This window comes from Proteus sp. G3927, assembly GCF_963894685.1.
GTDB classification, from domain to species: Bacteria; Pseudomonadota; Gammaproteobacteria; order Enterobacterales; family Enterobacteriaceae; genus Proteus; species Proteus mirabilis.
The window spans coordinates 1-57,671 of the sequence record NZ_CAWQGX010000032.1 but is presented as its reverse complement, the minus strand read 5'-3'; the positions used below and the strand labels follow the sequence as shown (position 1 = coordinate 57,671).

The window sequence follows — 57,671 nt, the reverse complement described above, 5'->3', positions numbered from 1 at the left end:
ACAATAAACAAAATAATCAGTAGCTTACGTCGCTCTACTTTGCTGGTCATTATCATTAATGGCAAAGACATTAGGGCAACAACCCAAGCATAAATAGTGATCATCAACCCTGTTTGAGCCGGCACCATGGCAAAACTTTCAGAAATATTACTTAACAATGCAACAGGTACAAACTCTGTCGTATTAAATACGAAAGCAGCAAATGATAGAATAATTACCCTGATCCACGCTGTTTTACGGCTTACTTCATTAACGCTATTGGGTGTAGTGATATTCATAATTGTTTAAATACTTTTCAGTGAATTTTATAAATAGATAAAAGATACTTATGTACTACTGCCAGTGAATTTCATAAAAAGAAGCGCAAATACCCATCGTTATATTTTATAACATCTAAATAGAATAGATAATAAAGTGTGTTTTATAAAGCGATAAGTAAAGATAAAAACAAACTAATGAATAGAAAAACATCTGACTAAAACGAATCAGCCTATTATGTTAGCATAGGCATAACGCTAAATTAAATCCCTACATTGGCTTCTTTTTAACGTTAACATTTTATTTAGATCGCAAAAGGGAGATTGGCAAGGAAAAATAGCGTTACTGAATCACATTTTTATTAATAAAAAATGATAACCATTTCATGCTATTATAAATAGATCTTCACGGGCTTATTGTTGCAGTTAGTCTAATAATAGAGAGTCTATATTATAAAAATAAAGAGAATAACTATACAGTAGCTTAATACTTATGGATTAATTCTGTCTATAAATTGAATAGCTTGCTCACAGGCAAAGCTTTGGGCTGGAGATGAGCTATCATTAAGGCTATTTTTAATAGCAAAAATTTGCTCAATTGATGACCGAGGAAGTAACAAACTACCTTCCGCTAGTGCTTTTTCAACACTGTCTAATTTAGACACGAGTTGATTACAACTTTCACTGTTTTCTAATGATTGATAACGTGCCATGACATCATCACGCTTACCTTTGACAAAAGAAAACATATCGTTGATTTGTGTTGAGGAGTTTTCAATAACATTACGGCTATTATTCCAAGCAGCAACGGTATCTTCTTTAAATACAGAAACAACTAGGATTGCAACAAAAATAGCAATCATAATAGTCAATGATATAATTCCTCCTGCAATAATAATTATTTGTTTCATGAAAGCCCCCGCATCACTAATCACCTTTATATCTATATATAATTAAAGTCATTCATATTCAATATTGATTACAATTCTTTTTAATTTTTACATTTTATTACGCAGACATGTAGCCCTATTGGCATAAGAAATAATTTATTATTATAATTTAAATATTGTTAAGTTATTATACTTAAATTCTGATTTTAATTATTATTTGGACATGCGTTAAAAATAAGATTTATCGCAAGTATATCTGGTTTTCATTATAGCTATTATAACAATTATTTATTCAAGTCTATTGATAATACTTTATAAGATAAAATGTCATTAAAAGTAAAGTATTCTAAACTTTTAGTTGTAACCTTGACCTTCCCCTAAGGGGGATCTTTAGAATAAGAATAATTCATACAATATAAAGGGAACACTGATGAAAAAAGTTTTACCTATCGCCATCGTTTTAATGGGTTCACTCTCTTTTGGTGCAATAGCCAATAATTCACATATGAATATGAGTACTAATGTGGTACAGAGTAACTCTCCTATGAACCAAGAGCTCATGGATTCAATGAATAAAATGCATGAAAATATGGCAAAAGGAATGAATAGTGATAATGCAGATGTTGCATTTGCGCAGGGAATGATCGCTCACCATTTGGGAGCAATTGATATGGCAAAAATCGAGCTAAAGTATGGTACTGATCCTGAAATGCGCAAATTAGCACAAGCTATTATTGATGCACAAGGCCCTGAAATTGAACAAATGAAAAAATGGTTAGAAAAAAATAATACCAATATGCAAAATAACTAATATTTGAAACGCAGGCGTTCTATTAAGGAAAGTCTGCGTTTTCTTACATTGCCATGTCATTAACCTGTAACTATTAACGAAATAACGGCATTATATTTTCTCTATTTAACGTTATTGCACTATTAAACATAACTATACCTAAAAATATAAACAATATTCCTGCTAATAGACGTAGTAACTCCGCCATATACCTAAAAGATAAGTTAGTATTTTTTACCGAAAACCGATAAGCAACATTTCGCATATAATAAACTGTTAATGCAATTGCAGTAATGGTTAAAGCCGTTCCTATTGCCATTGCAATGACAGCCGCTATTCCCCAAAGATAGATATTTAATGCATAAGAAAATAACAATACTAACAATGCGCCAGAGCAAGGGCGGCTGCCAATAGCGAATAGTACCAACAATTGTGCTGACCAATTCCCTTGTAATTCATTGGAAGTCACCACATGTTTATGACCACAACATGATGTTTGTGAGATGGTTTGGTTGCTTTTATGTTTATAGAGATATCTAGATCGCTTGATGATAGGTGTTGCCTGTTTAATATAAAAAGCACGCTTTTTATAGTCTGACAATAAACGACGAATAGACTGGATAAAAATAATAATGCCAGATAATGAAATTAATAAATAGCTACTATTTTTAATGTAATGGCTTGCTATTTTTAAATGAGAGCTTGATAGGTTTAATATTATTAATATAACAGTAATGATAACTATGGCAACTGTACCTTGTAGCAATGAAGCAAGGACACTTAACCACGCACTTTGTTTTAATTTGGTCGGGTGAGTAGCAATATAAGTACTAATAATGACTTTTCCATGCCCAGGGCCAACAGCATGCAGTAACCCATACAAAAAACTAACACCTATTAATATAAAGCCTACTTGCCAATTATTTTCGCTAATATCTTGCATTAATTCTGCAAGATAGCTATTGATAACTTTTTGCCATTGAACATTAAAATAAGTTAGTTCAGACCAATAATAAGCAATCAATAACAAACAACTGGCTATCACTGTGAGTAAGCTAATTAGTAATCCCCTTTCCTTCGTTATATTTATTGGCATAATACTTGTACTCGTTGTGTAAAAGAGAGCCCTAAATTTAAATCACTATCAGCAGAGCCATTGATATCTAATGATTGTGCATATTCTTTTAAACTTTCATCAGCAAAAGGTTCAATCAGTTTGTGTTTACAATCAGCGATCATTTCTAAAGGCAATATGATCTGTGTATTGTCACGATAGGTCATGCTGACATAAAAAGTGGGATCATAAGTTAAAAGTTCAAAATGATGTTTAGCGAATGGCAATGGGGTGATAAATAGCACATCAAAGCTAAACTTCACCTGTAACTTCTCTTTTATAAGAGTGTAATGGCTTGGTATACGACGAAACTTTTGTTTTTTCCCATCCATATAAAACTCGGAAAAATAGTTCTGAGACAATATATTGCTCATTAATCTCGCCGCCTGTTTTTTCCAAATATCACTTTCTGGTTGCGCATTATATATATCGTACAGAATATCCATTGAGGTTATCGGATCCATAACCCAAGAAAAAGTTAATCCAATTAACTTATCATCTTGTGTATTAAAAGTTGTTTGCATATCAATAAAGCTATGAGGATGTGCTAAAACTTTTGGTGTAGTCATCAATAAAAAGAAAGACATCAATATCGAAACTGCTCGCCAAGAGAAATTTTTAAAATTAACTATCCACATAAACAAAACCACCCATGATATTTTGTTATAATATAACATCACGGATTTGTAAAATGATAGTCATTTTATGAAATTATTCTAGGTGTGTTATAACTTGGTTTAGTGAAAGCGAGGTGTTTAGAAAGCAAAAAGCCACCCTATTGGGTGGCTTAGTATTTTTAACTTACTAAAGTAACTAAAGTAGTAGTAAAGTTTTATATGGTGCCCAGGGCGGGACTTGAACCCGCACAGCCTAGAGGCCGAGGGATTTTAAATCCCTTGTGTCTACCGATTTCACCACCTGGGCTAAATTGTATTTATTTATTTTTGGTACTTATTTATTAGTTAAGTACATAATAAATAAACTTAAATCATTTTTTTGTTTTAACTTTATGTAGCTAATAACAATATTTATTACGCTAAAACTACTTTTCCTATACCAACCATCAGCGTTGTGGTTAGAAGAAAAAACGGACCTAAATTAAGGTCCGTATTTTATATGGTGCCCAGGGCGGGACTTGAACCCGCACAGCCTAAAGGCCGAGGGATTTTAAATCCCTTGTGTCTACCGATTTCACCACCTGGGCTAAATTCTGTGGTGCGTCCGTAAAATTATAACTAATTTTTACTGGTAAGGACGACTAACTATTTCCCAATGCCATTATTTATGGTCTTTTTACACCACTCTCTCAATTAGGAGTGGTGCCCAGGGCGGGACTTGAACCCGCACAGCCTAAAGGCCGAGGGATTTTAAATCCCTTGTGTCTACCGATTTCACCACCTGGGCATTTATGGAGGCGCGTCCCGGAATCGAACCGAGGTACACGGATTTGCAATCCGCTGCATGACCACTCTGCCAACGCGCCTCAACTGCTCAATCTCTTAAGAGATTGGAGCGGGAAACGAGACTCGAACTCGCGACCCCAACCTTGGCAAGGTTGTGCTCTACCAACTGAGCTATTCCCGCTTTACCGAACTTGCTGATTTACTTATTTATTTCTGTAAACCGTTGTGCCTTTCGATGCGTTGCATTCTACTGATTTCCTGAATCTAGTCAACACTATATTTGCATCTTTTTGACTGTTCGGTGAATTTTCAGTCATTTCGATCAAGCTTCACGCAAATCTGACCATGCAGCACTCAAATATTGGAACATGGACCAGAATGTTAATACCGTCGCAATGTATAACAATACAAATCCGAACCACTCAGCTTCAATAGTCGGACGCCATAATAGCACAACAAGTGCACCCATTTGTGCGGTAGTCTTCACTTTTCCAATCCAAGAAACTGCCACACTATTACGTTTACCTAATTCAGCCATCCATTCTCTTAGTGATGAGATGATAATTTCACGTGCGATCATGGTCGCTGCCGGTAAAGTGATCCACCATACATGATAGTGTTCAGTAATTAATACTAATGCTGTAGCAACCATTACCTTATCCGCAACCGGATCAAGGAAAGCCCCAAAGCGAGTGGTTTGTTTCCAACGGCGGGCTAAAAAACCGTCAAACCAGTCTGTGGCGGCTGCTACCATAAAAATAATGGCACAAATAAGGGGAGCATCTTTAAATGGTAAATAAAACACCAGAACAAAGAATGGAATTAAAGCGACACGAAATAAAGTTAGCCAAGTTGGAATATTTAGTTGCATAGCGTTCTACACGACCTAGAAAAGTGAGAGTTATTAATATGGTGCATCAATACACTTAGTGTTTCAACGCATTAAAAATTTTTTCTGCTAACGCGGTCGAAATTGTGGGAACTTTCGCAATTTCTTCAACGCTTGCATCACGTAAAGCTTGTAAACCACCCATATACTTCAATAGCATTTGACGTCGTTTTGGTCCCACCCCCTCAATCGATTCTAGAGAACTGGTGTTTTTAACCTTAGCACGACGCTGACGATGCCCCGTTATTGCGTGACGATGCGACTCATCACGAATATGTTGGATCAAATGTAACGCGGGTGAATCAGAAGGAAGTGCCACACCTTCGCCTTCTGGTTTAAAAAATAGTGTCTCTAACCCCGCTTTACGATCACTCCCCTTCGCGACACCAATTAATTTAGGGTGTGATTTATCCCAATCAACATCAAGTGATTGAAATACGTCAATGGCTTGTGCTAATTGCCCTTTACCACCATCGATAAAAATAATATCAGGTATTTTACTCTCTTCTAATGACTTGCCATAACGACGAGTCAATACTTGATTCATCGCGGCATAATCATCCCCCGGAGTGATCCCACTAATATTATAGCGCCTGTATTCCGATTTTAATGGGCCATTCATGTCAAATACGACACATGAAGCCACAGTTTGCTCTCCCATAGTGTGACTAATATCAAAACATTCCATTCGTTTTATCTCTTTCATCTCTAAAAGTGACATTAACGAGTTATAACGTTGAGAAATGGTTGATTGTTCAACTTGCTTAGTGGCTAATGCCGTAGCTGCATTAGTTCGTGCTAGTTTTAAATAGCGTGCTCTATCACCACGGGGTTTGGTTTGGATATGGATCTTACGTCCTGCTATCGAAGAAATTGACTCCGCTAAAATCGTTTTATCTTCAAGATTAAAATCGAGCAAAATTTCTGTGGGTAAAGTGCGGATCGCACTGCCTTGTAAATAAAATTGTCCAATAAAGGTTTGTACCACTTCGTCTAATGATGTATTTGCCGGTACTTTAGGAAAATAACTACGACTACCAAGCACTTTACCTTGACGGAAAAAGAGCACATACACACAAGCAATAGCACCATTAAATGCCACGCTAATCACATCGAGATCATCGCCAATATTAGCCACAAACTGTTTTTCAGTAACTTGTCTTACCGCGTGAATTTGGTCACGAATACGCGCAGCCTCTTCAAAGCGTAACGCTTGGCTTGCCTCTTCCATTCGTTTAATTAAGCCTTCAATCACTTGGCTGTCATCGCCGGATAAAAAAAGACGCACATAATTGACTTGCTGTGCATACTCTTCATCAGAGACATAACCTTTTACACAAGGGGCGAGACAACGGCCTATTTGATATTGCAAACAAGGGCGTGAGCGATTGCGGTAAACACTATCTTCACATTGACGAATAGGAAATAATTTTTGCATCAAAGCTAATGTTTCTCTCACCGCCAAAGAGTTAGGGAAAGGGCCAAAGTATTCCCCTTTAGCATGTTTAGCACCACGATAACTCGCCAATCTTGGGTGTTTGTCTGCACTTAAATAAATATACGGATAGGACTTATCATCTCGTAGTAACACATTATAGCGAGGCTGATAACGCTGAATATAGCTATGCTCTAAAAGTAGCGCTTCTGTCTCCGTATGTGTCACGGTAACATCAATATTGGCAATACATTTTACTAATGCTTCTGTTTTACGACTATTCACCTGAGCACGAAAGTAGCTTGATAATCGTTTTTTCAGATCTTTTGCTTTTCCAACATAAATAACGGTGCCTGAGGCGTCATACATTCGATACACACCCGGTTGACTCGTTACTCGACTTAGAAATGCTTTAGCATCAAATATGTTTTCCACTTTGTAAGTAACTCTCTATCTCGATTAACCCATAACGAACTGCTATATGAGTTAATTCTACATCACCTGAGATTTTAAGTTTACTAAACATTCGATAACGATAGCTATTTACTGTTTTAGTGCTGATATTCAGCTCTTGTGCAATTTGTGCTATTTTTTTCCCTCTTATAATCATCGACATTATCTGTAACTCTCTTTCAGAAAGATGATGTAGCGGATTTAAGTCTGCTTGTACTTTAGTTAGTGCAATATCCATAGCAATTTCTGGACTAATATAACGTTGACCAATACAGACTTGTCGAATGGCCTGAAGCACATTCGCAGCAGAGGAATCTATAACGATAAACCCTTCAATACCTAACTGTAGCAATGTGACGGAAAGTATTGAGTCTATTTTAGGCGAAATAACCACTATTTTTATAATGGGAGAAAAACGTTTAATTCTTTTTATTACATCTATTAAAGAGACAGTAGGTAAAGAATAAAAAATAATAAGATTGACAGAATATTGTCTGCAATAACGAAAAGCTTCACTTTCATCATTCATAATCTTACGAATGTTAATTTTTTTAATCTGGCAAAGTAATTTTTCTATACCTAAACTAAATATTTCAACTTGACTGATTACTAGAGTATTTATCAACGATATCAATCCTTAAAAATATTTAATAAAATTAAAGATAATTCAAGGCAATAAAATTTATAATGACAAATGCTATTATAATATCGTTAGAATTTCCATATTTTTATTTTTTATTCACGCAACAATGATATTATAAATAAATTATTATTTTTATCGCATTAATTAATAATGTATTAAAATTATACACACATTTATAAAAAATATAAAAAAGCTAATAAAATATAATAATCATTAATTATAGGAATAAAGTACTTCCTATATAAAATATAAGAAGCACTTTAGTACTTTAAAAATGATCAAATGTCACCGCTTTATCAAAAGATAATTTACCTAATCGTGGAAAAGGTTTTCCTTTACCTTTACCAATGGCAATCATTAAACAGATAGCATAGTGCTCAGGCAAGTTAATTGTTTTTGCTACCTCGGCAAAATCAAACCCATCCATAGGACAAGAATCAAAACCGCGCTCTTGTGCTAATAGCATCAGTGTTTGAGCAAACAAACCCGCACTACGCATAATCTCATCCCGTTGCACTTGTGGTTTATTGCGATAATAACTATCAACAGCACTGCACATAATATCTCTGACTTCCGGGGTAGCATCTTGCCAAATTGTTTTAACTTCACTCTCCCAAACATTGAGATCTGCACATAAAACAATCAGCATAGCAGAGTCTGTTATTTGAGGCTGATCCCAACCCACTTTTCTTAATGCTTGACGTTGCTTAACATCATCAACAACCAAAAGACGCCAATGCTGCAGATTAAATGCACTTGGCGTATATTGTAACGCATCTTCAAGTAAGGCTTTTTTCTCTTCTTGTGGTATTTTGAAATCAGCATCAAACTGTTTTGTTGCACGACGGTTTTTTACTGCATCAATTACATTCATTATTTTCCATCCATTTGCTAATCATTGACATTTATTTATCTATTATAGAAGAAATGCGTTTAGTGTGCAGACTGTGCTATTATTTCTAATTATCTTTGTTAATTAATTAGTTATAACAAAAAACCACTAGTTAATAACAAAATATCGTTATAATAGTATTATCAAATATACGATAACCCTTTATTTTTTCTATTTGTTTTTAAGCGTAAAAGAAGGCGAAAACAATTGATTTAAGCCTAACACTTAAATTTGAAAAAAGGGTATCATCAAAGGCTACTATTCAATATAACAGACCTTGCAAAGTATATTAACCCTATGAAATTAAATGATGAATTAACTAATTCTATCGCATCAGTCACAGAAGCCGCTGCTATTGCGGCTATGCCATGGGTAGGTAAACAAGATAAAAATGCGGCAGATGCTGCCGCAGTTGCCGCCATGCGAGAGCGCCTTAATAGCCTTAATATCAATGGCCAAATTGTTATTGGTGAAGGTGAAATTGATGAAGCACCTATGCTCTATATTGGCGAACCAGTAGGCAACGGCCAAGGTGAAAAAATAGAAATTGCCGTTGATCCTATCGATGGAACTCGCATGGTCGCTACCGGTGAAAATAATTCTTTGGCTATTTTAGCTGCAGGTTTTGAAGGTAGTTTTTTACAAGCACCCGATATGTACATGGAAAAACTGGTTGTCGGTAAAAAAGCAGCAGGTGTGATCGACCTTAACCATTGCCTTGAATATAACCTTGATGCTATTGCACAAACATTAAATAAATCATTAAGCCAGTTAACACTAGCTATTTTAGATAAACCGCGCCATCACGATATTATCATTGATTTGCGTAATAGAGGTATTAATGTCATCACTTTGCCGGATGGCGATGTACTTGCTTCTTTATATGCCACAATGCCTAATAATCCTATTGATGTTATGTACGGGATTGGTGGCGCGCCAGAAGGTGTAATTAGTGCCGCTATTGCTAAAGCTTTAGGTGGTGATATGCAAGCGCGCCTTATTACCCGCGATATTGCTAAAGGTAATAATGCAACAAACAGAGAAATTGCAGCACAAGAAATCTCTCGATGCCATAACATGGGAACTGATGTTAATATTACATTGCCACTTGAAATATTGGTGCGCCATCAGGATGTTATGTTTGCAGCAACCGCAATTACTGCCGGTGACCTATTATCCGGTGTCACTGAACAAAGCGATTATTTGCGTACACACTCGTTAGTGATTAATGGCTCCACACACTCATTACGTTATATCGAAAATTATCATTTACGCTAACACGAGAATAACAACTAAAAAAGCGACACGGGCTTACGTGTCGCAAAATGTATTCAAGGGGTATTTATAGTTATAATTAATTCATGCTAATAAATTAGCTGGATTATCAATACACAGCTTATCTATTATCGCCTTATCAATGCCACGCTGTGCTAATAATGAAAGAAAAACGTTAGGCACAAAACCCCAACCATTTCCGCCATTTTTTGCCCACATCTGTTTTAAAAACACATCATGACTTAATACAATTTGGTTACCATAACCTCTTTCTATTAAGGTTGCGACAGCTTCAACCGTATCCATCACACTGGGTGCCGCGCCTTCTTTAGGGAAAGAAATATCAAGACCTATCATGTCAAATTCAAGCCAAACACCTCGATCAAGCATTTTGCATTGATAATCGATATCTTTACCAGAAGGATCTGAATGGGCTAACGATATTTTGGCTGGATCACACCCCATTTCTGTTAAAAGAATATCTAATACTTCATCACCACGGCGTTGCCAACCTGGCATATGAATATTCATTGAGGCATAAGGGTTATTATTTTGAGCCAGTGCAGCGGCACGTAAACTATTTTTTTCACCATCTGTAAAGAAAGGAGATACACCAATTTCGCCAATCATACCAGCACGAATATCTGTACCGTCAATGCCGATATTTAATTCATCATCGATCATTTTTGCCATCGCATCAATATCATCAGCTAGGCGTTTTCCTTCAAATTTCTCAATATAAAGGCCGGAAGAAGCAACGACATTAATCCCCGTTAATTCTGCAACTTGTTTTAATTTTCTAATATCACGACCAATTGACGATGAACCTGTAGCATCAACAATCGTTTTGCCCCCAAGCTCTTTAAAATTATTTAATTCAAAAATAACGTCTTCAATGGGTTTTTTATCCATATTATCGCAACAACAATATGGATCGTATTTTAGTCCCCACTGAATATCTGCACTGACTTTTTTATCTACTAAAACGTGTGAGAATTCATAAAAAGGTTCATCAACAACGCCAGATAAATCATTAAATAAATGTTCGTGAGGTAGTGTCAGTCCCATATCCGCTTTTTTAACCGGACCCGTTACCGTTTGAATATAACCTTTCATGATTATGCCCCTGCTCTTTTTACTGATTTAGTCGCTTTAAACTCAGGAATGGTAGTAACAATGGCGCCGACTAAAGCAAATAACGTACCGATGATTGTGACTAAATAAACAGTATTTCCTAACGAAGGTAATAAGAGGTCAATTAATACCGAACCCAGTAATTGGCCCGCAGTTGATGCAACACCTAACATCAGTAACCCTAAGCCTCGTACTAAAATAGCCATTAATGCAATAGACATTAACCCTAAAGGCCCACCTAAATACATCCACCATGTAGCAGGAAGCTCCAGTGTTATATGCCCTAACGCCATACGTACTACTAACGCAATCGTTAAAACAGTAAATCCAACAATAAAGTTCCAAGTAATAGAAACCATCATCGAACCTGTTGCTTCAGCCACTTTTGAATTACCTGCTGGTTGCCATCCCGCTAATAAACCCGCTAAAAAAGGTAGAATAGCTAAGTAAATAAAAGAGGTTGAATGCCACTGCGGAGAAACGACAAAAAGAGTAGCAACAACAGCTAATACGGCACCTAATACACGATATGGGGTGAAGTATTTCTTCTCATCCACACCTATACCAAAGCGGTCACATAATAAACCTGATAATAACAGTGCTGAAATTAATGCTGTTTGGAATGTAGCTATTCCTAATGCACTGGCTGATGCTCCTTCAGAAAAAACCACCATTGCGCCACAGAGGCCAGCAAACCAATTCCATAATGGAATTTTACGTGTTTTAATTAATGTCGGAATAGAAGCAAATTGCTGGCGATATTGTTTTTTGGACATAATGATAAAAAACATGACCACTAAACCACTGGCAAAAGAGATAACTGCACTAGCATTACCGTCTTTTAATACATGTCCCAGTTGCCCATTCACCGCAGACTGCATTGGTGATAGCATCCCTGCTAACACAGTTGCTACCATCAGCAAGGGTGTTGATAAATTTTTTGTACTCATAAGATGTTCCTTTTGGATTATTGACTATGAGTGATTTCTTTTTTATTTTTCAAGTAATCGGTTATTTTGTTATTAGCGCAGAGTGCAGCTCTGCGCTTTTTTACTTTTCTTACTGCTATTGTTATTAAGAACTAACGTGCGATTTGCTTTAGAATATTGACCCACATATCAGCATAATGTGGCCATGCTAAAAACTCTTTGCTCCCCCAATGCGGTGAACAGTCACTCATAAAACAAGCTGTTTTTCCTTTTTCAAATTGACCAAACACCAGTAGTGGATCTTCGCCAATATTCAAAACCGTTTCAGTGTTATGTTTAGCGAACACTTTGTTATAACCAAGGAACATCGGCCATTCACTAAAACCTTTTATCGTGGCATGCTCCGCATTAACTGGAGTTGCGAATACTCCTTCTGGGGCTTCCACACGATCGTCACCCTCTAACATTTCAACAGGTAACACTTGTGCCAATAAGGTATTTTTATAGTTTGCTTTCGCTTCAATACCCATAAATGATAGATAGCCGCCAATCATTAATAAGCCACCACCATTAGCAACAAACTGTTTAATTAGCCCTAATGCATTTGGAAGTACTTTCATGTTGTAGAAAGTATCGTTTTGCAAGAGGAAAGTATTAGCACCAATATCACTGATCACGATGACATCATATTTTGCTAATTCTTCATCAGTCTGAGGAAATGCGACCTGAACGGTATGTGCAGGCATATAATCAACTGCTACCCCTTTTTCCCTTAAACAATTTAATAAAAAAGTGGCACCTTCCTCATATTTACTAGAAGTGAAACTGTCGTAGCCTTTTGAGTGGATCATATGAATGTGCCATGACTCACCAATAAATAAGATTTTCATTTTTTTTCCTCTTTCAAAAAGATTATTTATTCAGGGGATTGAGTGACAATCTGTGAATATGTTGTTTGATTGATGCGATGCATGACATTAATATCTTCAGGCATTTCTGAAGCATTACTCGTCTCAACAGCTAGTGATGCAAAAGCTGATGCATAGCGTAACGCGTAAGAAAACTGCTTTCCTTTTGCTAGTGAGGCTGCTAGTGCACCATTAAAAGCATCACCAGCGCCCGCTGTATTTTTTACCACCGCAGGATAAGCTGGTGAGTAAATATATTTATAACCGTCATAAGCTAATGAACCTTTACTACCTAAAGTAATGACAACTTTATTAACACCTTTTTGATAAATAGCATTGGCTGCATTTTTAGCAGATACTAAATCAACAACTTCAATACCTGATAATAAGCTAGCTTCTGTTTCATTAGGTGTTAATATATCTAACATTGGCAATAGCTTATCAATAACTTTATTGTAAGGTGCAGGATTTAAAATAATAGGAATATTATTTTCATTCCCAATTGAAATAATTTCCTTTAATGCTTCAATATTAGTTTCTAATTGCAATAAAATTATATCGGCATCTATAATTTTATCTTTTTGTATTTTTACCTCATCAGAAGAAATATCCATATTAGCCCCTGAATAAATAGAAATAATATTTTCACCACTCTCTTCTGACACAAAGATTGATGCTGTTCCAGTTTGATGATTTTCAGTTTGATATATCGTTGATGTTTTTATTCTTGATGACGATATAAAATTTACTGCATAATCACTAAACTGATCAGTACCGATTTTGGTGATAAAATGCACCTGTGCATCAGCATAACTTGCCGCTAATGCTTGATTACATCCTTTACCTCCTGGTGAGAAGATAAATTTATTCGCCAATAAAGATTCCCCGGTTTCTGGCAGTCTGGGCAAATAACTAATCATATCAACATTAAATGAACCTAATACACATACTTTATTTACTGCCGGCTGCCCCGCTAAATTAATTTTATCAATTTGATCATTACATTCTAAAAATTGTATGATTTCTTTTTTGGCAACTTTATCTAATGTTTCAAATTCAATAAAGGCCCCACCATGGCATCTTTTAATTATTCCTTTCTCAGCCAATGTATTTAAATCTGATCGTATCGTTTCTTTGGTAACACTAAGCTCTTTTGCTAAAACAGAAACTTTTACTGCACCATGACCTTTGATCAGATTAACAATTTTTTTATGACGCTCTGCTTTCATTTAATGTTACCTCTATGGCAACAACTTTAATTTATTAGTTGTTATGGGATTGTGATTACAATCATATGTTATTTATTAAAAGCAAAAAAAAACAGAAACACAAAAATAAAAAACAAAAAAAAGCAGAAATAAATAATGATAGTAATAAGATTACTTAATATATAGAAGCCATCTCCCCTCTCATAAAAACACAAATAAAATCAAATAATAAAATAACAAACACTATATTGATTATAAAACAATCTAATATTAATTATTTGTTTTTTAAAACTTAAATAATTAACTTAAAAAACAATAAAAAATAAAAACCTTATTTTATAATAATTTAGAGTTATTAGAATAATCAAAAATAAAAATAATCATCACTATGTTTAAATAACCAACTATTTTAGTGAATCGAGCAAAGCTTAAAATAAATTAATCATCCATTTTTATAGTTCATAAATTAGTACAATTCTTCTTACCATTAAAATGTATAGCCAATGATAATGTAAATTAATCATGTCAACTTATAATTAGAAATACAGATACAATGATTAAAATAGAAGCAGTTTTTATTGTCTCATTTTGTGAGGTAGATAACATTAATAACAACAGTCATTGAACAAACTAAGTATAAATAACCTATTTTAAGTAGGCAAAGTAAGTAAAAATCTTGCTTTATTTATTGATTTATTTTTTTACTCGTCAATCTTTGGCTTATTTTGTAAATAGCTGAGAATACTAAAGCACTAACAGCAACTCACTGATACAAAATATAACTCCAATAAAAAATAAAAACTTAGATATAAAAACTAAAAATCACAAAATTCAAGAAGATAAAATCAGCAACAATGTGTTCTAAAATATCTAATACCTAAATAGATTGTAAAACAACCTATTTATCAGACATATTCCGACACATTTATTTTCTAGCGATGTTTAAACTTAGTGTCTAAGATTATAAATATAAATTAAGCACCAATAATCTGATAAATACACAACGTAAAGACATAAGGATATACCTATGAAAATAAAATCACTTATTGCTATTTCATTATTAAGTGTTAGTGCTTCTCTTTTTGCCGCTGAAAGCACCAGCACAACACAACAAGTTCAAGGCGTAACTCAAGCACAAAAAGATCTCAATGATTATGAAAAAGTCATGGTAGAAAAAGTTTGGGTTACCACGCAAGCCATTGACGAGAAAGGCAATAAAGTTGACGCTAATAATCCACAAGTCAGTAATTATTTTGGCCTAGCAGAATATTATCCTAATGGCACTTTTATTATGTTTACCCCTGAAGGTAAACAAAAAATGCAAGGGGATTGGTCAATGTCTAATGATGGAAAAACGCGTACATTAGTTGCCAAAGATGCACAAGGAAAAACACTATTTACTCGTGATGTAGAAAATATCACCATCAATAATGATGAGTATACCTATCGTATTTACCCAACTGAAGGGGATAATACTGTTTATTTTGATATTATTCATCACGTTAACAAGTAATCATAATACGTTGTTTCACCTGTTATAAATAATTAAGGGCTATTTTATGGTAAGTAAAATAGCCCTTTTTTTAGTTGTATGACCTTAATATAACTAGCCTTAAATCAAATTTTGAGCTTCCCCATCAACCCAATAAATCACGTTAAGCGCTTCTTCTGGTGTTGGGACTTCCAGTTTGCTCAACATTCTTTCCATCACTTTATCGGGAACCGCTTCCTTTCTTGCGCTGTTTTGTTTTTTCCATTGCAAATAAGGGACTTCAATATATACCAATGTCACTTTAGCTTGATAACGATAAAACAGAGCAATAAGCTGATTACGCATTTGTTTAGTAATATTTGTTGCATTCCAAACAAAAGGCTTATGCTCTCTTAAATATATTCTCGCTTGCTCTTTGGCAAGTTGTGCAATCCATCCATTCGCATCACGATCATCTGGTTTTATATTATGCTGCTGACGTAATGCATCTAAACTTACTACAGGCATATCTGCACAATATTGGCGAATATAACTATCTTTGCCCATTCCCGGTAGCCCACAAAGCACAATAACTTCACTTCCTTGCTCTGGATAAGGTTCATAGTGAGGATCGACACTATTTTCACTATGAAAATAGTGAAATCGAGCGCCATCAGAAATAAATCGTGCGGGTGTTCTCCAACAATTTAATTCTTCACAGTAAAGTGTAAATAACGCTATTTTATCCAATAAAGCAGGCTTATCTTCACTGCTTCGTCCCAGAACATCCGCCTTAGCCAGCAATGCCAATAAATAGCAATCTACTCTTAACGAAGCCGCTAATAAGGCTTTTTTAGGATCGGGTTTATCCATTAACCATAAAGGTAATCCGTGATAGCGTACTAATGCCGCAATCTGTTCTCTATCAATAAAGCTAACCGGCACTTTTTCATATAAAAAACGTCTTGTCGTTAATTCTCCTTTACGAGCATGGCCTGGCGAAATAATTCGCCCATTCTCTTCACGGGTAGTTGAACGTTTTTCTACATCATGTAAAAGTGCTGCAATCCATAGAATTTGTTGCTCTCTTTCTGACAGCTCTTGGTATTCAGGGAGTGATTTTATAGCGTGGATCACCTGTTGTGTATGAATAGCTACATCACCTTCAGCATGGTGGATCGGATCTTGTCGAACACCGGACATATCACTAATTTCATTATAGTACTCACCAAGTTGTTCCCATGACATTTCGCTATGTAATTTTTTATGAAGCATCATGAGACTCCTGTGTTTTTTCCCAAATCAGTGGCGCTCTTTTCCAATTACGTTTCCAATGCACATCTGTTTTAACATGATCTTTTCTCACATATTTAAACACCCGATGTGAAAATTCATCTAATGAAAATGCTTGAGCATCTCGTGTGACAATGCCTTCCATCGCACTTGGTTTCTTGGTTAACACATCTCGTGATTGAAAAGAGCTATGCTTTTGTGCGTGTAAAATAATATTCTTTTCAAACTCTATTTTATTTTCCGATTTTGGTAGCGAGATTTCCGGTACGGTGGGTAAATCAAATAAAGTGGCATAAAATTGCACTTCTTCCCAACTTAGCCATTTATCCTGACAACGTATGGCAAAAACATAGAAATACTCTTCCAAATGTTGGTATTCAATAGAATGAATGGCATAAAGATTTTCACCAAAAATATCTAAATTACCTAAATCATTTCTGATGGATTGCCAACGCTGGCGTAGTTGTACTGTCCATGCAGATTGTGTCGGAGTCGCATGAGAGCGAGCAAAAACCCCCATTCGATTTAAGCAATTATTTTCACCATCTAATTTTTCAGTATGAATAAGATGCTTTATTTTGCAGATATCTTGCCACCAATTGGCATTAATACGATCATCGCTTGTTGTGCCTGGTGAAAAAGGATAGTGATATGTTCTGTCATATTTTTTTGATTGATTATTCATTGTGTTATACTCATTAAGTAACAGGAACCCTACTAAATTTATATTAAAATTCAGTGAGTATATTTATCTGTATTTGCACTATTTATCTTCAGTGCCTTAATGCGTATTACATAACCACAACCTAATAACTCAAAAATAACAAAAGAAATAATTTTTAACATACTACCTGTATTATCAAGATAGCACTAGAAAAAAATGTTTATATTTATTATTCATTTTCTCTCAATTTTTTTCGTTATTTAACACTCCATGATGATTGTTCATCTATCCTTAATAGGGTGACAACGCTAATAATGTCACTCTATGGGTATTTATACTTAAATAATGATAAATATCTTAATCCTCAGTCGCTGTTTACATAACGATATTGCACATGGGAGGTAGTATGTATCACGATCTTCAAGGAAAAGTTGCTGTAGTAACAGGTTCGTCACGAGGAATTGGTGCAGCAGTAGTGACGAGATTAGCTCAAGAAGGAATGAACGTTGTTATCAACTATCACTCTGATGAAAATGAAGCTCAAGCATTAGCCGATAGCTTAAATAAACATGGTAAAGGTAAAGCGATTATTTTTGGCGGTGACATTAGTGATGAAAAAATTGCTCATAACTTTATTTATAAAGCGATTGACCACTTTGGTCAGCTCGATCTTCTGATCAATAATGCGGGAATTGAGACACAAACCCCTTCCCATGCAGTGAATTTAGAAGATTGGCGTAAAATTATTGATATAAATTTAACCAGTTATTTTCTAACGGCTCGCTCCGCATTGAAATATTTCGTTGAGAATAAGATCAAAGGCAATATTATTAATATGTCTTCTGTTCATGAAGTGATCCCATGGCCGACTTTTGCTAGTTACGCTGCCAGTAAAGGTGGCGTGAGAATGTTAACGCAATCACTGGCTCTTGAATATGCACACTATGGTATTCGTATTAACGCCATTGGCCCTGGTGCTATTAATACCCCAATAAATAAAGAAAAAATGCAAGATGATGCGTTACGCAAAGAATTAGAAGAGATGATCCCAATGAAATATGCCGCAGAGCCTGAAGCAGTGGCTAATGTTGCTGCTTGGTTAGCATCGGAGCAATCTACTTATATTACTGGACAAACTATTTTCATTGATGGCGGTATGACACTTTATCCTTCATTTCAAGGTGGAAAAGGTTAAAGCCGTTCACTGTCGTCCATACCGTTAAGATAACCTTCTTTCCAAATTTTGCGGTTTATTTATACTTATTCTTTGGGAAGAAGGCTTTTATCCTTATTTTATTCAATCAAAATAACATTTTCGGAATGGATAATATTATCAGGAAAAATAAGTGCTCTTTCAGAAATAAACGGCATATGTAATGTACGTGTGCCCGTTGAAATAGAAACCCCTGCTTTTAACCATGCATCAGCCACCAGCTCTGTACAATAAACACCTTTATCTTGCTGAATACTGAAGTTTTCCCCTACTCGATTTAAAACAGCTTCTAACGCTTGTTGTCGTGCTTGTTCACTTCCACGCACTTGGTAAAAGCGTACAGAATTAGGCTTAGCACGACTGATAAAGAAATCCAAACTATCGATAGTAACACCATCTTTACTATCAGCATGTTCACTGGGTGTTGAGTGAACAACCTGTATACCTTGCTCAGTTATCCACAACATTCCTACGTGGCTGAACCCGCTGTTATCAACTTGCTTTATTATGTCGCTAATAACTTCATCACCATCGCGAAAAACCAGATCACCACTTTTTAACTGATAAGGCAAAGCGAGCACAGTCAATGTGCTCGCTAAGTATAAAGTTAATGCAAGAGTAAAGCGTATTATCACTTAACTTCAACTTTCCATTTGCCATCAACTTTGATCATATTTTGATTTTCTGTTTTTTCTTCACCATTTTTCAACACTGTTTTGAGTGTGACAACGGCTTTATTTTTATCTTCGCTGTATTCAACTTTTGCTACTTCAACCTTACCCAAGCCACCTTGCTCTTTAATTTTTTTGCCCGCTTCGGCAACGATCATTTTAAATTTGCCGGTAATTTGCTCTGCCATTGGATCTTTTTCTAAATCACCAAAATACATTAATGACACAGCCTTATCACCATCACCGGAAGCGACAGCTTCAATAAATTCAACCGCGGCTTTTCCTGCTTCGTCTTGTTTATCACCACATGCAGATAATGTCATCATTGCCACCGCAAGAAACATAAATCCCATCATTTTCTTTAACATAAATTCACCATCACCATAAATATTTAATTTAATACAATAAGCATCTTATATAAAAAGGAAAACCATCTCATATAACACACTAATTTATTTATAAACTATGTTTGTGCAATAGAAAAATAACTTTTCTATCGCGGAATTATACGTGACATTAATAGGTTTCGTCATAAATTTTTTTTAATATAGAATAATCCTAGTAAAAAATATTTGAAAAAATCCTCCCAACAATCAAGTAAAATATTTCTATCTATATTTATAAAAAAATATTGAATATATAATGAATCTAAAAGTGAGCAGAAACATTATTGCCATATAAAACTTTTTTATGTTCTATTTTTGTATTTTAATCTCGAAAAAAGAGGATCGGCAACGCATCACGCTGTCGCCATTAACAGATTCAATAAAAATAGTTATCTGTTAGCGAAATAGGTAAAATGCCATATCATTGACAAAGCTTATTTTAAAACACACAAATACAGTATGTTGCAAAATCAGTTACGATAGTGATACAAAATTACAATAACGTTTATCTCAATAAAACAAATCTATTTGTTTTTTAATATTTAATCATGATATGACAACACGATTTTCTAAGTAGACCTATAACATTTCGGTGTAAAATACAAATAAAGACTAGAAATTTTGTGACACAATGCGCCTTTTTACACCATTAAGTCAATTTAAGATAAATAGAAACTGCATTTTGGATCATGAATAGGTAATCTAGCCATCTGATTTCAATGACCAAACATGAATAGTTAAAAGGGTATGCTATGTTTACTTCACAGCTCATGCTGGTCGGTTATGTTTTATTAGTCAGTCCATGCGGGCATGATTCTTGTGATGCGGTTCCAGTAACAGAAACCATTTATACCAAAGATGAATGTACTATTCGCTTAAACTATCTCAAAAAGAAAAGACCCGATCTCTATATTTTTTGTGGTGAAGTATTACGTGATCCCGAAGTGACCGATGAAAATCCATACCTAACACCGCCAAATAGTGCCGATGATGTCTTTCAATTAAAATAATCACCCTTTTTCGTTGAACACCCCACAAAATACAATTTAATTTGTTTTCTAGTTACGGTATACTCTTTATACTTAAAATATGTAAGGACACGTATTAGGAGTCACTCATGTCTATTGCAAAACGCACCAAAGACAAACGTATTGCGTTAGGTTTAACACAATCTGAGCTTGCTACCTTGGCGGGTACAACGCAACAATCAATTGAACAGCTTGAGAGTGGCAAAACCAAACGCCCTCGTTTTTTACCTGAATTAGCAAAAGCGTTAAATTGTGAATTATCGTGGTTGCTCGAAGGGGATAATAAACAAACACACGCTTCTGAAATTCCTCCCCAAGATGAATGGCATTCAGTCAGTGAATGGGATAACGATACTCCTCTCAATGCTGATGAAGTCGAGATCCGTTATTTTAAAAGTATTGAACTTGCCGCTGGTGATGGTTGCTGTACTAACGAAGATCATAATGGTTATAAATTGAGATTCTCCAAAAGCACACTACGCCGCTATGGCGCTTCACCACAAAATGTGATCTGTTTTTCCGTCTATGGTGATAGTATGTCTCCGGTTATTCCAAATGGTTCAACAGTGACCGTTGATACAGGTAATACGCGGATTGTGGATGGCGGTATTTATGCTATCGAACAAGATTCATTATTTAGAATAAAATTACTCTACCGTCAGCCAGGCGGAAAATTAATTATTCGTAGCTACAATAAAGATGAATTTCCTGATGAATTTGCAGAAATTGACTCCGTTAAAATTATGGGACGCGTTATTCACTGGTCTGTGATGGCTTGGTGATCATCTGCATATTTTTATTTTAGTTTTTACTTTCTTGCACAATTTTCCCATTAGATAATAACAGCGTTTTATCTGCTAATGCTTGCAATTCACGAGGCTCATGAGTGACTATTATCATCGTTATCTGCTGTTTTTTTAATGAGATAATAAGCTCCCACAGCTGATAACGTGTTTCCCAATCCAAACTTGAAAAGGGTTCATCCATTAATAACAGTTTGGGTTGGCTAATGAGTGCTCTTGCTAATGCAACTCGTTGCTGCTCTCCCCCTGATATTTGAGATGGATAACGTGTTGCTAAATGAGCAATTCCCATCTGTTCAAGTAACGCTATCTCTTTTTCTTTACTGCGCTTTTGCTTAGCCGCATATTGTGCCAGCCATAAATTTTGCTTTACAGTGAGAAAAGGGAATAAATAAAGACGCTGATTTAAATAACGACAGGGGCGCTGCCAAACAGGTAATTTATTCATATTTTGGTTAGCTAAAACAATATCCCCTGTATAGCCGGTATAACCCGCAATAGCATTGAGTAACGTTGTTTTGCCGCTACCTGATGAGCCACTGATCCCTAAACACCCCCCTTGCTCTAGGTGTAATGAAACCTCGGTTAAAATACCGGTAGTCAACGAGTGAATGGTTAACATGCTAATTTCCTATCACGCTGTAAACGGTGTAAAGCAAACAATAGAGTAATTGCAATTGCTATCAGTACTAAAGCGCAACCTATCGCAAGCGAGAAATCACCACTCGCTATATTTAAATAGATTGCCATTGGTAAGGTTTCTGTTTTTAATCGTGTGGCCCCTGCCAACATTAATGTTGCCCCAAACTCCCCTAATGCTCGAGAAAAAGCCACAATACAACCACTGATTAATACAGACCAACAAAGTGGGATCTCAACCAAAATAAGCGTTTTTGTTGGTGTTAATCCTAAATTCTGTGCGGTTTGAATATAAGCAGGATCAATAGCTTTAAACGCCGCAAGGCTATTACGCATAATGATTGCACTTGCAACATATGTTTGAGCAATAATAATCCCCAAGGGAGAAAAAAGGGCACGAGATAATTGAGGAAAAACCCCTGTTAAAGGTCCTTGATGACCTAACAATAATAATAATCCAATACCTATTACCAAAGGAGGCGTGACTAAGGGTAAATCGAGTAACGCATCAATAAAACGCTGTCCTTTAAATGACGATCTTGCCATCACCCAAGCTGCAGGTACAGCTAAGAGCACGGCTAAACACAATGATGTTAACGCGGTGCTCAGTGACATCAATACGGCAAAATGAAATTCAGCATCAGTAATAACCATGGTGAGTTCGTGATAAGAGAGTTGGCAAATTAATGCAATAAGTGATCCCAATATCAAAAATAATAATAATAAAAGTGGTATTAGTGCCCAACGATACACAGTGAAGCCTTCTCTTAATCTACTAATGACATTTATTGTAAAAATGAAAAAAGCCACCTGTGAGCCGGTGGCAAAAATACAAATAATGTGAGAAAAATCTATGGTTTTGAAATAACAGGAAGAAAACCATAATCAGTAAAAGCCTTTATTCCTTCGGGACGAGAAAAATAATCAGCCAATTGTTGTGCTTGTGTGGGATTTGTTGAAGTTTTTAACACCGCTAATGTCGCAATTTCTTCGGGGCTTCCTTCAGGTATGGGTAATAAAACTAATTTATCTTGGTTTTTCATTGCATCAGCGTAACCAATAATGGCAGCATCAACCTCACCATTTAATAAATACATAAGTAACTGTTTAATGGTTGCTGTACGAACAACCACTTTATTTCGTAACTGCTCACCTTGGCCTGACGCTTCGATTAATTGTTCACCGCTTTTACCTAATGCAATTGCTTTTGCATCTCCCATACCTAATTTCAATGAACTATTTGCAAGATCTGTGATAGTTTTGATTTCACCAATTTTATCTTTTCTGACAGCAATAACAGGAATATGACGCACAATAGGATATTGGCTAACCACCTGATTTTGTTTCGCTAACTTCTCTACATACTCTTGAGAGCCGGGAAAAAACAGATCACCTTGTTGAGTGAGATTAAAGCGTGTAAGAATTTGGCCTGAACCGCCATATTCGATAGTCACTGTATTGCCGGTTTCTTTTTCAAATAGACCAACAACTTGCTCTACAGGCTGTTTTAATCCTGCGCCAGCATAAAGATGAAGCTCTACAGCAAAGCTGTTATGGCAAAATAATCCTAGCGCAAAACCTAAACCTACCAAAACTTGGCGTTTCATAACATCCTCAAACACAATATCGTTATATAGTTTTTTATATAATGATAGATATGAGAAATTAAGGCAAGATCTTAGTAAGAAAAAAACAGCAAAGTGCTAGCAAGCTATCATTTTACTTTTCATCTCTAATTTATTTATTAAGATATTTTTATCACTCTGTCGCTAGAATAAAAATACATAATCACTCATATTTTGATAAGCGATCTAGATGAAAAATAACAGTGATATTAATAACAAATCCTCGTTTAAACGAGGATCTCACTATTAAATACTCAATTCCAATAATGCTAATGCCGTCACTTCATCGATGACAATATCTGTAGCATATCCCCCTTTTATTGCGCCTATGGTTGCAGCAACATTTTCAACGCCTCCAGCAATAAAAATACGCTGTGGGATCTGTCTTAACTGTGCAAGACTAATTCCCATAATTCTAAGGTCGATATCAGAAAGCAGAGGATTACCTTGTGCATCATAGAATCGACCACAAATGACACCAACAGCACCTAAATCGCGATATTGTGCCATCTCATTTGTGGTGAGTACGCCTGTTGTAATCAAAGGATTGTCATCTTGAGTATTACCCACTACAAACAAAGCTTTATTACATTGATTTAAAGCAGAGAAATTACGCCGTATTATGGGTTCTGCTTGTAGCTCCATTGCCAAACGTGCATTTGACACTACAGCCGGTACATGCAAATTAATACTGCAACCTGAAAACTTATTGGCGATCAAAGCGGCAGATTCCGCAGTAGTAAAATCAGGTTGTGGGGCTACAGCCCCAATCATTTGTAACACGGTGACATTTTCTAGTGTTTTAGTGGGGAGATAGTGCCCTAGTTTATGGATTGTTCTTCCCCAAGCTACACCTAAAATATCATCATTGCTGATTATCTGAGAAAGATACATAGCCCCTGCTTTAGCTAATCTTTCTCGATTCATATTTGATGTTTGTTGCGATTTATTCTTTTCTTCATCAGGTAAAATAAGCACATTATTAAGATTAAATTTTGCTTTTATTCTGATTGAATAATCAATCGTAGAAAATACTGATGAATCCAAGCTTATATTAACGAAACCTTTTTCTCTCGCGAGATGTAAATACTTCACAACAGTCACTCGAGAAACGCTCATAATATTTGCAACTTCACTTTGACTGAGTCCGTCCTGATAGTAAAGCCATGCAGCATAAAGAACGGGATCATTATCAAATAAACTCGCATTTTTTAGCGAATTATTATCCATTTTAAACCCCACTATTTTTTATAAATCTTATTAATAATTAATTTATTTTATATTTACGATATTGCAGAAGGTAATAACAATTTTTGTTGAATATGTTCTTATAACACAATTAGATACATTTCATTTAACAACTACTAATATCGGCAAATGGGTGTTTTTCTTTACAAAAAGAAACTGAAAATATGTAAAATCAACTTAATAATGCCGTAATTATCTCATATCGAGAAAGTTTTTTTTGAAAATATGTTTTTATTCGGTTAAAAAGAGAAATCTTAGCGTTAAGTTTTAAAAAGTTTTATTTTGATGATATTAAAGTTAATTACCCTATAACAAATTAACCATAGACTCGTTAATACAGAGGAAAAATATGATTATCGCTTATTCAACAGCTCCTAATGAAACTGTCGCCCATGAAATAGCTCACCATCTTATACAGGCAAAGCTTGCAGCTTGTATTAACGTCCTTCCTAATATCAAATCTATCTATCATTGGAATAATGAAATTGTTGAAGATAATGAGGTACTTATGATGATCAAAAGCGAGAGTTCAAAACAACAGATTTTGATTGATACACTAGTAAAAATGCACCCTTACGATACACCAGAAGTCATTATTGTTCCTATAGAAAATGGGTTTCATGGTTATCTAGAATGGATACATCAAAGCCTAAATTAATGATTATTTCATTGCATTATCATGCTATTCCATCTTATTTGTGATAAAAATGATAGAATTTTGTAAATAAAACAACACTTACAATCTCAATAATGAGACAAATAAACAAAGTAAAATATTAAGATTAATTACTATTTAACTGCTAAATCATTTTTAAAAACTTTTCTTTTTGAGATTATTTTTATATTCACAGAAAAAATATAAACAATAAATTATTATTAATTTTTTATAAGTCAAAGAAATGAACAATAAAACGCTAATGAGCAAACGAAAAAATAAAAAAACAACAAACTGGTTTTTATAGGTTATTATCCTAAAGAATAAATTTAACCGATATCTTACCCTAGTTATTTTCTGTTATAATTAACGAGCTTTCTCTATATTACATGTAAAAAAGGAGTGAGTTGTGAAAACAAACAGAGTCGCAAGACGTATTTTAGGTTTACCTTATAATTTAAGTCGGTCTAAAAAGAAAGTGCGTTTTTCCATTATTACGCCTACAGAAAGTGATAATCTTCCCGCAGAGTTAAAAAATGCAACTCGGATCTGTTTAAAACAAGATTTCAGAAAAAATGCGCAAAATAAGCGTATTTATATGAAATTAACCGATGCTTATCCAGATTATCTTCTAGTAAGTTAATTACTTATGCCTAATGTTAGATTATAAATAACTTTTATTTTATTATTTATAACTAATAGTTTATCCCTTACAACCTTGTAAGGGATAATAGTATCCTATTATTGATATAATTCTTTACGAATATTCACTAATACTTGTTTAATTAATTGAGGATTGATTTTTTCTGGTAATTGACTTTGTTGAAAAGCTTGCTCAATTTTTTCTATTAATATTTTACTTCGCTCAAATAATGTTTCATAACTTAAAGCGCCAGATTTAATTTCTAACAATTCATCCCTGTTATCACACCAAACTTTGACTTTTTTTTCAGTAGCAATTCCTAATGCAATATAAAGCAACCTAAAAGTGTGCATCATATTTTTACTATCGTAACTTCGTCCATGTTCAATATTTTGCTGATAGCGGGCTTCATTACGCTCCTCAACCCATTGCCAATAAGCATGATACTGCTTGCAATAGGTACTGTAGCCGTCTTTATTAAAACTAAGATAGGCTTGTAATATGGCTGTTTCAGAGACACTGCTTAGTAAAACATCGGTGGCATTATCTTTTTTTATTACGCCTTGATAATCACTATTTGGATCATAAAAAACTGCATAAAGATTTTGTGCATGATTGATTTTAACCAACCCAATATTTTGCTGCTCCCAACAACGTTTTTTAAGCCAATTATTCAGTAATAGGCTTTTTCCATCTTCAATGATATAACAGAAATCAAGGATTGTTTTTAACTCTTTATCTATAGGATCCATGATTTTCTTATTTAACCCTTGCGCTTTTTTTATTTGCCCTTGAGCATAATGCACAAAAGTCTGTACGCATTCCTTTGATAAAAACCATTCTGGGTTAAATTGCATAAATAATGGATGACGATAAATAACAACATGCTCTGGTGCATTTAATAATTCTAAAATATTAGGATTAGACGCACACAGTAATTCAACAAATCGCCCTAATTCATAATAAACGATATCATTAGTTTTATTACTTACTTGTGGCACATAATCAGAGCAATAAAACATCTCTTTAGGTAGATAAAAAACACCTTTAATATCAGTATCTGAACTATCTGTTGCCAAATTTTGTGAACGACTACCTGAAATTGTTTCAAATAAAAGGTAAGGCTTTATATTGTCAATGGTCAGTTTCATCAAGTATTTTCCTAAACCAATTATTTAATATTTCACTATCTGGTACGGTGCGTTTCGCTAATTGAGTTGCTGTTTCTTGCCATAAAAAAGTGATCAGTTTTTGCATATTATCGGTTGGTAGCCAAGTAAAGTGTTCATCTTTATCTGCTTTAAAGCTCACTAACTCTCGAATAATTATTTGCTCATCTGTGGTTAATATATTTATTAACTGATTAAGCTCCATCGGTGGGATATTCCCCGTTTTTACTGTCCAATAAGCAGCTAAAAGTGAACGTAAGAGATAGAAATATTTTTTTAATTTTATGGGTTCATCTATCGCTTTACTTGCATGACTCTCTTCAAAATGATGTCTACTAACGGCTTTTGCGATCCCTCTATAATGATGAACAATGATTTGGGGTTGATAATATAATTGTGCCAACTCAAATAATTCTTTTTGGATACCAGCATATTGTTGATAAACAATAGGTGATTGTAACCACTCAAATAAGATAGCATTTGACTTACGTAATAGATGCAATGCTTTCGTAATATCCCAAGCTCCTACATCAAACCAATTATTTTCTATCCACTCAAATGTTTCTTTAGGTTTATCAATTGAAAGATATGCATTGCGAGGTCGTATAAAAATACCACGTACATCATAGTCACTATCCGTTGATGCGAAGCCCCAAGCACGGCTTCCACTTTCAGCAACATAAAGTAGTTTTATTTGATGCATTTGCTCTATTTGTGGCAGTTTTTTTAATATCTGATTATGCATGATGATGTTACTCGGTATTTCCTTACAACTCTTAAATTTAATAATGTTGCCAATTATGATGATGACTAGGGCTAACAATAGCAACATAACTACTTTAGTGTCTTAATTTTATAATTTATTTTTTGATACCGTCTCCTATACCGTCATTTTTTTCGGTTCTTGTCAACCATTACTAACCATAGAAAACAAAAAAGCCACCAGTAACTTACTGATGGCTCTTGGTTTTTTAACCTTTATCAACTATTGCTGATAAACGTTATTTTATTCCCACTCAATTATACTCAACACAAAAAAGTTATTTTAAATCAGATAAATATAGAAATTTAATATCATCATACCATAACTTATACCATATCGTGATAGTTGTTTCTGTTTGTTGGTGTCAGCAGAAACGTTACAAGTAGTTAGTCGTTGCAGTCTGTCTCGTTCGACGCAAAATTTTGCGGCCATTAAGCTCAATGCAGGCAAACACACCTTTACTACACATGATATATGATCTGTCGTGAGTCATAAAAAGCGGCTGTAGATCCTTGATGTAGAAACTGCAATCTAACGATGGCCGGATAGTACCGAAACTGAATATAGCTGCAGAAATTCGGTCATTATAGACTCAATGCTTCCTTCACCTGCGGGCTTTCAAAGGCTGGTGCAAGCGCCTTGATGTCTTTCGACGTCATTCCCAACTCGTAGGCAAGAGGGCGCCATTTATCTATAATAATTTCCGCCATTACCCTGAGAGCCTCGCGAGCTTCATCTGTGTTGATGTTGAAGAGCTGCGCCGCGTCCAACACTTCCAAAATTTTGAGTTCGTTTCCATGGATCTCGCTTATCGCGGTCTTTAGGGTGCCACCAATTGACGGGTCGGGATTAATATCATAGGCGGGAGAAAGAGCCCAGCGATTGGCCGTTCGTATGAAACCGTGATTACGCAGATGGTCGTCTGTATTCTGAATCAGCACAGAATAAGCCATTCGTGTCCAAAGTTCGACCAAATCATCACCTGCACCATGTATAAGCATCTGCTCTGCTAGAGAGACATAGTTTGATGGCTCAGTCCCCGCTAAGCCCATAAAAGTCTGAGCCGTAATAAAATGAATACGACGAGGGTTTTTAGGATCTTCATAAGACCGATCAAAACGCTTAATTAAGGCCACAGGAAATTGGCCAGCTACGACAAGTAGCTTGGCTTCAGAAACCGTCATTCCTATTTCCCCTGCGAGACGAAGCGTAAGTACTTCTGCACGAGCTATATCGTATTCATCGCCCATCTTAGGTAACTTCGCTATCCAGATAGTCTGGTCATCTTCACGAACATTTACTTTTGGTCGCGCTCCACCTAACGAACCTGCAGCATCAAGCAGTATTTGTCCGGCAAGCAACTTTGCACGGTTTTCACGATAATGAGTCGGATCTGCTTCTAAAGCGCGAGCCTCATGAATCATAGTCTCAAGTTCAATGAGCCGTGGTATGGAATAGGCTCTTTCTCCAATCCGAGGTTGAGCTAGAGGAAGCGCATCTGGCGTATCGCTCTCATAAAAGCGAAGTGCCCCCGAACGTAAGAAATCATCGACCCCAATTAGGTACTCGAAATCATTCATTACACGACCGCCATTCGCTGCACGCATAATAGCGCGCCCCCAGGAATCAGGAGTGCTATCGGCGATCGGCATCACAAGGGGAGATGAATTTCCTTGTAGGCTGGCCGACGCGACTATCTGGCTGCGCGGCATGAAGGGAGAGAGGTCATAGCCCTCAGGATTATCGATCCAATTCTGCGCATAGGTGAACACGGAGCTCTGTCGCATTCCGTCTACATTGAAATCCAACTGTCCGACCAGATCTTGATCATCCATCCAGACATAAAGTCTTTGCTTCATATAAATTCTCTAATTACGAGCCCGAAGAGTCTCGCGTAGCTTTTAAGCGAGAGAGCAGCGATGATGTATGTCCTGACGGGCTGACTACTAACATCCCCTGATTGCCCTGTGCCTTTGCTTCAACACCAGATTTTGTCGATTTGTTAACGGTCGCTGTACCTACCGCTCGTTGCATCGTCTTGGCCCCGGACCGGATCACAACATTCGTCTTAGTATCTTTACGGGGCGGCTTTGCACCTTGCATAACATTTTTACGTAGCATAGACAGTCCGATGTCATCATTACGCATGTCGATCAAATTACTCAAGAGGTCAAGTTTTCCAAGAATGGTGAGCACCATCGCAAGCGTGTTGAGTGAAATACCGGCACCGGCACCACTCTCAAGTCTATGCAAAGTAGAGCGCGAAATTCCTGCGGATTTTGCAAACGTATCAGCAGGGATTCCTCTTACTCTACGTGCGAATTCGATGTCTTTGCCCAATTTGACCAAAGCTGCTTCGGTTGAAGGGCGTACAACCGAGCCTTTTGTCCGACGAAGCTTACTCATGTTTTTTTCTTCAGGCATACTAACCTCACTCAGTTGCGTCTCATCTGTGATACAAATAATTATAACATCGAATGAGTAACCTTTGCAAAATAGGGCTAATCTGCTTTTCATCCGTCTCACTTGTGAGTCTATGTCCATCATACTGCCGTACCAAACTGAAAACATTCATGAATATGTCGAGTCAAATTCTAGTCGAGAGAAACTCATTGTGAGTAATTGTTATATCAACTCCGTAGGGGTATACTATCTTGTTGAAACCGATGAGGTTTAAACGTATCTGTGATGCAGCAACAAACTACTCCAGTTACTATTCCACTTTTAGCGATAAAGTTTGAGGGCTAACCCCCAGTGAGAATTCGTTATTTCGTCCCATTCAAACGCAAAATCATCATTGACGATCATTGGGAAATCCCAATGCAAGGCGGGAAGCTCCGCATCATTGAAGAAAATGGTTACGCCAAAGCTATTGAACTTACTTTCGAAAAACAGCCTCTGGAATATGCACCGAGCTTTCAGAAACGCGCCACTTATGAGGCTATGACAACGATAACCGGGCACGATGAACTTATAGTATTCGTGAAACGTCAACTCGATAACGCAGCCATATTTCTCGAATGTTTTCATGATATTGAACTCATGACAGAGGAAATTGAGGCCAAATATGAAGGAGAAACCCCGGAAGAAGAAACGCGACTACCCATAAAGAGTATATCAATGGGCAGACATGATTCTGCATTGCCTCTCAGTTTCGATATGTTTACGCGGGCGCTTATGGCTGCTGAGAAATATGATGGGCCGAGATTTGAAGTTGCCTTTGTAAAAAGCGCTCGCAACATGCTTAAAAATCAGGAATTCATAAATTCCTTCCGCTATTCATTCCTGTTGATCGAGTCACTGTATGGGAATGGTCAATTTAAAACACCAAGCTTGCAAGCTGCGCTAAAATCAAACCAAGAATTTCGTAATATTGTTGAGCTTGCCATCAAAGATATGATTCCAGCAAAGAATGATCGGAATTCGGATACGGCAAAGCTCATTTCAACGAAACCAAATGCAGATGACATTATTAATCATCTAGTCGAAAAGCGAGGTTTCTATTTTCACGGAAACATCAAACGGAAAGACGCCTGGAACCCCGATGAACAAGACTCGGCAGAATCTCTGGCGCTTCTTGCAATAGGTATTATCACAAAAATTACTATGAAGGCCGCAGAGCCAATGTTCGTTGCAGAACTAGAGAAACGCCACTTTGAAGACGCAATGCAAGTAGGAGCCAAAATCGTGTTTGAAATAAAATTCAGATTTCGTGAACCCGAAGAAAATTTCGATAGACAACATCAAGTCAACATAACTATGCCAGGAACCAAAGTCACCCCTCGTACAGCTTTCGCTGTCGCTCAGCATTTTCTGCATGTATTCCAGCATAATCAGCCTATATCGGCTTTATGTGAAGCTGAATGCAAAATACAGGAAACCGGGGAAAAGGTATTTAACCTCACATTTCATTCCAAAGAAGAGTGAACTGAAAAGTCTGCGCTAAAAATATAACCGCGGAAGCTATAAATAACATTATATCAAAAAAAATACACAAATTTTTCTTCAGAAAATGACATCAGTTTTTTCCGCATCGCTTGCATTCAACCTGCAAAAAATGCCATTAATGATGAATTAACCATTAATGGCATGATGTTATCAAAAAATCAGGTTGTTATAAAAAACCTTATTCCCACTCGATTATAAACATCATCAAAAAAGCCATTACTAACAATTAGATACTGATGTGTATAGGTTGAATACCATAAAAAAATACCATTTAAATAATCTTTCGGACTTTAATTTAGCTTATGAGAATCGTTTTTCAGCCTACCGCCTTCACTTAAAAGCCTCTCACCCTGTTCTAGGAACTCAATGAGTTCGCTCTGTATACCAACACCTTCGGTTTGCCATTCTTCTTTCGTTCTAACCATGACAAGCCTTTGTGCATCACCTGATAACCTTTCTAAGTTTTGATCGAACGTACCTAGCGCACTTAGATAAAACTCACTCCATTTAGCAAAAGAAAGTATCCACAAGGACACTCGAAGTGCATTGTCCCATCGGCTCCAGCCTGATGTACTGGCGAGTGGCTGTTGAATAATCCACCTTTTCCTTCTCAAAATATCATCTATTATTTTCAGGCTGACCTTTCTTTGCTCAGGGGAACAGGAGGCAAAAAGGTATGATGCAATATTAGTCGTTTGCCCTTCACGGGATCGCTCAAACAAATGAGACTGATTGTTTGAGTACAGTTCCAACATACTTGCCAACTCTTGCATCCATATATCACAGGCATCTTCAGTCAAAACACGCTCACTCTGTAGCAACGGAAACACCACGTCTTGAAATAACCATGGCTCAGCCCATGATAATTGTTTCATATGTCCCCGCATAGAGTCGACCAAAACTCGTAGGTCTTCAGCTATCACAACATCTGGCAATATTTTATGTAGCACTGCTACTAAATTTTTAAAGGTTTCCTTTTTATTCGAATTCATTGCTGCATGGTGAACCATCCACCCTAGTGCTCGTATTCGTTCCTCATAGGAAAAAGCTTCGAGCAACGATAACGTTGATACGTATGCATCTGGTGAGTCTAATTGTCGTTCAAGAGCATTAAGTCCCATCCAGCGAAGTAACCCTTGTTCACTATGAATAAGGTTATCAAGTTGAGTTTTATTGATGCCAAATTCTATCGATAATGAAATTTCGCTAATAATCTGACTTAATAATGATAACCTTAGGGCTTCGGTTTCATTGGGTTCAATTGGTAGAGTTAAGATTTGTGCTTCAGTAATATTCAGCAAATAGTTCGGGGCATACAGCCATAGAAACTTTATGGCAAAATATTCTGACCAAGTAAGAGCGTTATATTTTATCGCATGGCATAGTTGTTCTGTGCGATAAGGACAATGCAATAATATTTCAATTGGCTTATGAAATAATTGTACGTCCAACGTGGTTAATTCCTTGTCCATGTTATTATGTACGCGCTCGAACGAACTATTAAGGTATTGCCTCAAAAACTCGAGAAAACCTTGCTCTAATTCAAGATATCTTAATTTAGTATCTCCTATAGAAGAATTTGCGAGTATTTCCCCTAATATTTCCCATACTGAAATAAAATTCCTAATATTTACCTCTTGCATATTGATGCAGTTTTTCAATCCATCTTTCAATATAAGGGAATTATTTCTAAGTAATCCTAACGCCTTCATCTGAGTTCTTAGCTGGTCACCACTCAGGCCCTTTAGTGAGTTTTCTCCAGACCACAAGCCGAGCACATAGCCAGCATCACACTTTTCTAAAAAGCTTAGAGGTTCGTAACATTCCTGTGTTGAAGATGATACTGTAGAGTCGAAAATAAGCCGCATAACGGAATTCTCGACCTTAGAATCAAACTTCGTAGCCATCGCATCTTTCACCATCGCAGATTTATATTGCTCTACTTGAAGCAGAACATCCGCAGGGATTGGAGTTATCAGCAAAGGATAATTTTCAGCCGCCTTTTGAAACGAATTAGATAAATGAAATCCTGCAATCGGGAGCTCATCTCGCCCCATAATCAAAATGTAACGATCATGCAGTCGCCCTTCTTTTAGTCCATAGATACGAAATTTAATACGATTTAGTAAGTTACGATTATGATTACAGCTTGCTATCAGATTATTGACTCTCCCCGAGGTAAACTGTCCATGTTCATCCGCTTTTAATGGCTTTGGTAGTGATGTAAAGATTATATAATCTGAATTCCTTGCTGCACAAATCAGCATTAGTCCCAATCCAGCGGTCTCGAAGTAAGGATCGAAAATCACGACTTGATTCTGCTGATACTTAGACAGTAGAGATTTAAACCATTCAACGAACTGCAGTCGTCCTTCGCCATCCCCCATACTCCATCTTTGGAAAAACTGCCCTTCCGATTTAGGAGGATGAAATCGTGTGAAAAGAGAAAGAAGTTCATGATTCGGCGGAACCCAAGGGTCTGCCTGCCGCCCACCGACGCGGCTACCAAATCCCAAATTGCTCCGGTTAACCGTAAGAGCAGCCTTTACACGCTCTGACATAGCTGGTCTGGTTGCTTTTTCAAGCCAGTCAAATCTGATGGGACTATCCTCTTGTTTAACCATGTGGCCTAGAACATTAATCTCTCGTACATATCCTACCCGCCACCGACAGCAGAGTACCCCTTCATTAGGGTAATCATTTGAAAAGCCAAAAATCTCCAGCTCTGTATTATCCGTCCTTTCCCATAATTCCTTGCTCACTTGAAACACATATTTATACACTCCGCCCTCTTCACAATTTGCTGAAGCAATTGTCGAGGAGATAATTTGGTCATCGTTTTCAATGCTCAAGTGGAACTGAAATTTGTTAAAAAACGACACTTGTACCGGATCAAATCTAACAGACAAAGCACGCGGTGAATCAATCCATTCTATACTTAACAAATTTTGCTCGAGGTCATTCAATGTAGGAAAGACCAATAACTCGATATCTCCAAATCGTGTTGTATCTACTGCGCCAAAATCTAAACCAGTTTCGGCATTGAGCTGTTCAACTAACGCTATAATTAGGGCTGCACTGTATTCTCCATTCAACAAAAATAATGCGTCCTTACTGAGTTGGGTAATCGAAGCACTAATGGCACCAGCTGCACCATGCGGACTAGAAAGAGATCGGTTGTCATGTGCATCTCGGTTGAGTAGATACGAGGCTGGGCGATAAGTCAGGTTATTAGGTACCAGAGCAGTAGCACCGAACTGTTCCGTTACTTTTCTAGGACATTCAATTCTCAGGAGCTCATTTATTTCTGAGATTGACCGACCTGTACACAATTGTCTTAAAAGTTCTACACAATTGATACTATCTATATATAGGTTAAGACGAGTAAGCTTTGCCTTGAAGTTTCCTAACACAAGATAGTTATCGTTATCGCTGAAGGACCAACAATTGTTTGAATGACTGTATGGGAGTAAGCGACCGTAGACTAAGCGCAATTCAGTCTGCTGTTCAGATTTAATCTGCAAGACCCATAGCTGAAGTGCACAAGCGCGATTTTCGTTAGAAAAAAGGCGTACCAGTCGCCCATCGCCTAATAGATCATCTAGTGTAGTAGCCATTAAATTCTGCGAGTTCCTTATCAAATTGATATTGCACAATATTATGTGTTGTTCTACCAGACCTCTATAACCTTTAACAAACCCAGTAAATGTCAACGAGATTGCCCCCTTGACTAGCTTTTTTGAAGATTACTTACTATCAATTAAGCTAATAACTAGTTCTAATAACCTATCATTCTAATGTTTTTTCAGCAACGACAGCACGTTGCATTGCTTTTTCATCAGGCTTTATTAAAGTATCAGGTAGACCTACTTGTTCCAGAGAGGCAAAAATACTCATCTGTGCACGACGAGAATTTATCCCTAAACGTTCCGCAGACTCGGCATCTCTATTCAGATCATCTGCACCAGATATTTCGTGCCGAAGTGAACGTAATATTTCATTATAAAAATGAGTTGCCCAGTGATATGAATAAGCCTCTCCAAATTGCTTAAAACCATCCTTTGAAAGGGGTACTAATTCAATTATTTTTTCACTTAACTGACTTTCTTTTATAAAATCACTTCTATTGGGTAGGTTCAAAGAAAAAAGTTTCATCATAATAGCCGCATTGAGGATAATACCCTCATATGCATCATATAACTTCAATGATTTATCAGTAAGATATAACCGAGGATACGTTTTATCAAAACAACCAAGTTGTTTAATCTTCTCATCTAAATCAAAAGGTTTTATGAGTAGATTAATAAACTCAGTAATTTTAGGATCCCCTTTATTATCGAGTATTCTCTCAGTATTGAGGATTTTCATATATTCAACAAGCATCGATAGCTGAGAAAGTTCGTGACGTGCACGCAGCAGTATTTCTGCTGCTTCCAATTTTTTAGTTTGAATCATTGAATCACGCTCTCTATGGGCTGATACAAGGAACGTTCTAATTTGCTCTAGCTCTTTCTCATTATTACGAGATTCAGCCTTGAAATTTTCCAACTTTCTATCAAATTTATGTTCAACAGATTTTGCAAAAAAAACACTTAAAGTGTCACGTAAAAAATACCCAATAACACCAACCAAACCAGTAGATATAGCAACACTTAATATCCAACTCCAAAAATCAGAAAACATAAATACTCCTTATTGGTAATGTTCATATTTCTTATAAAAATGCTTAAGCTTTTTTCTTACTATAGAATTTTATCATTAATTTTTAAAAATCCATTCAAAGCTATTCGCTTCTAGTATTGTTGCCACCAGTAACGTATTTTTACATGGGTAATAGAATACCTATCAGAGAATAATTATTTAGTATTATCAAAAAATATAGCCTATCATAAAGCCAATTACCTAGCTCATATATTAAACCTAACTCATTAAAAAATAAATAAAATATAACCAAGTTTAAATTAAAAAAACTTTATAGCCAAAACAAAATATAACTACAATATAATGAACTGTGATATTTTCTTTAATTCAGTGCCAATGTTTACGTATTACTCAAAGACCGCTCATCAGATTTAATTAAGTACCATGCCAAAAAAATTATCAATCTAAAATATGAATTTATGAACTATCACACTCAAAGGCGGCTAATTACCGCCTTTGAATCGACAAATCATAATGTTAACAACACTTCCTGAAGCTTAGCCTGTGCTTCCTGAAAATCCTGTTTTGTTGCATCTCCAGTTTCTGCCTGGTAATAAAGCACCGTAAACATATTGGCGACCGCTTCGGCAACTTGTGAGATCTCGCGTGCAACATCTTGATTTATAAACTCTAAAGCTGCCAATTCACTCGCTACGTGATGAATTGTTCTTTGAACTTCTGTATTATGTGGAGCTGTCATATATCACCTCATAGCCAGGTGCTCTGTGAAAATACAGGTCAGTGCACCATCACTGGCCTGCGTGCTTTGAAAATACTAGCTAGAAAGCCCTTCATCTATTGAAAATGGACTATCTTCCGATTTTCCCTCAAACACATTACTGGCTAGTTAACTACAAAATTGCTCATTTTTAACTTTGATTTCACACTTTTTAAGGAAATTAGCTATTTCTTCTGTTGTATCTACTTTTCTTCAGCAGAAACAATATCAACCGGCTCATAGATAACTTTTGCATTTAAATCTGCATTCTGGTCAAGTAAATCGAATGCGACCAAGAAGCTACTTTGTTTTATGTTCAATGCCTCTTATTTATCTGATTTGTTACGATTAACAAAATTGTTAACCTCATCATTATCAGTAGTTGATTGTCTATGAAAGAATGGAATCACGATTAAACGCTGTTCGTGAGGCATTAAATCAAATAAAGGTGAATTAAAAAGGTATTTTGACAGTAGATTAACCGCATGAATATGAGTATGATTTTAACATTTAAAAAATCAGATAAAGGCAATCCTTATGTGGGTACTTGCATATTATGACACTGCCGTTATAGATGGTGTTCATGTAATTAGAGCATCAGGTGTTATTCAATTCTTCGAATCTAAAGATGATGCCATTAAAGCCCAAGAAATAACAGATATTATCAATGATGACGATGATATACGCACAATGGTGTTTCCAGCAAAAGAATATATAGGTATCTGGCATCCTTTAGAAGGGTATTAATAATTTATTTTATATTTAATCTATATATTTTGCCAAATTCTCCCCCCTGCACTAGCAGGTTTTTTTTATGCCTAAAATTCAGAGGATATAATGAAGCCAATACTTGATATGTGTTGTGGCTCTCGTATGTTTTATTTTGATAAACAAGACGACCGAGTTTTATTTAATGACATTAGAGCTGAAGAATATGTTTTATGTGATGGAAGAATTTTAAATATAATACCTGATGTTATTTCTGATTTTAAAAATATTCCATTACCAGATAATACTTTTTATCAAGTACTATTTGACCCACCTCATTTAATTATAGTTGGTAAAAATAGCTGGATGTTTAAAAACAACATGCCCTTTTCTCCCCTTCATTCGCCCTTTAGGGATCACCCATTGTCTATTTTTAAAGTCTATTTCATCCCATGTAGCGTGAATAAACTCAGATTTTCTAACTAATGTTAACAAGACAAATTTAACAGCCAATTTTAAGGTTGGATAACAACTATAGTTTTCCAGTTCAAGAAATAAGATACCGATTTCTTTCGGTGACATTGCCCTTTCTCGTGCCTGAAAAGTCCCTATCGAAGATGCCTTTATTGCATCTGCTGGGTTACTAATTTCATAACCTCTATCTATGGCATAAGTAAAAACAGAACCAACTATCTCACGCTCTTGCAATACGGTGTTTGGTTGAAATTATTTTTATTTATAAATGACACCGCCACATATACCGTCATTTTTTTCGGTTCTTGTCAACCATTAGCAACCATAGAAAACAAAAAAGCCACCAGTAACATACTGATGGCTTTTGGTTTTTTAACCTTTATCAACTATTGCTGATAAACGTTATTTTATTCCCACTCAATCGTTGCTGGTGGTTTTCCGCTGATATCATAAACCACGCGAGAAATACCATTTACTTCATTGATAATGCGGTTAGAAACACGGCCTAAGAAATCGTAAGGTAGGTGTGCCCAATGTGCGGTCATAAAGTCTACGGTTTCCACAGCACGTAATGAAACTACCCAATCGTATTTACGACCATCGCCCATAACACCCACTGAACGGACAGGTAGGAATACTGTAAATGCTTGGCTGACTTTATTGTATAAATCGGCTTTATGTAGCTCTTCAATAAAGATAGCATCAGCACGACGTAGTAAATCACAATACTCTTTCTTGATTTCACCCAATACGCGCACCCCTAAACCTGGTCCTGGGAATGGATGACGGTATAGCATGTCGTAAGGTAAACCTAACTCAAGTCCGATTTTACGCACTTCATCTTTAAATAGTTCTTTTAATGGCTCCACTAAACCTAACTTCATATCTTCAGGTAAGCCACCTACGTTATGGTGTGATTTGATCACATGCGCTTTACCTGTTGCAGATGCGGCTGATTCAATCACATCAGGATAGATTGTGCCTTGTGCTAGCCATTTGACTTGCGGTAATTTAACCGCTTCTTCATCAAAGATTTCAATGAAGGTATGACCGATAATTTTGCGTTTTTTCTCCGGATCGTTTTCACCTTTTAGCGCAGTTAAGAAACGATCTTCAGCTTCAACATGGATAATATTGAGGTCAAATTTGCCTTTAAACATCGCCATAACTTGTTCGGCTTCGTTAAGGCGTAATAAGCCATTATCAACAAATACACAGGTTAAGCGTTTACCAATGGCACGATTTAATAATAATGCGGTAACAGAAGAGTCTACACCACCCGATAGCGCGAGAATAACGTGATCGTCGCCAATTTGTTGTTTTAAACGAGCAACAGTATCTTCAATAATCGCCGCGGATGTCCATAATGCGTCACAACCACAGATATCTAACACAAAGCGTTTTAAAATGGCTAAACCTTGATGGGTATGGGTAACTTCTGGGTGGAACTGTACACCATAGAAACGCTTCTCTTCATTTGCCATAATCGCAAATGGGCAAGTTTCAGTGCTAGCAATAGTGACAAAATCAGCGGGAATAGCCGTAACTTTATCACCGTGGCTCATCCATACATCTAATAAAGGTTTGCCATCTTCACTTACGGAGTCTTGAATATCACGGAACAGTTCGCAGGTTTCGCGGATCTCAACTTGTGAATAACCAAATTCACGCTCACCTGAGACTTCAACATCACCGCCTAATTGCATAGACATAGTTTGCATGCCATAGCAGATACCTAATACCGGCACTCCCGCATTAAAGACGTATTCCGGAGCGCGTGGGCTATTGTCTTCTGTAGTACTTTCAGGGCCACCAGACAGAATAATACCATTGGGGTTAAATTCACGAATTTGTTCTTCTGTAACATCCCATGCCCAGAGTTCACAATAAACGCCGATTTCGCGAATACGGCGAGCAATAAGCTGTGTATATTGCGAACCGAAATCAAGGATAAGAATGCGATGATTATGGATATTTGCTGTCATTTGTGGTGAATTCCAAAACAAATAAAAAGTCATTAAATTGAAAGGCTTGTTAACATTTTCTGTTTTCAAGCCTTTCTCGAATAATTACATACCTAAACGATAGTTAGGCGATTCTTTCGTGATAGTCACATCATGAACATGGCTTTCCTGAATACCCGCACCACTGATGCGAACAAATTCAGCTTTGGTATTTAATTCTTTGATGGTTGCACAGCCTGTTAAGCCCATACATGAACGTAAGCCACCCATTTGTTGGTGAACGATATTTTTCAGTAAGCCTTTATATGCCACACGACCTTCAATACCTTCTGGTACTAATTTGTCTGCTGCATTATCAGTTTGGAAATAACGATCTGATGAACCTTTAGACATTGCGCCTAAAGAGCCCATACCACGATAAGATTTATAAGAGCGACCTTGGAATAGCTCGATTTCACCCGGAGATTCTTCTGTACCTGCAAACATAGAGCCAACCATCACACATGCTGCTCCAGCGGCTAATGCTTTAGCAATATCACCAGAGAAACGAATACCACCATCAGCAATCACCGGAATATTGCGATCTTTTAGTGCTTCAACAGCATCAGCAATCGCGGTGATTTGTGGAACCCCAACACCTGTTACGATACGAGTGGTACAAATAGAGCCAGGGCCAATACCCACTTTAACAGCACTCACACCTGCATCCGCCAGCGCTAAAGCCCCTTCTGCGGTTGCCACATTACCCCCAATAATAGGTAAGTTTGGATATAAAGCGCGAGTTTCACGAATACGCTGTAATACCCCTTCGGAATGACCATGTGAGGAGTCGATAAGAAGAACATCAACACCAGCTGCCACTAATGCAGCGATACGCTCTTCGTTACCTGCACCAGCGCCAACCGCAGCACCTACACGTAAACGACCATGCTCATCTTTACATGCATTAGGCTTGCGTTCTGCTTTTTTGAAATCTTTAACGGTGATCATGCCTTTTAAGTGGAAATGATCATCGACTACTAAGGCTTTTTCTACGCGCTTCTCATGCATTTTTTGCATAACAACATCACGCGCTTCACCTTCTTTAACGGTAACTAAACGCTCTTTTGGCGTCATTACCGCAGTGACAGGTTGATCTAAATCAGTGACAAAGCGAACATCGCGACCAGTAATAATACCCACTAATTCATTGTCTTTAGTCACTACCGGATAGCCAGCAAAACCATTACGCTCTGTCATTGCTTGGACTTCGCGTAAAGAAGTTTCTGGTGTTACCGTGATAGGATCCGTCACAACACCGCTTTCATGTTTTTTAACACGACGAACTTCTTCAGCTTGGCGTTCGATAGGCATGTTTTTGTGGATAAAACCAATTCCACCTTCTTGAGCTAATGCAATAGCTAAAGATGCTTCAGTCACAGTATCCATTGCAGCAGAAAGCATAGGCACATTTAAGCGAATTGTTTCAGTCAGTTGAGTAGATAAATCAGCAGTATTAGGAAGGACAGTCGAGTGTGCAGGAACTAACAAAACATCATCAAATGTAAGTGCTTCTTTTTTAATTCGTAACATAGCAATATCTCACCAAGGCGGCTTTTAAGAAATGGAAAATATTGCCGCGGCATTATACACACCGTAATCGGTTGCTTCTAGCTTTTTTTGAAAATTTTTATTGATCCTCTGGCTAACTTAGGTAGTATCAGTCAATTAAGTCTTTGTTTTAAAATTTGATCTGGCTCACATGACTCTACCGATAAACAATAATATTTTTACTGTTAGCCGTCTAAATAAGACCGTTCGCCAGTTATTAGAAATGGAAATGGGTCGCATTTGGATCAGTGCTGAAATTTCCAATTTTACTCAACCTGCTTCTGGTCATTGGTATTTCACGTTAAAAGATACCCATGCTCAAATTAGAGCGGCGATGTTTCGCGGTCAAAACACAAAAGTCACTTTTCGCCCTCAACATGGTCAGCAAGTATTAGTACGTGCGACTATCACACTGTACGAACCCCGTGGTGATTACCAACTGATTGTCGAAAGTATGCAACCGGCGGGTGATGGATTATTACAGCAGCAATTTGAGCTTTTAAAACAAAAACTAAGTGCTGAAGGTTTATTTGATGCTCTTCATAAAAAACCACTACCAACACCTGCTAAACAAATTGGGGTGATCACCTCCTCAACTGGCGCAGCCTTACACGATATTTTAAATATTTTACGTCGTCGTGATCCCTCATTACCTATTATTATTTATCCCACAGCCGTTCAAGGTGCGGAAGCACCAATGCAGATAGTCCATGCCATTGAGCTGGCTAACCGTCGTAAAGAATGTGATGTGCTAATTGTCGGCCGAGGTGGCGGCTCATTGGAAGATCTCTGGGCATTTAACGATGAGCGCGTAGCCCGTGCTATTTTTGCTAGTGATATTCCTATTGTCAGTGCCGTGGGTCATGAAACTGATGTGACTATTGCTGATTTTATTGCCGATCTTAGAGCGCCAACCCCTTCTGCCGCTGCTGAGTTAATTAGTCGCAACAAACTCGAGCTATTACGCCAATTGCAGTCACAGCAACAACGTCTTGAAATGGCGATGGATTATTATCTAGCAAAAAAATTACGCGCACTAACACAACTTCATCATCGCTTACAACAACAGCATCCACACTTACGCCTTGCTCGCCAACAAAATGTATTGGCTACAACTAAACAGCGTTTAGTGACCAGTTTTCAGCGCCTCCTACAAACAAAACAGAATCAACATACTCAGCTACAAAAACGCCTTAATTACCAAGAGCCAAGCCCTCAAATACAAGCACTACTGCGCCAACAACAACAGTTAATTTATCGTATGAGAGAAAGTATTTCACAACAGCTTGCTCGTCAACGTGAACAATTTGCAATTAGCTGTTCACGTTTAGAAAGTGTGAGTCCTCTCGCAACCCTTTCTCGCGGTTACAGCATTAGTGAAGTTGCTTCAGGTGACGTACTGAAAAATACGAAACAAGTTAAAAAAGGTGATACGCTAAAAACGCGTGTTGAAGATGGCTGGATCACCAGTGAAGTGATAAATACACAAAAAATACCTGCTAAACGTAAACCAGCCCCCAAGAGCAAGTCATCCATTTAAACCATATACATGGCAACCATAACAACGGCATCTTAATGATGCCGTTTGTGTTACTTGGTAACGATGGATAGCAGAAAACGCTTTCGCCCTGCTTTCAGGGTATATTACCGTTTATATTAAAAACGAATTTCTCCACCAAACAGGAAACTTCTGCCTCTAGCCGTTTGTTTATTTTGTCCCTGTTCATCCATAATTGGCGCTGAATTACTTCTATCAAGTGCATTTGAATAATTTTTATTCATGAGATTATGTACCGCAAATTTTAATGACACATTTTTATTCATTTGATAGTTAGCGTACGCGTTGATCACGGTAGGGATTTTTTCTTGTTCGACCATGGGAATAGTGCCTGTATCAAAATCAAACCCTTCAGCTGAAGCTTTACGACTTTTACCGGTAATTTGAATGATGGTGCCTAATTCGAGAGATCGGTCATCGAATAACCTCACACCAGCATCAATTGTTGCGTAGTATTTGGGAAGTTCTGATGCAGGACTTTGCCCAAAATCCCCCATCGCAAGAGAAGTGGGTTGTGAGGTACGCTCATTGCTATAAGAAAGTGTGGTATAAAATACATCAGCATCATAGTTTACTTGTAGTTCATAGCCTCTCATCGTGACAGGATCAAGGCTATTTGTGTATAAATAGATATTTCCATCGTATTCCATGCCACTGTAGTCATCGTCAGTAAAAGTGCCATCGATTTTACAGCGTTTACCCCCTTTACAAACATTATAAGAATCACTGGAAATATAGTTTTTAACTTTAGTATGATACCAAAGTGCTTTTAAGCGAAAGCTGTCTCCGGCAACAATTAAATCAGGGCGATAACTATTAAAACCTATTTGGAAAGTATCCGCTTTCTCACTTCTTAAAAAGGGGTTCATCGATGCCCCACCTTCATTAGCAAAGAAAATTTCCTGTGGGTTCGGCGCCCTTGTCGTATGGGCATAACTGATAAATGGTTCAAATTCAGGGATAATTTGTGCAGAAAAGAGTGCTCCCGGCTCCCACGCTTTTTCGTGGCGATTAACATTCATCGCACCTTCAGGGAAACACGCTGCTTTGGGATCACAAGCGGGTTTATATCCTTTAATATGATAATCCGTATAGTTTAAATTTAATGCGAGGGTATAAATATCGTATTCAAATTTTATTTGTGAAAAAAGACTGCTGATGTCGTTTTTTCCTTGCGGAGCAAATACATTGTATTCAATCATATTTTGTGATTGCCATGGATCGCTCGAAGGAGCTGTCACTTCTCGATTATAATCAATCGACATCAGTTTAGTGCCTAATGTTAGTGCCATATCCAGCTCATGATAATTAAATCGACTGGTATTTTTAGCGACAAGTGCATTGGAAATATTTTTCGCATGTCCATTGCGTAATGACATTAAAGAGTCACCGGCAAATTTTTGCGAAGCTTGGCTTCTACTCAATAATATTTCACTATCAAAAAGATCGTTTAGCGGGGTATAACGATATTTAGCATAATAATCTTGGCTCTCTATGGTTCTTCGATTAAATTTATTATTATAAAACCGACCACTTAATTCTATTTCATGAGAATCATTAGGTTTAAACGATATTTTTGCTAATTCAGAATGTGGCTTTTGGTTAAAGTCTTTAGTGGTTGCAAACTCATGACTATTAAAACCTGCCCCATTTTTATAAGAAGATTCAATATTATGTCCACTTATGGCAAACATAGCGCCAATATAACCATCATGATTAAGTATCGGCTGTTTTCCTGCGATCGCAACCATACCGTTATAACCTAATCCATTAGTCCCTCGAGCCGCTTTACTTCTTATTCCCCAACGATGATTAGAAAATAAAACATCATCAATACCTATTGTTTTAAAATTAGCACTCCCCGCTAATGCATTAATACTATTTTCACCATCTTGTTGACCACGAGAAATATCAATTTGCACAATAAAGTTAGGATCGATCATGCTATTAAACTGGTTGTATGGTTGTCCACCATGCGCATATTGGCTAGGTGACGTGCTATACATCGTTTGTGTCACCCCATCAATCATCATATTGACTCGACCAAAACCACTTAATCCCCGGATATTAACCCCAACCCCCGGCTGACTGGCATCCATTTGGGTGTAAGTTCCCGGTGTAGATCGTAATGCTTGTTCTACCGAGCTAAGATTATTGATTTCACCAATAGAGCTATAAGCCCCCGGCTTAGCTAACGCTTTTTGCTCTGGTGTTTGTTTTTGTGCCGATGAGACTTTTAAACTACTAAATTGAACTGTTTTTTCCGTTTCAGCCGCAAACACCAGAGAATGAATACCAGAAAATAGAATACAAGAGCCAAGTATGTTCCTTGTTAATTGAGTTTTCATAATAAACCTATTCTTTGTTTTATTTAAATAGGCTCACTTTGCTTTCTATAAGCTAAAAGTTATTTAATTTAATAAATAACGATATTGTTATTATTGTTTTATAAGATAAAAATTAATAGCATTAACCCTGTCTCTCATTAAAGAGAGACAGGTTAATCATTAAAAATTTAAAAGGCTTGATTTAATTACTTGATATTTTGTGTCTTAAAATAAATATCAGGCTGCTCTAACATTAAAATAAAGGCATATTCTCTCGCAGTATCACGTAGACGATTAAAACGACCGGATTTACCTCCATGTCCTGCACTCATATCTGTTTCAAGCAGAAGCAAATTATTATCTGTTTTTAATTCACGTAATTTAGCCACCCATTTTGCCGGCTCCCAATATTGAACTTGAGAATCATGTAAACCTGTAGTGACCAATAAATGAGGATAGGCTTTAGCCTCAACATTATCGTAAGGGCTATAAGATTTTAAACGGAAATAAACGTCTTTATCCGCAGGATCACCCCACTCTTCATATTCACCTGTTGTGAGCGGAATAGAAGCATCCAGCATGGTTGTCAAAACATCGACAAATGGTACCTGAGCCACAACACCACGGTAGAGTTCAGGTGCCATATTAATAACGGCTCCCATAAGTAATCCACCAGCACTACCGCCCATCGCGTAGACATGTTTGGGTGCACCATAACCTTGGTTAATAAGGTATTTTGTGGCATCGATAAAGTCAGTAAAGGAGTTGACTTTATGCTCCATTTTCCCTTGGTTATACCAGCGTTTACCTAATTCACCGCCACCTCTGACATGGACAATGGCATATACAAAACCTCTATCTAATAAACTTAAACGGGCAGAGCTAAACGAGGGGTCGATACTGCTGCCGTAAGAGCCATAACCGTAAATTAAGATTGGATTTTCGCCTTTCTTAAATAAGTCTTTACGATAAACCAGCGATACAGGCACCTCGACACCATCTTGTGCTTTTACCCAAATACGTTCACTTTCATACAAATCATGCTTAAAGCCTTTCACTTCCTGCTGTTTAAGCAATTGTTTTTCTTTGGTTTGCATATTCCATTGATAGGTAGAAGAAGGCGTAGTCATTGAGGTATAACCAAAACGTAACTCTTCGCTATCAGCTTGTGGATTGACACTTAGCCATGCCATATAGACAGGATCATCAAAAATAATATTTGTTGATTGTCCTGTTTTCCAATCAATTTGGCGTAATGACACTAAACCTTGTTTGCGCTCTTCAAGCACTAACCAACGATTAAACAGTTCGAAGCTTTCCAAGTCTACTTCTGGCTGAGGAGCAATTACGGTTTGCCAAGGTGCATCAATAGAGGCCGTTTTATAAAGACCATATAGCTCACTTTCATGATTAGAGCGAATATAAAATTCACCTTTAAAATGATCGATATAATATTCTCGCCCTTCTTGGCGAGGAGAAAAAACCACCATGGGTTTTTCTGGTGCATTGGCATCAATTAAACGATATTCAGAAGTTGTAGAGCTTGCAATAGTGACTAGAATATAATCTTCTGATTTGCTTTTTTCCATCCAGGTATAAAAACGATCATCATTCTCTTCAAAGATTTTCACGTCTTGTTTTCTATCACTACCGTATTGATGGCGATAAATCTGGTATGGCAATAAAGTTTGCGGATCTTTATCTACATAGAACAGTGTTTGGCTATCATTTGCCCATACTAAATTCGCTGAAATATTGGTTAAAACATTCTCTTGCCATGTTTTGTCTGTCAGATCTTTATAAGCAACTGTATAGTTGCGACGTCCTTCTTTATCTTCAGCAATAGCAATACGTTTGTTATCTGGACTAATGGCTAAATCACCTAATTGATAAAACTCATGTCCTTTAGCTCGTTCATTACCATCAACAAGAATTTCCCATTCTCCATCACTTCCTATTGGTTTACGTTGATAAATAGGAAAGTCTTTACCTTCTTGGTAAATGGTTTGGTAAGTATAGCCATTATAGTCATAAGGCACTGAGGCATCATTTTGTGCCATACGCTCGACCATCTCATTATAGAGCGTATTTTCTAGTGTTTTGCCCGCTGCCATTACTGACTCAGTATAAGCATTTTCAGCCTTAAGATAGTCAATAACTTGTTTATCTTTGCGTGCATCATCCCTAAGCCAATAATAATTATCAGTACGAGAGTCACCATGTTCTGTCATCACATGGGGGATTTTATTCGCTTTCGGTGGCATCATAATAACGTCCTTCTCTGTTTGAGCCATTGTCGGTGTTGCAGTGATCAAGATTGCCATCATGGCACCTGTTAATCCCTGCGTCACCGTTTTTCTTGTCGCGGATAACATGTTTAATTCCTTGTTATGTTAGAATTATAAAGTCAATGTGGAAAATTCAATTGCCATTTCAATTGTTATTTGACCATTAAAAAGCAGTTCTTCTGGGGGCTTTGGTAATGGCTGAGCACGCTTAATAACACTTTGTGCCTCTTTATCTAGTGAGCGCACACCACTGCTATTAATCAATTCGCAGGCTATGACATAACCTTGTCCATCAACAATAAAACGCACTTTAGGTGCTCCCGTACGCCCTTTTCTTTTCGCTTCTTCAGGATAAGCTTTATAACGATTTAAATGACCTTTGGCCTTAGCTTGCCATAATGCCAAGGCATCTGCTTCTTTATTTGCATCACTATCATAATTTGCAGAAACATCGTTAGCCTGTTGTTTCGCAACAGAATGGCTTGTTGAGGGCGCGGATAAACTCGATACATTTTCACTGACAATAGGTGAAGGTTTGGTTGGTGCAATTGAAGGGGCAACCTTAACTGAGGTCTGGTTTTGTAGCACTTTTTTCGGCTTTTCAAGCAAAATATCTGCATTTTCATTAATAATAAGATTGGGTTGTTTCTCCGCAATCTCTTGCTGCTGTTTTTTTTGGCTGGCGACAGCCATTTGCTGATCAACACCGACAATCTGTTTTTCTTTATTCACCGCTTGGACGTTTTCACTTAAGCTAAGCATAACAGCCGGTGCAGGTTGATGGATTATCACCGGGCGTTGTTGCGTGATATAGAAATAACTAATGACTAAAGTAAAATGAAATACTATTGATAAAATAAAGCCTGAATATCGACAAGGCTGTAATTGCGCCATTTGGTTAACGGAAGAAGAGATCAACATATGCGTATTATCAATAATCAAGGATGGGCTGCAGGAGTTATCCACAAATAATCGGCATGTTCAAAGGTAATATCGCTACCTTCTTCTGCCATAATAAGTACCGTGACTGTTTCATTAGGGGCTAAATCTTTAATATGTAAAGGTACACCCATTAATTTAGTGGCATGAAATGAGCCGGCAATCAACAGTGCGGGCATAGGGGCATTTAATAAACTTTTTGCCATTGCACGATCACGCAGTTGTTGGATCACGGTCATTTTTTCAATTTGTGTTTTATCAAGTGCACCACCATGAGAAAGCTCAATAGTTTTACTAATAAGCTGACGAACAGCAGGTTGCGTTGAATATTCACCTTCAATATTAGGTGGGTTTTTATATGCATTTGTAATATCACTGCGATCGATATTAGCCGCTAACAATGGATAATCTGCTTGTAGCCCTTCTTTAATCAGATTGCCATACCCTTTCCAAGACCAGCCTTTATTCCAATTGAGTACAGACATTAAACGTTCATCACGTAAATATTGTGAGCTAGAGTAACGTTTTTTCGTATTATCAACTAAGTTTTGCTGATCTGGCGTCAACATCTCTAATAAAACCGCACCTTGAGGACGTTTATTGGGAAGTTGTGTCATTAACCAATACTCAATCTCATGGTGATATTGATTGTCATGTTTTTCGCCAACAATCACCCGCGATTGGCTGGCTAATTGAGTTAATAGCGCATTAGCTGTGATTGTCTTTCCTGTACGCGTATCAATAATATTGGCTGATGTAATAATAGCGGGAGTTGTACTAGGTACGGTGTTTTTTTCTACTGTACTACATGCGCAGACAGTAATAAGTGAAACTAATAACAAGAACCATTTAGATATTGAAAAAAACATATTAACCTTATAGTTATATTTACTTATTTTTAATATAAGCTTAGATTAATATTAATAAGAATAATTATCAATATCATTGTTATAATTATTTGTATTTAATGTTGACGGATTGATACCGTAAAATAAAAACGCCTTTTATTAAAAAAGGCGCTTTGCTTAAAGTGGTTATTTTAATCAGTTTAGCGATTAGCGTTGAGATTGTGTTTGTGCTTCAACCACAGCTAATGCCACCATATTAACAATGCGACGAACAGATGCAATTGGCGTTAAAATATGGGCAGGCTTAGCAACTCCCATTAACACTGGACCTACCGTTACCCCATCGGAGCTAGTGACACGTAATAAGTTATAGCTAATGCGCGCCGCTTCCATTGTTGGCATCACTAACAGATTAGCTGAACCTTTTAGTGGGCTGTCTGGCATAATATCGCGACGAATTGACTCAACTAAAGCAGCATCAGCATGCATTTCACCATCAATTTCTAATTCTGGTGCGCGTTGTTTAATAAGCTCTAACGCTTTTCTTAATTTTATGGATGATGGGCTGTCAAAAGAGCCAAAACTTGAGCGGGATACTAATGCTGCTTTTGGCTCAATACCAAAGCGACGAATAGTATCTGCCGCCATTATAGTGATGTCAGCAAGTTGCTCAGCGGTAGGATCTTCATTTACATAGGTATCAGTAATAAAGGTGTTACCACTAGGCAGTAATAGTGCATTCATCGCCCCTGCAGTATTAGATCCTTCACGTAAACCAAAAACATTTTTATATATTTCAAAATGTTCCGAATAACTTCCCACGGTTCCACAGATCAAGCCGTCTGCTTCCCCTCTACGTACCATAATTGCGCCAATCAGTGTTGGATTACCAATAACGGCTCGACGAGCTTGTTCTTGCGAAACACCACGACGTTTCATTATTTGATAATATTCTTGCCAATATTCTTTAAAACGCGGATCGTTTTCATTGTTTACAACTTCAAAATCTCTACCCGCTTGAATATGTAAGCCTAATTTCTGAATACGCATTTCAATCACACTAGGACGACCAATTAGGATCGGCTCAGCAAGTCCTAAAGTGACTAATTCTTGAGTCGCATGCAGAACGCGGTTATCTTCCCCTTCCGCCAATACAATGCGTTTTTTCTCTTTTTTCGCTTGAGCAAAGATAGGTTTCATAAATAAATTCGTTTTATAAACGAATTCATTGAGGTGTTCGATATAAGCGGCGAAATCTTCAATTGGACGGGTTGCCACACCTGAATCCATTGCAGCTTTTGCAACGGCAGGCGCAATTTTAACAATTAAACGTGGATCAAAAGGTTTTGGAATAATGTATTCTGGGCCAAATGACAGTTCTTGATCGCCATATGCGCTAGCAACCTCTTCATTTTGTTCTGCCAGTGCCAATTCAGCAATTGCATGTACACAGGCAAGTTTCATCTCTTCATTGATAGCGGTTGCCCCCACATCCAGCGCACCACGGAAAATGAACGGGAAACAGAGAACATTATTGACCTGATTAGGAAAATCAGAGCGTCCGGTACAAATAATCGCATCTGATCGTACCGCTTTGACTAACGGTGGTAAAATTTCTGGCTCCGGATTTGCTAGCGCAAGGATCAGCGGGTCCCGTGCCATTTTTTTCACCATCTCTTGGGTCAGTACCCCCGGCCCTGAGCACCCTAAGAAAATATCGGCATCGTTGATCACATCATCAAGTGTGCGGCTGCCGTTATCTTTAATCGCATAAGCCGCTTTAGTTTCTGCCATATTGGCTTCACGGCCTTGATAAATAACCCCTTTTGAGTCACAAACAACAATATTTTCACGCTTTAACCCTAAAGCGACAAGAAGGTTCATACACGCGATAGAAGCAGCACCGGCACCTGAAACCACTAAGCGAACTTTATCAATATTTTTACGAACAATACGTAACCCGTTGATAATAGCGGCCGTAGAAATAATTGCCGTACCATGCTGATCATCATGAAAGACAGGAATATTCATTCTCTCACGCAGTTTTTGTTCAATATAGAAGCATTCCGGTGCTTTAATATCTTCTAAATTGATCCCACCAAAAGTCGGTTCCAATGAAGCGATAATATCCACCAATTTATCAGGATCGGTTTCATTCACTTCAATATCAAATACATCAATGCCGGAGAATTTTTTAAATAATACGCCTTTACCTTCCATCACAGGTTTACCTGCTAAGGCGCCAATATTACCGAGTCCTAAAACAGCCGTACCATTAGAGATAACGGCAACCAAGTTACCTTTCGCTGTAAAGCGATACGCAGCTAAAGGATTAGCCGCAATTTCAAGGCAAGGAGCCGCAACACCCGGTGAATAAGCTAATGCTAAGTCACGTTGTGTTATTAGTGGTTTAGTTGGTGTCACTGTGATTTTGCCAGGATTAGGGAATTCATGAAAATCCAATGCACTTTGTTGTAGTTTGTCTTCCATCTTCATATCCTTTGTATCAATAGGGTAAGGGCTTGGTTAGTATAATGGTAATAGCTCGTTAAATCATGATGGTATCGACACTTTTTTCAAATTAGTTCATCTCATTTATTATAAACTGCTCATACCTATTTCTGGGTATATTATTAACCCAGTTTAATTTCATTATGGAAATAAACACGAACAGAAAAAATACAATCTTTGTTTATTATTTATCTATAACTAAATTAACTCTTAAAATAATTAAACTTTTTATATTGTTTTATAAATCAATAACTATTTTTACTTGTAGTTGCATTTTAATATAGTTAAAAATTAACTTAATACATTGTAATAAAAGGATTTATCTATCATTAGAACTTTTATTAGTCGTTTTGGTTATTTTCTTTTTTACCCGTAACAATAATTGGTGTAATATTGCCAACCGTCAATTTTATTTTCTTATTGTTTTAATAAGATATCTGATTCTAATTTTTATTCCTTATTTGGAATTTATTTTTTATTTTCTGCTGTTGAAAAGATTACGCATATTATTTTTTAGGGAGAGGGGTTATGCCTAGCTACTCAATTATGATAGTGGATGATCACCCTATCATGAGATATGGATTACGGCTATTGTTAGAGCAAGACAAGGAATTTATTGTAGTAAGCGAAAGTGGCAATGCTCAAGAAGCAATCACCACAGCAAAACAGTTAAATCCTGATCTTATTATGATGGATTTACACCTTCAAGGACGCTCTGGTATTGATATTATTCGTTCTCTGCGTCGCTGTGGTTTAACATCTTATGTATTGGTTTTATCAATTTCAGATTCTCGCAATGATGTGTATGCTGCATTAGATGCTGGTGCTAACGGTTATTTATTGAAAGAGTGTGAACTTGATATGTTGCTACTCAGTTTACGTAAAGCGGTGGTTGGGCGCCCCGTTTACAGTGAAAAAGTTTGGCAATATATCCAATTAAGACAAAACTATTCTGATCCGCTATCTGCGTTAACAAAAAGAGAACTTGATGTCCTTCAAGAAGTGGCGGTGGGAATGAAAAATAAACAGATTGCCGAAAATCTGTTTATCTCAGAAGAAACCGTCAAAGTACATATTCGTAATATCTTAAAGAAACTACAAGTGACATCACGTTTAGCGGCGAGCCTTATCTTAATTAAGCATCAGCACTAAACGAATTTACCCCGACATTAAGTCGGGGTAATTAAGTTCTTAAGGAAGCCATTTTCTCACTTTAGAAAATCACTCAATAGGGACAGGATAACTTAATACTTTGAAGTGATTATCGGGTAACTTTTCAATTTTTAACTGATAAAGCTCTCGGTTGATACCGTTAATCACTATATCCAGTTCACTAAATGCTGACTGTACATCACTATTTCTAGCCCAAGCAGGAATATCTTTGACTCCATAATAAAAATAGATAGTACTTTTATCTGAATCGATAGGTTGTATCTCTTTTATTTGGCTAATAAAAAGGTGTCCATAACAAAAATCTTGATATGGTTGCCAAGCTTTTCGTCCTTTCTCGCTTAGAGAGAACACCCACTCGTCACCATCGACAGTTTGTTCAATTAAACCAGCATCCATTAATGCATTCATTCGCTCTAAAACCCATGGAGCATCATTTTCATTACTGTAAACGGGCCATTTCCCTTCGCCTAAACACAATAAATAATCACTGTTAAAAAATGCCTGTAGGGCTGTTTTATACTCATCAACCTTTTTGCTGTCTTCATCTTCATTAGCCCAGCTAAAAGTAGAGAGTAAAAGCAATATAAGACTCAGTGAAATACTTTTCATATTTTCTTTTACCAACGGAAATCTTTATTTCTATTACTCTACGTTACACAATTCGTTACACTTAGGTGACAGGTTAATATCCAATATATTTTATAATGTAAATAGGATTTTTCACTACAACAAAACCTGCTACTTTGGATCTGTATAACACTTATACGTATTGATACCAATATTACGTATTGTCATATAAGGAAAATATCATGTCTACTACTAACCTGACATACACGATGTACGGCATAAAAAATTGCGATACAATCAAAAAAGCACGTAAATGGCTAGATGATAATCATATTCCTTATGTTTTTCATGATTACCGTAAAGACGGTTTGAAGGAAGCATTATTACTCACCTTTACAGAAAATTTAGATTGGCAGACATTGGTGAACAAAAGAGGAACAACTTGGCGTCAATTATCTGATGAAGAAAAAAATGCTATCACTGATGTGAATGCAGCCATTGCACTTATGCTTGATAAACCTGCCATTATTAAACGTCCAATTTTAGTCTCTTCTGATAATCGTTTTATGGTAGGTTTTAATGCTAATGATTACCTGACTTTTACAGGAGCCTAATTTTTATGTCCTGCCCTGTTATTGAACTTGCACAACAACTTATTTCTCGACCTTCCGTAAGCCCAGATGACCAAGGTTGTCAGCAACTGATCATCGACAGATTAGCACCTTTGGGCTTTACCATTGAAAAAATGCCTTTTGGTCAGACCGAAAATCTTTGGGCATGTCGTGGTGGTGAGGGAGAAACCCTCGCATTTGCAGGACATACCGATGTTGTGCCTCCCGGCGCTAATGCATTATGGGATAACCCGCCTTTTGAGCCGTCTATTCGTGATGGAATGTTATATGGCCGAGGTGCCGCCGATATGAAAGGCTCTCTCGCAGCCATGGTTGTCGCGGCTGAACGATTTGTGCATGCTTATCCGCAACATCGTGGACGTCTTGCTTTTTTAATTACCTCCGATGAAGAAGCCGATGCGCATGATGGTACCGTTAAAGTGGTCGAGTCATTAATATCTCGAGGAGAGCGACTTGATTATTGCTTAGTGGGTGAACCATCAAGTCAGCATCAACTCGGCGATATGATAAAAAATGGCCGACGGGGTTCAATAACAGCAAATGTCACTATTTATGGTACGCAGGGCCACGTTGCTTACCCTCACCTTGCACAAAACCCTATTCATATGGCGTCACCTTTTATTCACGAGTTAGTGAATACGGTATGGGATAATGGCAATGAGTATTTTCCCGCCACTACCATGCAAATTGCCAATATTAATAGTGGAACTGGCAGTAATAATGTGATCCCAGGTGAGTTATTTATACAGTTTAACTTTCGTTTTAGCACCGCTATTACAGATGAAGAAATTCGTCAACGTACTGAAGCATTACTACAAAAATATCAGTTGCGTTATCACATTTCTTGGTCTTTATCTGGGCAACCTTTTATCACTGGTGAAGGAAAATTACTGGATGCGGTACGTTATTCAGTAAAACACTACACCAATATAGAGCCAACGCTTTCAACTAGCGGAGGCACCTCCGATGGACGATTTATCGCCCAAATGGGTGCACAAGTTGTTGAATTAGGGCCTATTAATGCCACCATTCATAAAGTAAATGAGTGTGTCAGTGCTGCTGATTTACAACAACTTAGTCGCATCTATCAGCGGATCATGGAGCAGATTATTTTATGATAACCCCTTTAATGTTAACGGGTCGTTCTACGGATCATTTAGTGACTTTATCAGAGCGACATCATTTACAGTTTAATGCGACAAAAGCCTTTTTAGCGTTACAACAACAAGCGGCCAAAGCGGGATTTAAATTAATGCCTGCCAGTTCATTTAGAAGTTTTGAACGTCAGTTAGCGATATGGAATGGCAAATTTGAAGGCACTCGCCCTGTATTAGATGCTGAAAGTCAACCTATTGATATTCAGACATTATCAGAAGGCCAACGCTGCGAGGCGATTTTAAAATGGTCTGCATTACCCGGAGCAAGTCGCCATCATTGGGGAACCGAAATTGATTTTTACGATCCTTTCCGTTTACCTAATGGGCAATCATTGCAATTAGAACCTTGGGAGTATGAACAAGGGGGCTATTTTGCACAACTTAATGACTGGCTGACTGAAAATATGTCAGCTTACGATTTTTATCGCCCTTTTACCGATAAAGAGAGTTATATTGCCTATGAGCCTTGGCATATCAGTTATTTACCTCTCTCTTATGAAGCTTCGCAGGCCTATACTATCGATATCCTTCGCGCTGTTTTAGAAGAAGAGCCGATTTTAGGTAAACAATGGCTATTAGATAACTTAGAAATGGTTTATCAGCGCTATATTGTGCTACCAGAATAATTAGATTTTATCCAAAGCACCGTAAAACCCCGTCCTTCAGGTCGGGGATATAAGGCGCGGTTTTTTAACTAACTAGGTGTTTCCTGTTGCTCAATGTACTGGTGGATAATGGATATTGGTGCGCCACCACAACTCCCCGCGAAATAACTTGGCGACCAAAGAACCCCCTTGTAGTAATCACGTTGGGCAATATCAGGACGATCACGTCGAAGTAATCGACTCGATACCCCTTTAAGGCTGTTAACCAGATTAGATATCGCCAGTTTTGGCGGGTAATTAATCAGTAAATGAACGTGATCCCGTTCCCCATCCATTTCAACCAGTTCAACATCAAAATCAGCACAAACACTGGCAAAGTAGCCTCGCAATTTTTCAATTGCATCCTGAACAAATATTTTTCGCCTGTATTTTGTGACAAAGACCAAATGGACGTGCATCAGGAATACACAAT

The 57,671-nt window shown here is 37.1% G+C and carries 52 protein-coding genes, 5 tRNA genes and 1 pseudogene (1 of these 58 running past the window's edge); 16 read left to right on the top strand and 42 right to left on the bottom strand.

The window, feature by feature from the left end:
• Together AACV00_RS15155 and AACV00_RS15150 are read right to left on the bottom strand one after the other, a co-directional pair.
• Nucleotides 1-278: the beginning of a sugar transporter gene (locus AACV00_RS15155; protein WP_004248248.1), read on the bottom strand. Its footprint begins 949 nt before the window's first position; only the first 278 of its 1,227 coding nucleotides appear in the window; its start codon is at nucleotides 276-278; its stop codon lies beyond the left edge, outside the window.
• 470 nt (nucleotides 279-748) lie between these two features.
• Nucleotides 749-1,168, bottom strand: coding sequence for a hypothetical protein (locus AACV00_RS15150; RefSeq protein WP_135050041.1), 420 nt, complete (start codon nucleotides 1,166-1,168; stop codon nucleotides 749-751).
• 409 nt (nucleotides 1,169-1,577) lie between these two features.
• Between AACV00_RS15150 and copM the strand changes: the two genes are divergently transcribed.
• Nucleotides 1,578-1,958, top strand: a complete 381-nt coding sequence (copM, locus tag AACV00_RS15145) for a CopM family metallochaperone (protein ID WP_161680351.1) — start codon at nucleotides 1,578-1,580, stop codon at nucleotides 1,956-1,958.
• Nucleotides 1,959-2,031: 73 nt separating this feature from the next.
• On the opposite strand, the gene AACV00_RS15140 is transcribed toward copM, so the two are convergent.
• The 11 genes from AACV00_RS15140 to AACV00_RS15090 form a co-directional block, all read right to left on the bottom strand.
• Nucleotides 2,032-3,033, bottom strand: coding sequence for a nickel/cobalt transporter (locus AACV00_RS15140; RefSeq protein WP_113976618.1), 1,002 nt, complete (start codon nucleotides 3,031-3,033; stop codon nucleotides 2,032-2,034).
• The gene (locus tag AACV00_RS15135; RefSeq protein WP_036907901.1) at nucleotides 3,024-3,689 is read right to left on the bottom strand and encodes a DUF1007 family protein; all 666 of its coding nucleotides are present in this window, start codon (nucleotides 3,687-3,689) and stop codon (nucleotides 3,024-3,026) included. Before AACV00_RS15135 ends, AACV00_RS15140 begins: the two co-directional genes overlap by 10 nt.
• Before the next feature lie 199 nt (nucleotides 3,690-3,888).
• Nucleotides 3,889-3,975: transfer RNA gene (locus AACV00_RS15130), tRNA-Leu, on the bottom strand.
• Nucleotides 3,976-4,168: 193 nt separating this feature from the next.
• A tRNA-Leu gene (locus tag AACV00_RS15125) sits at nucleotides 4,169-4,255 on the bottom strand.
• A 113-nt stretch (nucleotides 4,256-4,368) separates the two neighbouring features.
• Nucleotides 4,369-4,455: transfer RNA gene (locus AACV00_RS15120), tRNA-Leu, on the bottom strand.
• A 5-nt stretch (nucleotides 4,456-4,460) separates the two neighbouring features.
• Nucleotides 4,461-4,534: transfer RNA gene (locus tag AACV00_RS15115), tRNA-Cys, on the bottom strand.
• Nucleotides 4,535-4,559: 25 nt separating this feature from the next.
• Nucleotides 4,560-4,635, bottom strand: a tRNA-Gly gene (locus tag AACV00_RS15110).
• Nucleotides 4,636-4,776: 141 nt separating this feature from the next.
• Nucleotides 4,777-5,325, bottom strand: coding sequence for a CDP-diacylglycerol--glycerol-3-phosphate 3-phosphatidyltransferase (gene pgsA / locus AACV00_RS15105; RefSeq protein WP_004243285.1), 549 nt, complete (start codon nucleotides 5,323-5,325; stop codon nucleotides 4,777-4,779).
• 55 nt (nucleotides 5,326-5,380) lie between these two features.
• On the bottom strand, nucleotides 5,381-7,213 hold the full coding sequence (gene uvrC, locus AACV00_RS15100; RefSeq protein ID WP_004243286.1) for an excinuclease ABC subunit UvrC: 1,833 nt from the start codon (nucleotides 7,211-7,213) through the stop codon (nucleotides 5,381-5,383).
• Entirely contained in the window at nucleotides 7,197-7,760 is a 564-nt protein-coding gene (locus AACV00_RS15095) for a LuxR C-terminal-related transcriptional regulator (protein ID WP_109024023.1), read from the bottom strand. The genes uvrC and AACV00_RS15095 overlap by 17 nt, the downstream gene beginning before the upstream one ends.
• A 382-nt stretch (nucleotides 7,761-8,142) precedes the next feature.
• Nucleotides 8,143-8,748 (bottom strand): nitroreductase family protein, encoded by a 606-nt coding sequence (locus AACV00_RS15090; RefSeq protein ID WP_004248254.1) that lies wholly within the window; start codon nucleotides 8,746-8,748, stop codon nucleotides 8,143-8,145.
• Nucleotides 8,749-9,063: 315 nt separating this feature from the next.
• On the opposite strand from AACV00_RS15090, the gene glpX reads away from it, so the two are divergent.
• Complete coding sequence (glpX, locus tag AACV00_RS15085) at nucleotides 9,064-10,044, top strand: class II fructose-bisphosphatase (RefSeq protein WP_004248255.1); 981 nt, start codon at nucleotides 9,064-9,066, stop codon at nucleotides 10,042-10,044.
• Between the two features lie 81 nt (nucleotides 10,045-10,125).
• Here the strand turns inward: glpX and AACV00_RS15080 are convergent, their stop codons facing one another.
• The 4 genes from AACV00_RS15080 to AACV00_RS15065 form a co-directional block, all read right to left on the bottom strand.
• Complete coding sequence (locus AACV00_RS15080; protein ID WP_004250910.1) at nucleotides 10,126-11,157, bottom strand: methylphosphonate esterase; 1,032 nt, start codon at nucleotides 11,155-11,157, stop codon at nucleotides 10,126-10,128.
• 2 nt (nucleotides 11,158-11,159) lie between these two features.
• On the bottom strand, nucleotides 11,160-12,125 hold the full coding sequence (locus AACV00_RS15075) for a DMT family transporter (RefSeq protein ID WP_004243293.1): 966 nt from the start codon (nucleotides 12,123-12,125) through the stop codon (nucleotides 11,160-11,162).
• A 131-nt stretch (nucleotides 12,126-12,256) separates the two neighbouring features.
• On the bottom strand, nucleotides 12,257-12,994 hold the full coding sequence (locus tag AACV00_RS15070) for a glutamine amidotransferase (RefSeq protein WP_004243294.1): 738 nt from the start codon (nucleotides 12,992-12,994) through the stop codon (nucleotides 12,257-12,259).
• 26 nt (nucleotides 12,995-13,020) lie between these two features.
• Entirely contained in the window at nucleotides 13,021-14,241 is a 1,221-nt protein-coding gene (locus AACV00_RS15065) for a PfkB family carbohydrate kinase (RefSeq protein ID WP_004243297.1), read from the bottom strand.
• Nucleotides 14,242-15,247: 1,006 nt separating this feature from the next.
• Between AACV00_RS15065 and AACV00_RS15060 the strand changes: the two genes are divergently transcribed.
• Nucleotides 15,248-15,733, top strand: a complete 486-nt coding sequence (locus AACV00_RS15060) for a DUF4822 domain-containing protein (RefSeq protein WP_161680353.1) — start codon at nucleotides 15,248-15,250, stop codon at nucleotides 15,731-15,733.
• Nucleotides 15,734-15,832: 99 nt separating this feature from the next.
• On the opposite strand, the gene AACV00_RS15055 is transcribed toward AACV00_RS15060, so the two are convergent.
• Entirely contained in the window at nucleotides 15,833-16,969 is a 1,137-nt protein-coding gene (locus tag AACV00_RS15055; RefSeq protein ID WP_049199514.1) for an AAA family ATPase, read from the bottom strand.
• Nucleotides 16,956-17,669: an RNA ligase family protein gene (locus AACV00_RS15050; RefSeq protein WP_004243300.1), complete on the bottom strand. Its 714-nt coding sequence runs from the start codon at nucleotides 17,667-17,669 to the stop codon at nucleotides 16,956-16,958. Before AACV00_RS15050 ends, AACV00_RS15055 begins: the two co-directional genes overlap by 14 nt.
• Nucleotides 17,670-18,054: 385 nt before the next feature.
• Between AACV00_RS15050 and AACV00_RS15045 the strand changes: the two genes are divergently transcribed.
• Entirely contained in the window at nucleotides 18,055-18,843 is a 789-nt protein-coding gene (locus tag AACV00_RS15045; RefSeq protein WP_004248258.1) for a glucose 1-dehydrogenase, read from the top strand.
• Nucleotides 18,844-18,941: 98 nt separating this feature from the next.
• Here AACV00_RS15045 and AACV00_RS15040 read toward each other — a convergent pair whose 3' ends face one another.
• Entirely contained in the window at nucleotides 18,942-19,496 is a 555-nt protein-coding gene (locus AACV00_RS15040) for a YiiX/YebB-like N1pC/P60 family cysteine hydrolase (RefSeq protein ID WP_004243303.1), read from the bottom strand.
• The gene (locus AACV00_RS15035) at nucleotides 19,493-19,900 is read right to left on the bottom strand and encodes a DUF4878 domain-containing protein (RefSeq protein WP_004243305.1); all 408 of its coding nucleotides are present in this window, start codon (nucleotides 19,898-19,900) and stop codon (nucleotides 19,493-19,495) included. The genes AACV00_RS15040 and AACV00_RS15035 overlap by 4 nt, the downstream gene beginning before the upstream one ends.
• 770 nt (nucleotides 19,901-20,670) lie before the next feature.
• Here AACV00_RS15035 and AACV00_RS15030 point away from each other — a divergent pair.
• Nucleotides 20,671-20,928 (top strand): hypothetical protein, encoded by a 258-nt coding sequence (locus AACV00_RS15030; RefSeq protein WP_004243308.1) that lies wholly within the window; start codon nucleotides 20,671-20,673, stop codon nucleotides 20,926-20,928.
• Nucleotides 20,929-21,035: 107 nt separating this feature from the next.
• Complete coding sequence (locus tag AACV00_RS15025; RefSeq protein WP_004243309.1) at nucleotides 21,036-21,728, top strand: XRE family transcriptional regulator; 693 nt, start codon at nucleotides 21,036-21,038, stop codon at nucleotides 21,726-21,728.
• Between the two features lie 19 nt (nucleotides 21,729-21,747).
• On the opposite strand, the gene AACV00_RS15020 is transcribed toward AACV00_RS15025, so the two are convergent.
• From AACV00_RS15020 to AACV00_RS15005, 4 genes are all read right to left on the bottom strand, one after another.
• Nucleotides 21,748-22,371: an ABC transporter ATP-binding protein gene (locus AACV00_RS15020; protein ID WP_049211492.1), complete on the bottom strand. Its 624-nt coding sequence runs from the start codon at nucleotides 22,369-22,371 to the stop codon at nucleotides 21,748-21,750.
• On the bottom strand, nucleotides 22,365-23,141 hold the full coding sequence (locus tag AACV00_RS15015) for an ABC transporter permease (RefSeq protein WP_004243311.1): 777 nt from the start codon (nucleotides 23,139-23,141) through the stop codon (nucleotides 22,365-22,367). Before AACV00_RS15015 ends, AACV00_RS15020 begins: the two co-directional genes overlap by 7 nt.
• A 98-nt stretch (nucleotides 23,142-23,239) precedes the next feature.
• Nucleotides 23,240-23,995: a molybdate ABC transporter substrate-binding protein gene (gene modA, locus AACV00_RS15010; protein ID WP_004250908.1), complete on the bottom strand. Its 756-nt coding sequence runs from the start codon at nucleotides 23,993-23,995 to the stop codon at nucleotides 23,240-23,242.
• Nucleotides 23,996-24,259: 264 nt separating this feature from the next.
• Entirely contained in the window at nucleotides 24,260-25,243 is a 984-nt protein-coding gene (locus AACV00_RS15005) for a sugar-binding transcriptional regulator (protein WP_004243314.1), read from the bottom strand.
• A gap of 367 nt (nucleotides 25,244-25,610) precedes the next feature.
• On the opposite strand from AACV00_RS15005, the gene cutA reads away from it, so the two are divergent.
• The gene (cutA, locus tag AACV00_RS15000; RefSeq protein ID WP_004243315.1) at nucleotides 25,611-25,919 is read left to right on the top strand and encodes a divalent-cation tolerance protein CutA; all 309 of its coding nucleotides are present in this window, start codon (nucleotides 25,611-25,613) and stop codon (nucleotides 25,917-25,919) included.
• 406 nt (nucleotides 25,920-26,325) lie between these two features.
• A complete protein-coding gene (gene sra, locus AACV00_RS14995; protein WP_004243316.1) occupies nucleotides 26,326-26,559 on the top strand; it encodes a stationary-phase-induced ribosome-associated protein in 234 nt (77 codons plus the stop codon).
• Nucleotides 26,560-26,657: 98 nt separating this feature from the next.
• Here the strand turns inward: sra and AACV00_RS14990 are convergent, their stop codons facing one another.
• The 4 genes from AACV00_RS14990 to AACV00_RS14975 form a co-directional block, all read right to left on the bottom strand.
• Nucleotides 26,658-27,710 (bottom strand): DNA polymerase beta superfamily protein, encoded by a 1,053-nt coding sequence (locus AACV00_RS14990; RefSeq protein WP_004243319.1) that lies wholly within the window; start codon nucleotides 27,708-27,710, stop codon nucleotides 26,658-26,660.
• Entirely contained in the window at nucleotides 27,694-28,473 is a 780-nt protein-coding gene (locus AACV00_RS14985; protein ID WP_004250905.1) for a nucleotidyltransferase domain-containing protein, read from the bottom strand. Before AACV00_RS14985 ends, AACV00_RS14990 begins: the two co-directional genes overlap by 17 nt.
• A gap of 602 nt (nucleotides 28,474-29,075) precedes the next feature.
• Nucleotides 29,076-30,350, bottom strand: coding sequence for a type II toxin-antitoxin system HipA family toxin (locus AACV00_RS14980; RefSeq protein ID WP_161668636.1), 1,275 nt, complete (start codon nucleotides 30,348-30,350; stop codon nucleotides 29,076-29,078).
• 13 nt (nucleotides 30,351-30,363) lie between these two features.
• Nucleotides 30,364-30,915, bottom strand: a complete 552-nt coding sequence (locus tag AACV00_RS14975) for a helix-turn-helix domain-containing protein (RefSeq protein ID WP_161668635.1) — start codon at nucleotides 30,913-30,915, stop codon at nucleotides 30,364-30,366.
• A gap of 396 nt (nucleotides 30,916-31,311) precedes the next feature.
• On the opposite strand from AACV00_RS14975, the gene AACV00_RS14970 reads away from it, so the two are divergent.
• Nucleotides 31,312-32,418: a hypothetical protein gene (locus AACV00_RS14970; RefSeq protein WP_161668634.1), complete on the top strand. Its 1,107-nt coding sequence runs from the start codon at nucleotides 31,312-31,314 to the stop codon at nucleotides 32,416-32,418.
• 311 nt (nucleotides 32,419-32,729) lie between these two features.
• Here the strand turns inward: AACV00_RS14970 and AACV00_RS14965 are convergent, their stop codons facing one another.
• From AACV00_RS14965 to AACV00_RS14955, 3 genes are all read right to left on the bottom strand, one after another.
• On the bottom strand, nucleotides 32,730-36,056 hold the full coding sequence (locus tag AACV00_RS14965; RefSeq protein WP_161680355.1) for a VPA1262 family protein: 3,327 nt from the start codon (nucleotides 36,054-36,056) through the stop codon (nucleotides 32,730-32,732).
• A 172-nt stretch (nucleotides 36,057-36,228) separates the two neighbouring features.
• Complete coding sequence (locus AACV00_RS14960) at nucleotides 36,229-37,122, bottom strand: hypothetical protein (RefSeq protein ID WP_161668632.1); 894 nt, start codon at nucleotides 37,120-37,122, stop codon at nucleotides 36,229-36,231.
• A 487-nt stretch (nucleotides 37,123-37,609) separates the two neighbouring features.
• Complete coding sequence (locus tag AACV00_RS14955) at nucleotides 37,610-37,840, bottom strand: type I toxin-antitoxin system ptaRNA1 family toxin (protein ID WP_161668631.1); 231 nt, start codon at nucleotides 37,838-37,840, stop codon at nucleotides 37,610-37,612.
• 555 nt (nucleotides 37,841-38,395) lie between these two features.
• Here AACV00_RS14955 and AACV00_RS14950 point away from each other — a divergent pair.
• Together AACV00_RS14950 and AACV00_RS14945 are read left to right on the top strand one after the other, a co-directional pair.
• Nucleotides 38,396-38,605, top strand: a complete 210-nt coding sequence (locus AACV00_RS14950; protein WP_074561461.1) for a hypothetical protein — start codon at nucleotides 38,396-38,398, stop codon at nucleotides 38,603-38,605.
• Nucleotides 38,606-38,695: 90 nt separating this feature from the next.
• A pseudogene (locus AACV00_RS14945) lies at nucleotides 38,696-38,941 on the top strand (SAM-dependent methyltransferase); the annotation flags it as partial.
• On the opposite strand, the gene AACV00_RS14940 reads toward AACV00_RS14945, so the two are convergent.
• The 3 genes from AACV00_RS14940 to guaB all read right to left on the bottom strand — a co-directional run bounded on the left by AACV00_RS14940 (nucleotide 38,906) and on the right by guaB (nucleotide 42,576).
• Entirely contained in the window at nucleotides 38,906-39,148 is a 243-nt protein-coding gene (locus AACV00_RS14940; protein ID WP_227201604.1) for a tyrosine-type recombinase/integrase, read from the bottom strand. The pseudogene AACV00_RS14945 and the gene AACV00_RS14940 sit on opposite strands and share 36 nt — an antisense overlap.
• 299 nt (nucleotides 39,149-39,447) lie before the next feature.
• Nucleotides 39,448-41,025 carry a glutamine-hydrolyzing GMP synthase gene (gene guaA, locus AACV00_RS14935; RefSeq protein WP_004250844.1) on the bottom strand — a complete coding sequence of 526 codons (1,578 nt, stop codon included), beginning with the start codon at nucleotides 41,023-41,025 and terminating at the stop codon, nucleotides 39,448-39,450.
• 84 nt (nucleotides 41,026-41,109) lie between these two features.
• On the bottom strand, nucleotides 41,110-42,576 hold the full coding sequence (gene guaB, locus AACV00_RS14930; RefSeq protein WP_004243391.1) for an IMP dehydrogenase: 1,467 nt from the start codon (nucleotides 42,574-42,576) through the stop codon (nucleotides 41,110-41,112).
• Nucleotides 42,577-42,745: 169 nt separating this feature from the next.
• On the opposite strand from guaB, the gene xseA reads away from it, so the two are divergent.
• A complete protein-coding gene (gene xseA / locus AACV00_RS14925; RefSeq protein ID WP_004243392.1) occupies nucleotides 42,746-44,134 on the top strand; it encodes an exodeoxyribonuclease VII large subunit in 1,389 nt (462 codons plus the stop codon).
• Between the two features lie 116 nt (nucleotides 44,135-44,250).
• Here xseA and AACV00_RS14920 read toward each other — a convergent pair whose 3' ends face one another.
• The 5 genes from AACV00_RS14920 to maeB form a co-directional block, all read right to left on the bottom strand.
• On the bottom strand, nucleotides 44,251-46,500 hold the full coding sequence (locus AACV00_RS14920) for a TonB-dependent receptor domain-containing protein (protein WP_071425239.1): 2,250 nt from the start codon (nucleotides 46,498-46,500) through the stop codon (nucleotides 44,251-44,253).
• A gap of 185 nt (nucleotides 46,501-46,685) precedes the next feature.
• Complete coding sequence (locus AACV00_RS14915; RefSeq protein ID WP_080977124.1) at nucleotides 46,686-48,854, bottom strand: S9 family peptidase; 2,169 nt, start codon at nucleotides 48,852-48,854, stop codon at nucleotides 46,686-46,688.
• 24 nt (nucleotides 48,855-48,878) lie between these two features.
• Nucleotides 48,879-49,733 carry a TonB family protein gene (locus AACV00_RS14910; protein ID WP_223304308.1) on the bottom strand — a complete coding sequence of 285 codons (855 nt, stop codon included), beginning with the start codon at nucleotides 49,731-49,733 and terminating at the stop codon, nucleotides 48,879-48,881.
• Nucleotides 49,706-50,575 carry a ChaN family lipoprotein gene (locus AACV00_RS14905; protein WP_004243399.1) on the bottom strand — a complete coding sequence of 290 codons (870 nt, stop codon included), beginning with the start codon at nucleotides 50,573-50,575 and terminating at the stop codon, nucleotides 49,706-49,708. Before AACV00_RS14905 ends, AACV00_RS14910 begins: the two co-directional genes overlap by 28 nt.
• Before the next feature lie 186 nt (nucleotides 50,576-50,761).
• Entirely contained in the window at nucleotides 50,762-53,044 is a 2,283-nt protein-coding gene (gene maeB / locus AACV00_RS14900; protein ID WP_004250839.1) for an NADP-dependent oxaloacetate-decarboxylating malate dehydrogenase, read from the bottom strand.
• A 549-nt stretch (nucleotides 53,045-53,593) separates the two neighbouring features.
• Between maeB and AACV00_RS14895 the strand changes: the two genes are divergently transcribed.
• Nucleotides 53,594-54,217, top strand: coding sequence for a response regulator (locus AACV00_RS14895; protein ID WP_004248273.1), 624 nt, complete (start codon nucleotides 53,594-53,596; stop codon nucleotides 54,215-54,217).
• Nucleotides 54,218-54,286: 69 nt separating this feature from the next.
• Here the strand turns inward: AACV00_RS14895 and AACV00_RS14890 are convergent, their stop codons facing one another.
• Entirely contained in the window at nucleotides 54,287-54,847 is a 561-nt protein-coding gene (locus AACV00_RS14890) for a hypothetical protein (RefSeq protein ID WP_004248274.1), read from the bottom strand.
• 200 nt (nucleotides 54,848-55,047) lie between these two features.
• Here AACV00_RS14890 and AACV00_RS14885 point away from each other — a divergent pair, with 200 nt between their 5' ends.
• From AACV00_RS14885 to AACV00_RS14875, 3 genes are read left to right on the top strand one after another with little or no spacing between them, the layout of a single operon-like run.
• Nucleotides 55,048-55,419: an ArsC family reductase gene (locus tag AACV00_RS14885; RefSeq protein WP_004248275.1), complete on the top strand. Its 372-nt coding sequence runs from the start codon at nucleotides 55,048-55,050 to the stop codon at nucleotides 55,417-55,419.
• A 5-nt stretch (nucleotides 55,420-55,424) separates the two neighbouring features.
• Nucleotides 55,425-56,555 carry a succinyl-diaminopimelate desuccinylase gene (dapE, locus tag AACV00_RS14880; RefSeq protein WP_004248276.1) on the top strand — a complete coding sequence of 377 codons (1,131 nt, stop codon included), beginning with the start codon at nucleotides 55,425-55,427 and terminating at the stop codon, nucleotides 56,553-56,555.
• Nucleotides 56,552-57,220: a M15 family metallopeptidase gene (locus AACV00_RS14875; RefSeq protein WP_004248277.1), complete on the top strand. Its 669-nt coding sequence runs from the start codon at nucleotides 56,552-56,554 to the stop codon at nucleotides 57,218-57,220. Before dapE ends, AACV00_RS14875 begins: the two co-directional genes overlap by 4 nt.
• 68 nt (nucleotides 57,221-57,288) lie before the next feature.
• Here the strand turns inward: AACV00_RS14875 and tnpA are convergent.
• Nucleotides 57,289-57,671, bottom strand: a 383-nt coding sequence (gene tnpA / locus AACV00_RS14870; protein ID WP_237584936.1) for an IS200/IS605 family transposase, incomplete at its 5' end; no start/stop codon positions are given.

What these genes read in the sequence shown, in the direction of transcription:
- AACV00_RS15150 (WP_135050041.1), bottom strand. Translation starts at nt 1,168, where the DNA reads ATGAAACAAATAATTATTATTGCAGGAGGAATTATATCATTGACTATT.
- copM (WP_161680351.1), top strand. Translation starts at nt 1,578, where the DNA reads ATGAAAAAAGTTTTACCTATCGCCATCGTTTTAATGGGTTCACTCTCT.
- AACV00_RS15140 (WP_113976618.1), bottom strand. Translation starts at nt 3,033, where the DNA reads ATGCCAATAAATATAACGAAGGAAAGGGGATTACTAATTAGCTTACTC.
- AACV00_RS15135 (WP_036907901.1), bottom strand. Translation starts at nt 3,689, where the DNA reads ATGTGGATAGTTAATTTTAAAAATTTCTCTTGGCGAGCAGTTTCGATA.
- pgsA (WP_004243285.1), bottom strand. Translation starts at nt 5,325, where the DNA reads ATGCAACTAAATATTCCAACTTGGCTAACTTTATTTCGTGTCGCTTTA.
- AACV00_RS15095 (WP_109024023.1), bottom strand. Translation starts at nt 7,760, where the DNA reads ATGAATGATGAAAGTGAAGCTTTTCGTTATTGCAGACAATATTCTGTC.
- AACV00_RS15090 (WP_004248254.1), bottom strand. Translation starts at nt 8,748, where the DNA reads ATGAATGTAATTGATGCAGTAAAAAACCGTCGTGCAACAAAACAGTTT.
- glpX (WP_004248255.1), top strand. Translation starts at nt 9,064, where the DNA reads ATGAAATTAAATGATGAATTAACTAATTCTATCGCATCAGTCACAGAA.
- AACV00_RS15080 (WP_004250910.1), bottom strand. Translation starts at nt 11,157, where the DNA reads ATGAAAGGTTATATTCAAACGGTAACGGGTCCGGTTAAAAAAGCGGAT.
- AACV00_RS15075 (WP_004243293.1), bottom strand. Translation starts at nt 12,125, where the DNA reads ATGAGTACAAAAAATTTATCAACACCCTTGCTGATGGTAGCAACTGTG.
- AACV00_RS15070 (WP_004243294.1), bottom strand. Translation starts at nt 12,994, where the DNA reads ATGAAAATCTTATTTATTGGTGAGTCATGGCACATTCATATGATCCAC.
- AACV00_RS15065 (WP_004243297.1), bottom strand. Translation starts at nt 14,241, where the DNA reads ATGAAAGCAGAGCGTCATAAAAAAATTGTTAATCTGATCAAAGGTCAT.
- AACV00_RS15060 (WP_161680353.1), top strand. Translation starts at nt 15,248, where the DNA reads ATGAAAATAAAATCACTTATTGCTATTTCATTATTAAGTGTTAGTGCT.
- AACV00_RS15055 (WP_049199514.1), bottom strand. Translation starts at nt 16,969, where the DNA reads ATGATGCTTCATAAAAAATTACATAGCGAAATGTCATGGGAACAACTT.
- AACV00_RS15050 (WP_004243300.1), bottom strand. Translation starts at nt 17,669, where the DNA reads ATGAATAATCAATCAAAAAAATATGACAGAACATATCACTATCCTTTT.
- AACV00_RS15045 (WP_004248258.1), top strand. Translation starts at nt 18,055, where the DNA reads ATGTATCACGATCTTCAAGGAAAAGTTGCTGTAGTAACAGGTTCGTCA.
- AACV00_RS15035 (WP_004243305.1), bottom strand. Translation starts at nt 19,900, where the DNA reads ATGTTAAAGAAAATGATGGGATTTATGTTTCTTGCGGTGGCAATGATG.
- AACV00_RS15030 (WP_004243308.1), top strand. Translation starts at nt 20,671, where the DNA reads ATGTTTACTTCACAGCTCATGCTGGTCGGTTATGTTTTATTAGTCAGT.
- AACV00_RS15025 (WP_004243309.1), top strand. Translation starts at nt 21,036, where the DNA reads ATGTCTATTGCAAAACGCACCAAAGACAAACGTATTGCGTTAGGTTTA.
- AACV00_RS15020 (WP_049211492.1), bottom strand. Translation starts at nt 22,371, where the DNA reads ATGTTAACCATTCACTCGTTGACTACCGGTATTTTAACCGAGGTTTCA.
- modA (WP_004250908.1), bottom strand. Translation starts at nt 23,995, where the DNA reads ATGAAACGCCAAGTTTTGGTAGGTTTAGGTTTTGCGCTAGGATTATTT.
- AACV00_RS15005 (WP_004243314.1), bottom strand. Translation starts at nt 25,243, where the DNA reads ATGGATAATAATTCGCTAAAAAATGCGAGTTTATTTGATAATGATCCC.
- cutA (WP_004243315.1), top strand. Translation starts at nt 25,611, where the DNA reads ATGATTATCGCTTATTCAACAGCTCCTAATGAAACTGTCGCCCATGAA.
- AACV00_RS14990 (WP_004243319.1), bottom strand. Translation starts at nt 27,710, where the DNA reads ATGAAACTGACCATTGACAATATAAAGCCTTACCTTTTATTTGAAACA.
- AACV00_RS14985 (WP_004250905.1), bottom strand. Translation starts at nt 28,473, where the DNA reads ATGCATAATCAGATATTAAAAAAACTGCCACAAATAGAGCAAATGCAT.
- AACV00_RS14980 (WP_161668636.1), bottom strand. Translation starts at nt 30,350, where the DNA reads ATGAAGCAAAGACTTTATGTCTGGATGGATGATCAAGATCTGGTCGGA.
- AACV00_RS14975 (WP_161668635.1), bottom strand. Translation starts at nt 30,915, where the DNA reads ATGCCTGAAGAAAAAAACATGAGTAAGCTTCGTCGGACAAAAGGCTCG.
- AACV00_RS14970 (WP_161668634.1), top strand. Translation starts at nt 31,312, where the DNA reads ATGCAAGGCGGGAAGCTCCGCATCATTGAAGAAAATGGTTACGCCAAA.
- AACV00_RS14965 (WP_161680355.1), bottom strand. Translation starts at nt 36,056, where the DNA reads ATGGCTACTACACTAGATGATCTATTAGGCGATGGGCGACTGGTACGC.
- AACV00_RS14960 (WP_161668632.1), bottom strand. Translation starts at nt 37,122, where the DNA reads ATGTTTTCTGATTTTTGGAGTTGGATATTAAGTGTTGCTATATCTACT.
- AACV00_RS14955 (WP_161668631.1), bottom strand. Translation starts at nt 37,840, where the DNA reads ATGACAGCTCCACATAATACAGAAGTTCAAAGAACAATTCATCACGTA.
- AACV00_RS14950 (WP_074561461.1), top strand. Translation starts at nt 38,396, where the DNA reads ATGTGGGTACTTGCATATTATGACACTGCCGTTATAGATGGTGTTCAT.
- AACV00_RS14940 (WP_227201604.1), bottom strand. Translation starts at nt 39,148, where the DNA reads ATGTCACCGAAAGAAATCGGTATCTTATTTCTTGAACTGGAAAACTAT.
- guaA (WP_004250844.1), bottom strand. Translation starts at nt 41,025, where the DNA reads ATGACAGCAAATATCCATAATCATCGCATTCTTATCCTTGATTTCGGT.
- guaB (WP_004243391.1), bottom strand. Translation starts at nt 42,576, where the DNA reads ATGTTACGAATTAAAAAAGAAGCACTTACATTTGATGATGTTTTGTTA.
- xseA (WP_004243392.1), top strand. Translation starts at nt 42,746, where the DNA reads ATGACTCTACCGATAAACAATAATATTTTTACTGTTAGCCGTCTAAAT.
- AACV00_RS14920 (WP_071425239.1), bottom strand. Translation starts at nt 46,500, where the DNA reads ATGAAAACTCAATTAACAAGGAACATACTTGGCTCTTGTATTCTATTT.
- AACV00_RS14915 (WP_080977124.1), bottom strand. Translation starts at nt 48,854, where the DNA reads ATGTTATCCGCGACAAGAAAAACGGTGACGCAGGGATTAACAGGTGCC.
- AACV00_RS14905 (WP_004243399.1), bottom strand. Translation starts at nt 50,575, where the DNA reads ATGTTTTTTTCAATATCTAAATGGTTCTTGTTATTAGTTTCACTTATT.
- maeB (WP_004250839.1), bottom strand. Translation starts at nt 53,044, where the DNA reads ATGGAAGACAAACTACAACAAAGTGCATTGGATTTTCATGAATTCCCT.
- AACV00_RS14895 (WP_004248273.1), top strand. Translation starts at nt 53,594, where the DNA reads ATGCCTAGCTACTCAATTATGATAGTGGATGATCACCCTATCATGAGA.
- AACV00_RS14890 (WP_004248274.1), bottom strand. Translation starts at nt 54,847, where the DNA reads ATGAAAAGTATTTCACTGAGTCTTATATTGCTTTTACTCTCTACTTTT.
- AACV00_RS14885 (WP_004248275.1), top strand. Translation starts at nt 55,048, where the DNA reads ATGTCTACTACTAACCTGACATACACGATGTACGGCATAAAAAATTGC.
- dapE (WP_004248276.1), top strand. Translation starts at nt 55,425, where the DNA reads ATGTCCTGCCCTGTTATTGAACTTGCACAACAACTTATTTCTCGACCT.
- AACV00_RS14875 (WP_004248277.1), top strand. Translation starts at nt 56,552, where the DNA reads ATGATAACCCCTTTAATGTTAACGGGTCGTTCTACGGATCATTTAGTG.